This is a genomic window from Roseovarius amoyensis, from assembly GCF_003260265.1.
GTDB classification, from domain to species: Bacteria; Pseudomonadota; Alphaproteobacteria; order Rhodobacterales; family Rhodobacteraceae; genus Roseovarius; species Roseovarius amoyensis.
Window position 1 is genome coordinate 1 of record NZ_QITQ01000020.1, and the last position, 54,137, is coordinate 54,137.

Annotated in this window: 63 protein-coding genes (1 of these 63 running past the window's edge); 49 read left to right on the top strand and 14 right to left on the bottom strand. The window is 63.5% G+C overall.

The features are described from left to right. From DL899_RS14730 to DL899_RS14900, 35 genes are all read left to right on the top strand, one after another. The coding region (locus DL899_RS14730) for an EF-Tu C-terminal domain-related protein (protein WP_162685598.1) at nt 1-116 on the top strand (116 nt) is incomplete at its 5' end. Nucleotides 117-255: 139 nt separating this feature from the next. Next, nucleotides 256-564: a 30S ribosomal protein S10 gene (gene rpsJ, locus DL899_RS14735; RefSeq protein ID WP_111735129.1), complete on the top strand. Its 309-nt coding sequence runs from the start codon at nt 256-258 to the stop codon at nt 562-564. Between the two features lie 13 nt (nt 565-577). Then, nucleotides 578-1,408: a 50S ribosomal protein L3 gene (rplC, locus tag DL899_RS14740; RefSeq protein ID WP_111735130.1), complete on the top strand. Its 831-nt coding sequence runs from the start codon at nt 578-580 to the stop codon at nt 1,406-1,408. Continuing rightward, nucleotides 1,405-2,022 carry a 50S ribosomal protein L4 gene (gene rplD / locus DL899_RS14745; protein WP_111735131.1) on the top strand — a complete coding sequence of 206 codons (618 nt, stop codon included), beginning with the start codon at nt 1,405-1,407 and terminating at the stop codon, nt 2,020-2,022. Before rplC ends, rplD begins: the two co-directional genes overlap by 4 nt. Continuing rightward, a complete protein-coding gene (locus DL899_RS14750; protein ID WP_111735132.1) occupies nt 2,019-2,315 on the top strand; it encodes a 50S ribosomal protein L23 in 297 nt (98 codons plus the stop codon). Before rplD ends, DL899_RS14750 begins: the two co-directional genes overlap by 4 nt. 586 nt (nt 2,316-2,901) lie before the next feature. After that, nucleotides 2,902-3,744: a 50S ribosomal protein L2 gene (rplB, locus tag DL899_RS14755; RefSeq protein WP_111735133.1), complete on the top strand. Its 843-nt coding sequence runs from the start codon at nt 2,902-2,904 to the stop codon at nt 3,742-3,744. 3 nt (nt 3,745-3,747) lie between these two features. Then, entirely contained in the window at nt 3,748-4,026 is a 279-nt protein-coding gene (rpsS, locus tag DL899_RS14760; protein ID WP_111735134.1) for a 30S ribosomal protein S19, read from the top strand. 3 nt (nt 4,027-4,029) lie between these two features. Next, complete coding sequence (rplV, locus tag DL899_RS14765) at nt 4,030-4,410, top strand: 50S ribosomal protein L22 (protein ID WP_111735135.1); 381 nt, start codon at nt 4,030-4,032, stop codon at nt 4,408-4,410. Beyond that, nucleotides 4,410-5,117, top strand: coding sequence for a 30S ribosomal protein S3 (gene rpsC / locus DL899_RS14770; RefSeq protein WP_111735136.1), 708 nt, complete (start codon nt 4,410-4,412; stop codon nt 5,115-5,117). The genes rplV and rpsC overlap by 1 nt, the downstream gene beginning before the upstream one ends. Nucleotides 5,118-5,130: 13 nt before the next feature. Next, nucleotides 5,131-5,544: a 50S ribosomal protein L16 gene (gene rplP / locus DL899_RS14775; RefSeq protein ID WP_111735137.1), complete on the top strand. Its 414-nt coding sequence runs from the start codon at nt 5,131-5,133 to the stop codon at nt 5,542-5,544. Nucleotides 5,545-5,929: 385 nt separating this feature from the next. Then, the gene (gene rpmC, locus DL899_RS14780) at nt 5,930-6,133 is read left to right on the top strand and encodes a 50S ribosomal protein L29 (RefSeq protein WP_111735195.1); all 204 of its coding nucleotides are present in this window, start codon (nt 5,930-5,932) and stop codon (nt 6,131-6,133) included. A gap of 13 nt (nt 6,134-6,146) precedes the next feature. Continuing rightward, the gene (rpsQ, locus tag DL899_RS14785) at nt 6,147-6,377 is read left to right on the top strand and encodes a 30S ribosomal protein S17 (protein WP_111735138.1); all 231 of its coding nucleotides are present in this window, start codon (nt 6,147-6,149) and stop codon (nt 6,375-6,377) included. Nucleotides 6,378-6,511: 134 nt separating this feature from the next. Then, nucleotides 6,512-6,880 carry a 50S ribosomal protein L14 gene (gene rplN / locus DL899_RS14790; protein ID WP_057819253.1) on the top strand — a complete coding sequence of 123 codons (369 nt, stop codon included), beginning with the start codon at nt 6,512-6,514 and terminating at the stop codon, nt 6,878-6,880. Nucleotide 6,881: 1 nt separating this feature from the next. Next, complete coding sequence (gene rplX, locus DL899_RS14795) at nt 6,882-7,193, top strand: 50S ribosomal protein L24 (RefSeq protein ID WP_111735139.1); 312 nt, start codon at nt 6,882-6,884, stop codon at nt 7,191-7,193. After that, on the top strand, nt 7,186-7,749 hold the full coding sequence (gene rplE, locus DL899_RS14800; RefSeq protein ID WP_111735140.1) for a 50S ribosomal protein L5: 564 nt from the start codon (nt 7,186-7,188) through the stop codon (nt 7,747-7,749). The genes rplX and rplE overlap by 8 nt, the downstream gene beginning before the upstream one ends. A gap of 17 nt (nt 7,750-7,766) precedes the next feature. After that, nucleotides 7,767-8,072 (top strand): 30S ribosomal protein S14, encoded by a 306-nt coding sequence (gene rpsN, locus DL899_RS14805; RefSeq protein WP_111735141.1) that lies wholly within the window; start codon nt 7,767-7,769, stop codon nt 8,070-8,072. 12 nt (nt 8,073-8,084) lie between these two features. Beyond that, complete coding sequence (gene rpsH / locus DL899_RS14810) at nt 8,085-8,477, top strand: 30S ribosomal protein S8 (protein WP_111735142.1); 393 nt, start codon at nt 8,085-8,087, stop codon at nt 8,475-8,477. Nucleotides 8,478-8,490: 13 nt separating this feature from the next. Then, a complete protein-coding gene (gene rplF, locus DL899_RS14815; protein ID WP_111735143.1) occupies nt 8,491-9,024 on the top strand; it encodes a 50S ribosomal protein L6 in 534 nt (177 codons plus the stop codon). Between the two features lie 11 nt (nt 9,025-9,035). Beyond that, nucleotides 9,036-9,395, top strand: a complete 360-nt coding sequence (rplR, locus tag DL899_RS14820) for a 50S ribosomal protein L18 (RefSeq protein WP_111735144.1) — start codon at nt 9,036-9,038, stop codon at nt 9,393-9,395. Nucleotides 9,396-9,406: 11 nt separating this feature from the next. Further along, complete coding sequence (gene rpsE / locus DL899_RS14825) at nt 9,407-9,982, top strand: 30S ribosomal protein S5 (RefSeq protein WP_111735145.1); 576 nt, start codon at nt 9,407-9,409, stop codon at nt 9,980-9,982. Nucleotides 9,983-9,994: 12 nt separating this feature from the next. Beyond that, the gene (rpmD, locus tag DL899_RS14830) at nt 9,995-10,183 is read left to right on the top strand and encodes a 50S ribosomal protein L30 (RefSeq protein WP_111735146.1); all 189 of its coding nucleotides are present in this window, start codon (nt 9,995-9,997) and stop codon (nt 10,181-10,183) included. A gap of 755 nt (nt 10,184-10,938) precedes the next feature. Beyond that, entirely contained in the window at nt 10,939-11,412 is a 474-nt protein-coding gene (rplO, locus tag DL899_RS14835) for a 50S ribosomal protein L15 (RefSeq protein ID WP_111735147.1), read from the top strand. Between the two features lie 110 nt (nt 11,413-11,522). Then, on the top strand, nt 11,523-12,893 hold the full coding sequence (gene secY / locus DL899_RS14840) for a preprotein translocase subunit SecY (protein WP_111735148.1): 1,371 nt from the start codon (nt 11,523-11,525) through the stop codon (nt 12,891-12,893). Beyond that, on the top strand, nt 12,890-13,531 hold the full coding sequence (locus DL899_RS14845; RefSeq protein WP_111735149.1) for an adenylate kinase: 642 nt from the start codon (nt 12,890-12,892) through the stop codon (nt 13,529-13,531). The genes secY and DL899_RS14845 overlap by 4 nt, the downstream gene beginning before the upstream one ends. Nucleotides 13,532-13,743: 212 nt before the next feature. Next, nucleotides 13,744-14,112, top strand: coding sequence for a 30S ribosomal protein S13 (gene rpsM / locus DL899_RS14850; protein ID WP_111735150.1), 369 nt, complete (start codon nt 13,744-13,746; stop codon nt 14,110-14,112). 15 nt (nt 14,113-14,127) lie between these two features. Then, nucleotides 14,128-14,526: a 30S ribosomal protein S11 gene (rpsK, locus tag DL899_RS14855; protein WP_111735151.1), complete on the top strand. Its 399-nt coding sequence runs from the start codon at nt 14,128-14,130 to the stop codon at nt 14,524-14,526. Nucleotides 14,527-14,639: 113 nt separating this feature from the next. Beyond that, complete coding sequence (locus DL899_RS14860) at nt 14,640-15,656, top strand: DNA-directed RNA polymerase subunit alpha (RefSeq protein ID WP_111735152.1); 1,017 nt, start codon at nt 14,640-14,642, stop codon at nt 15,654-15,656. A 144-nt stretch (nt 15,657-15,800) separates the two neighbouring features. Then, nucleotides 15,801-16,226 carry a 50S ribosomal protein L17 gene (gene rplQ, locus DL899_RS14865; RefSeq protein WP_111735153.1) on the top strand — a complete coding sequence of 142 codons (426 nt, stop codon included), beginning with the start codon at nt 15,801-15,803 and terminating at the stop codon, nt 16,224-16,226. 148 nt (nt 16,227-16,374) lie between these two features. Then, nucleotides 16,375-17,751: a trypsin-like peptidase domain-containing protein gene (locus DL899_RS14870; protein WP_111735154.1), complete on the top strand. Its 1,377-nt coding sequence runs from the start codon at nt 16,375-16,377 to the stop codon at nt 17,749-17,751. 9 nt (nt 17,752-17,760) lie between these two features. After that, the gene (locus DL899_RS14875; protein WP_111735155.1) at nt 17,761-19,080 is read left to right on the top strand and encodes a replication-associated recombination protein A; all 1,320 of its coding nucleotides are present in this window, start codon (nt 17,761-17,763) and stop codon (nt 19,078-19,080) included. Nucleotides 19,081-19,367: 287 nt separating this feature from the next. Further along, entirely contained in the window at nt 19,368-20,978 is a 1,611-nt protein-coding gene (locus tag DL899_RS14880) for an ABC transporter substrate-binding protein (protein ID WP_111735156.1), read from the top strand. A 248-nt stretch (nt 20,979-21,226) separates the two neighbouring features. Further along, nucleotides 21,227-22,834, top strand: coding sequence for an ABC transporter substrate-binding protein (locus tag DL899_RS14885; protein ID WP_111735157.1), 1,608 nt, complete (start codon nt 21,227-21,229; stop codon nt 22,832-22,834). Between the two features lie 200 nt (nt 22,835-23,034). Next, nucleotides 23,035-23,991 carry an ABC transporter permease gene (locus DL899_RS14890; RefSeq protein ID WP_111735196.1) on the top strand — a complete coding sequence of 319 codons (957 nt, stop codon included), beginning with the start codon at nt 23,035-23,037 and terminating at the stop codon, nt 23,989-23,991. Between the two features lie 12 nt (nt 23,992-24,003). Beyond that, a complete protein-coding gene (locus tag DL899_RS14895) occupies nt 24,004-25,068 on the top strand; it encodes an ABC transporter permease (protein ID WP_111735158.1) in 1,065 nt (354 codons plus the stop codon). A gap of 1 nt (nt 25,069) precedes the next feature. Next, nucleotides 25,070-26,758 (top strand): ABC transporter ATP-binding protein, encoded by a 1,689-nt coding sequence (locus DL899_RS14900; RefSeq protein ID WP_111735159.1) that lies wholly within the window; start codon nt 25,070-25,072, stop codon nt 26,756-26,758. A gap of 326 nt (nt 26,759-27,084) precedes the next feature. Here DL899_RS14900 and DL899_RS20105 read toward each other — a convergent pair whose 3' ends face one another. Next, entirely contained in the window at nt 27,085-27,207 is a 123-nt protein-coding gene (locus DL899_RS20105) for a hypothetical protein (protein WP_275426796.1), read from the bottom strand. 198 nt (nt 27,208-27,405) lie between these two features. Then, on the bottom strand, nt 27,406-30,747 hold the full coding sequence (gene carB, locus DL899_RS14910; protein ID WP_111735197.1) for a carbamoyl-phosphate synthase large subunit: 3,342 nt from the start codon (nt 30,745-30,747) through the stop codon (nt 27,406-27,408). 158 nt (nt 30,748-30,905) lie between these two features. On the opposite strand from carB, the gene DL899_RS14915 reads away from it, so the two are divergent. Together DL899_RS14915 and DL899_RS14920 are read left to right on the top strand one after the other, a co-directional pair. Beyond that, nucleotides 30,906-32,030 carry an aminodeoxychorismate synthase component I gene (locus DL899_RS14915; RefSeq protein ID WP_111735161.1) on the top strand — a complete coding sequence of 375 codons (1,125 nt, stop codon included), beginning with the start codon at nt 30,906-30,908 and terminating at the stop codon, nt 32,028-32,030. Then, on the top strand, nt 31,985-32,623 hold the full coding sequence (locus tag DL899_RS14920; RefSeq protein ID WP_111735198.1) for an aminotransferase class IV family protein: 639 nt from the start codon (nt 31,985-31,987) through the stop codon (nt 32,621-32,623). The genes DL899_RS14915 and DL899_RS14920 overlap by 46 nt, the downstream gene beginning before the upstream one ends. Before the next feature lie 6 nt (nt 32,624-32,629). On the opposite strand, the gene DL899_RS14925 is transcribed toward DL899_RS14920, so the two are convergent. Beyond that, the gene (locus tag DL899_RS14925) at nt 32,630-33,862 is read right to left on the bottom strand and encodes an SAM-dependent methyltransferase (RefSeq protein ID WP_111735162.1); all 1,233 of its coding nucleotides are present in this window, start codon (nt 33,860-33,862) and stop codon (nt 32,630-32,632) included. A 256-nt stretch (nt 33,863-34,118) separates the two neighbouring features. On the opposite strand from DL899_RS14925, the gene aspS reads away from it, so the two are divergent. Further along, nucleotides 34,119-36,110 carry an aspartate--tRNA ligase gene (gene aspS, locus DL899_RS14930; protein ID WP_111735163.1) on the top strand — a complete coding sequence of 664 codons (1,992 nt, stop codon included), beginning with the start codon at nt 34,119-34,121 and terminating at the stop codon, nt 36,108-36,110. 49 nt (nt 36,111-36,159) lie between these two features. On the opposite strand, the gene DL899_RS14935 is transcribed toward aspS, so the two are convergent. Next, nucleotides 36,160-36,636, bottom strand: a complete 477-nt coding sequence (locus tag DL899_RS14935; RefSeq protein ID WP_111735164.1) for a hemerythrin domain-containing protein — start codon at nt 36,634-36,636, stop codon at nt 36,160-36,162. 179 nt (nt 36,637-36,815) lie between these two features. On the opposite strand from DL899_RS14935, the gene DL899_RS14940 reads away from it, so the two are divergent. From DL899_RS14940 to DL899_RS14950, 3 genes are all read left to right on the top strand, one after another. Beyond that, a complete protein-coding gene (locus DL899_RS14940) occupies nt 36,816-37,532 on the top strand; it encodes a GNAT family N-acetyltransferase (protein WP_111735199.1) in 717 nt (238 codons plus the stop codon). A gap of 83 nt (nt 37,533-37,615) precedes the next feature. Continuing rightward, entirely contained in the window at nt 37,616-38,020 is a 405-nt protein-coding gene (mce, locus tag DL899_RS14945) for a methylmalonyl-CoA epimerase (protein WP_111735165.1), read from the top strand. After that, complete coding sequence (locus DL899_RS14950) at nt 38,020-38,307, top strand: DUF1467 family protein (RefSeq protein ID WP_111735166.1); 288 nt, start codon at nt 38,020-38,022, stop codon at nt 38,305-38,307. The genes mce and DL899_RS14950 overlap by 1 nt, the downstream gene beginning before the upstream one ends. Before the next feature lie 16 nt (nt 38,308-38,323). Here DL899_RS14950 and DL899_RS14955 read toward each other — a convergent pair whose 3' ends face one another. The 7 genes from DL899_RS14955 to DL899_RS14985 all read right to left on the bottom strand — a co-directional run bounded on the left by DL899_RS14955 (nt 38,324) and on the right by DL899_RS14985 (nt 44,383). Next, a complete protein-coding gene (locus tag DL899_RS14955) occupies nt 38,324-38,659 on the bottom strand; it encodes an SMR family transporter (protein WP_111735167.1) in 336 nt (111 codons plus the stop codon). Nucleotides 38,660-38,768: 109 nt separating this feature from the next. Further along, nucleotides 38,769-39,230, bottom strand: coding sequence for a hypothetical protein (locus tag DL899_RS14960; RefSeq protein ID WP_111735168.1), 462 nt, complete (start codon nt 39,228-39,230; stop codon nt 38,769-38,771). Nucleotides 39,231-39,301: 71 nt separating this feature from the next. Next, on the bottom strand, nt 39,302-40,516 hold the full coding sequence (locus DL899_RS14965) for an NADP-dependent isocitrate dehydrogenase (protein ID WP_111735169.1): 1,215 nt from the start codon (nt 40,514-40,516) through the stop codon (nt 39,302-39,304). Nucleotides 40,517-40,649: 133 nt separating this feature from the next. Continuing rightward, the gene (locus tag DL899_RS14970; protein WP_111735170.1) at nt 40,650-41,870 is read right to left on the bottom strand and encodes a multidrug effflux MFS transporter; all 1,221 of its coding nucleotides are present in this window, start codon (nt 41,868-41,870) and stop codon (nt 40,650-40,652) included. After that, nucleotides 41,867-42,217: a potassium channel family protein gene (locus DL899_RS14975; RefSeq protein ID WP_111735171.1), complete on the bottom strand. Its 351-nt coding sequence runs from the start codon at nt 42,215-42,217 to the stop codon at nt 41,867-41,869. The genes DL899_RS14970 and DL899_RS14975 overlap by 4 nt, the downstream gene beginning before the upstream one ends. Continuing rightward, nucleotides 42,214-42,870: a DsbA family oxidoreductase gene (locus DL899_RS14980; protein WP_111735172.1), complete on the bottom strand. Its 657-nt coding sequence runs from the start codon at nt 42,868-42,870 to the stop codon at nt 42,214-42,216. The genes DL899_RS14975 and DL899_RS14980 overlap by 4 nt, the downstream gene beginning before the upstream one ends. Beyond that, entirely contained in the window at nt 42,857-44,383 is a 1,527-nt protein-coding gene (locus DL899_RS14985) for a class I adenylate-forming enzyme family protein (protein WP_111735173.1), read from the bottom strand. The genes DL899_RS14980 and DL899_RS14985 overlap by 14 nt, the downstream gene beginning before the upstream one ends. 64 nt (nt 44,384-44,447) lie before the next feature. Between DL899_RS14985 and DL899_RS14990 the strand changes: the two genes are divergently transcribed. Then, nucleotides 44,448-45,071, top strand: coding sequence for a helix-turn-helix domain-containing protein (locus DL899_RS14990; protein WP_111735174.1), 624 nt, complete (start codon nt 44,448-44,450; stop codon nt 45,069-45,071). 66 nt (nt 45,072-45,137) lie between these two features. On the opposite strand, the gene DL899_RS14995 is transcribed toward DL899_RS14990, so the two are convergent. Both DL899_RS14995 and DL899_RS15000 read right to left on the bottom strand, forming a co-directional pair. Next, nucleotides 45,138-45,824: an EI24 domain-containing protein gene (locus DL899_RS14995; protein WP_111735175.1), complete on the bottom strand. Its 687-nt coding sequence runs from the start codon at nt 45,822-45,824 to the stop codon at nt 45,138-45,140. Then, nucleotides 45,821-46,399 carry a nitroreductase family protein gene (locus tag DL899_RS15000; RefSeq protein WP_111735176.1) on the bottom strand — a complete coding sequence of 193 codons (579 nt, stop codon included), beginning with the start codon at nt 46,397-46,399 and terminating at the stop codon, nt 45,821-45,823. The genes DL899_RS14995 and DL899_RS15000 overlap by 4 nt, the downstream gene beginning before the upstream one ends. Before the next feature lie 115 nt (nt 46,400-46,514). On the opposite strand from DL899_RS15000, the gene DL899_RS15005 reads away from it, so the two are divergent. Continuing rightward, complete coding sequence (locus DL899_RS15005) at nt 46,515-46,769, top strand: DUF167 domain-containing protein (RefSeq protein ID WP_111735177.1); 255 nt, start codon at nt 46,515-46,517, stop codon at nt 46,767-46,769. Here DL899_RS15005 and DL899_RS15010 read toward each other — a convergent pair. After that, nucleotides 46,756-47,004: a hypothetical protein gene (locus DL899_RS15010; RefSeq protein ID WP_111735178.1), complete on the bottom strand. Its 249-nt coding sequence runs from the start codon at nt 47,002-47,004 to the stop codon at nt 46,756-46,758. The genes DL899_RS15005 and DL899_RS15010 overlap by 14 nt on opposite strands. Before the next feature lie 120 nt (nt 47,005-47,124). Between DL899_RS15010 and DL899_RS15015 the strand changes: the two genes are divergently transcribed. From DL899_RS15015 to DL899_RS15040, 6 genes are all read left to right on the top strand, one after another. After that, entirely contained in the window at nt 47,125-47,826 is a 702-nt protein-coding gene (locus DL899_RS15015) for a M48 family metallopeptidase (protein ID WP_111735179.1), read from the top strand. Nucleotides 47,827-47,979: 153 nt separating this feature from the next. Next, complete coding sequence (locus DL899_RS15020; protein ID WP_111735180.1) at nt 47,980-48,246, top strand: DUF6455 family protein; 267 nt, start codon at nt 47,980-47,982, stop codon at nt 48,244-48,246. 31 nt (nt 48,247-48,277) lie between these two features. After that, on the top strand, nt 48,278-48,565 hold the full coding sequence (locus DL899_RS15025) for a DUF6455 family protein (protein ID WP_111735181.1): 288 nt from the start codon (nt 48,278-48,280) through the stop codon (nt 48,563-48,565). A 120-nt stretch (nt 48,566-48,685) separates the two neighbouring features. Further along, nucleotides 48,686-50,365, top strand: coding sequence for a thiamine pyrophosphate-dependent enzyme (locus DL899_RS15030; RefSeq protein ID WP_111735182.1), 1,680 nt, complete (start codon nt 48,686-48,688; stop codon nt 50,363-50,365). Between the two features lie 133 nt (nt 50,366-50,498). Then, the gene (locus DL899_RS15035) at nt 50,499-51,458 is read left to right on the top strand and encodes a TAXI family TRAP transporter solute-binding subunit (RefSeq protein WP_111735183.1); all 960 of its coding nucleotides are present in this window, start codon (nt 50,499-50,501) and stop codon (nt 51,456-51,458) included. Between the two features lie 114 nt (nt 51,459-51,572). Beyond that, nucleotides 51,573-54,137: the 5' portion of a TRAP transporter permease gene (locus DL899_RS15040; protein WP_111735184.1), read on the top strand. The gene runs 27 nt beyond the window's last position; the window shows 2,565 of its 2,592 coding nt (coding positions 1-2,565); its start codon is at nt 51,573-51,575; the stop codon falls past the right edge of the window.

Genomic DNA, 54,137 nt, shown 5'->3' on the forward strand with positions numbered 1-54,137 from the left:
TGAAGTTCACCGCCGAGCTGATCGCGCCGATCGCGATGGAAGAGGGCCTGCGCTTTGCCATCCGCGAAGGCGGCCGCACCGTCGGCTCGGGCGTCGTCTCGAAAATCATCGAGTGACGCTGAAGGCGTAAAAGAAAGAGGTCCCGGGCCCAGGCCCGGGGCATCCCCCGGCCCAGACCGGGGACAGGTTCGACGAGGGTGGCCGGGCATTCCGGCCTTCCTCCTATCAACTCCAACGCCGTGAAAGGCTAGATACATGCAAAGCCAGAATATCCGCATCCGGCTGAAGGCATTCGATTACCGCGTACTGGACGCCAGCACGCGCGAAATCGTCAGCACCGCCAAACGCACCGGGGCCGAGGTTCGCGGGCCCATTCCGCTGCCCAACAAGATCGAGAAGTTCACCGTTCTTCGCGGTCCCCACGTCAACAAGAAATCCCGCGACCAGTTCGAGATCCGCACCCACAAGCGGCTTCTGGACATCGTCGACCCCACCCCGCAGACCGTGGACGCGCTGATGAAGCTCGACCTCGCCGCGGGCGTGGACGTGCAGATTTCGGTCTGAGGAGGGCAAGCCAATGTTGCGCTCTGGCGTTATCGCAAAGAAAGTCGGCATGACCCGGCTTTTCATGGAGGACGGACGGCAAGTGCCGGTGACCGTTCTGCAACTCGACAAGCTTCAGGTGGTTGCCCAGCGCACCCCTGACAAACATGGTTATTCGGCGGTCCAACTGGGCGCCGGTACGGCCAAGACCAAGCGCGTGAGCAAGGCCATGCGCGGCCATTTTTCGGCCGCAAAGACCGAACCCAAGCGCAAGATCGCGGAATTCCGGGTCGACCCCGAAAACCTGATCCCGGTGGGCGAGGAAATTATCGCCAACCACTATTTCGAGGGTCAGTATGTCGATGTCTGCGGCACCTCGATCGGTAAGGGTTTCGCCGGTGCGATGAAGCGGCACAACTTTGGTGGTCTGCGGGCCACGCACGGTGTGTCGATCAGCCACCGGAGCCATGGTTCTACCGGGCAGTGTCAGGATCCTGGCCGTGTGTTCAAGGGCAAGAAGATGGCCGGACACATGGGTGCTGCGCGGGTGACAACGCAGAACCTGCAGGTGGTGCGCACCGATGCCGAACGCGGCCTGATCATGGTCAAGGGCGCGGTGCCCGGCTCCAAGGGTGGTTGGGTGACGATCAAGGATGCGGTCAAGAAGCCGTTCCCCGAGAACGCCATCCTGCCGGCGGCCCTGAAATCGGCGGCTGAGGAAGCTGCTAAGGTGGCCGACGAGGCTGCGGCACAGGCCGCGGCCGAGGAAGAAGCCGCAGCGAATGCCGCCGCACAGGCCGAACAGGCCGCGCTCGACGCCGCTGACGCGGCGACTGACGCCGAGAAGAAGGACAGCGACGAATGAAACTCGACGTGATCAAACTCGACGGCGGCAAGGCCGGTTCGGTCGATCTGGGCGACGATATCTTCGGGCTGGAGCCGCGCGCCGACATCCTGCACCGCGTGGTGCGCTGGCAGCGCAACAAGGCGATGGCCGGTACCCACAAGGTCAAGACCCGGTCCGAGACCAGCTATTCGACCAAGAAGATCTATCGACAGAAGGGGACCGGCGGCGCACGCCACGGCGACCGCAACGCGCCGATCTTCCGCAAGGGCGGCATCTACAAGGGTCCGACTCCGCGCAGCCATGCGCACGAGCTGCCCAAGAAGGTGCGCAAGCTGGGCCTGTGTCACGCGCTGTCGGCCAAGGCCCGCGCGGGTGAACTGGTGATCATCGAGGCCGCCGAGGGCGTGTCCAAGACCCGCGAACTGGCCCGCCAGGTCGCAAACCTGGGCTGGAAACGCGCGCTGGTCATCGACGGGGCAGAGGTCAACGGCGATTTCGCCCGCGCCGCTGCCAACATCGAAGGTCTCGACGTGCTGCCCAGCATGGGCGCGAACGTTTATGACATCCTGCGCCGGGATACGCTGGTGCTGACCCGCGCGGGTGTCGAAGCACTGGAGGCTCGACTGAAATGAGCGCGAAACCGGAACATTACGACGTGATCCGCCAGCCGGTCATTACCGAAAAGGCGACGATGGCCTCGGATGCGGGCGCGGTCGTCTTTGAAGTGGCGATCGACAGCTCCAAGCCGCAGATCAAGGAAGCGGTCGAGGCGCTGTTCGGGGTCAAGGTGAAGGCGGTCAACACCACCATCACCAAGGGCAAGACCAAGCGTTTCCGTGGCCGCCCCGGCGTCCGCAAGGACGTCAAGAAAGCCTATGTGACGCTCGAAGAGGGCAACACCATCGACGTGACCACAGGCCTGTAAGGCCCGTCCCGGGCATGTCCCGGGACCCCGCCGGTTTAGGCGGAACGGTTGAACGTCGAGGCCCCGGATCATGTCCGGGGCGCGGGTGAGAGAACAGGAACCCCGGCTGCGAAAGCGGTCGGGGTTTTCTTTGGCGGTTTCGCCAGGTCAGTTCGGGTTGCTCCCGGCGCCGGTGGCCCGTCCTGCGCGAACAGCGGCCCACGGGCCGCCGCGCGATCGCCAGACCGCCCGGACGGGCTGGCGATTTGGCAACGCTGGGGGCAGCGGTCTAGGGCTTTTAGGGTGTGGCGGGGATAAAGCGCCTCGAACACATGGCGGATCGCCATCCCGCGGTCTGGCGATCACGCGGCTTGGGGCAGGGGCGTTTCGGCGCGGTTTTCAAGGCCAAAGCCCTTGACCCGGCAGTTGCTCTCTCCTAAGAGACCCCATCCGCAAGGCCCCGGATTCGTCCGGGGCTGTGCTTTTGTTCGCTAGAACAACCCTAACCGGGGACCTTCGGGGCCCTATACCCAGCGCCGGGAGAAACCCCGGCCTCACATAGTCCCGGATCGTTTCCGGGGCGTTTGCTAGACGGAAGACAGAAAGCATGGCACTCAAGTCGTATAAGCCGACGACGCCGGGCCAGCGCGGGCTGGTGCTGATCGACCGTTCCGAGCTTTGGAAAGGACGCCCTGTCAAATCCCTCACTGAGGGTCTGACCAAGTCGGGCGGCCGCAACAATGTCGGACGGATCACTGCACGCCGCCGTGGTGGCGGGGCGAAACGCCTCTACCGGATCGTTGATTTCAGACGGAACAAGATGGACGTCGAGGCGACGGTCGAGCGGATCGAATACGATCCCAACCGCACCGCCTTTATCGCGCTGATCCGCTACGAGGACGGCGAGCAATCCTATATCCTGGCGCCGCAGCGCCTGGGCGAGGGCGACAAGGTCGTCGCCAGCGCGCGTGCCGACATCAAGCCTGGCAACTGCATGCCGTTCTCGGGCATGCCCATCGGCACCATCGTTCACAACATCGAACTCAAGCCCGGCAAGGGCGGCCAGATCGCCCGCGCGGCGGGGACCTATGGCCAGTTCGTCGGTCGTGACGGCGGCTATGCGCAGATCCGGCTCAGCTCGGGCGAACTCCGCCTGGTTCGGCAGGAATGCAAGGCAACTGTCGGTGCGGTTTCGAACCCCGACAACTCCAACCAGAACTTCGGCAAGGCCGGCCGCAAGCGTCACATGGGCAAGCGTCCCAGCGTGCGTGGTGTGGTCATGAACCCGATCGATCACCCGCATGGTGGTGGTGAGGGCCGTACCTCGGGTGGTCGCCACCCGGTTACGCCCTGGGGCAAGCCGACCAAGGGTGCGCGTACCCGCAACACGAACAAGGCGTCGCAGAAACTTATCCTGCGCTCGCGTCACGCCAAGAAGAAGGGCCGCTAAAACATGGCACGTTCTGTTTGGAAGGGCCCCTTTGTCGACGCCTATGTGCTGAAAAAAGCCGAGGCCGCACGGCAGTCGGGGCGTAACGAAGTCATCAAGATCTGGTCACGCCGGTCGACGATTCTGCCCCAATTCGTTGGGCTGACCTTCGGCGTCTACAACGGCAAGAAACATGTCCCCGTCAACGTATCCGAGGACATGATCGGTCAGAAATTCGGGGAATATTCCCCCACCCGCACCTACTACGGGCATGCGGCCGACAAGAAAGCCAAGAGGAAGTAAGCCATGGGCAAGGAGAAGAATCCCCGCCGCGTGGCGGACAACGAGGCGATGGCCAAACTGCGCATGCTGCGCACCAGCCCGCAAAAGCTGAACCTGGTGGCGGCGATGATCCGCGGCAAGAAGGTCGACAAGGCCCTGAACGATCTGGCGTTTTCCAAGCGCCGCATCGCCCAGGACGTTCGCAAGTGCCTGCAATCCGCGATCGCCAACGCCGAGAACAACCACGGTCTTGATGTGGATGAACTGATCGTTGCCGAGGCCTATGTCGGCAAGAACCTGACGCTCAAGCGCGGTCGCCCGCGTGCCCGCGGCCGGTTCGGCAAGATCATGAAGCCGTTCTCGGAGCTGACCATCAAGGTGCGTGAAATCGAGGAGCAAGCCTAATGGGTAACAAGGTAAATCCGATCGGCATGCGCCTGCAGGTCAACCGCACCTGGGACAGCCGCTGGTATGCTGACACCAAGGATTACGGCAACCTCCTGCTGGAGGACGTCCGTATCCGCGAGTTTATTGCAGCAGAGTGCAAGCAGGCTGGCATCAGCCGCGTCATCATCGAGCGCCCGCACAAGAAATGCCGGGTCACGATCCACACCGCACGCCCCGGCGTCATCATCGGCAAGAAAGGCGCGGACATCGAAAAGCTGCGCCGCAAGATCGCCAACATGACCGACAGCGAGCTGCACCTCAATATCGTCGAGGTGCGCAAGCCCGAGCTGGACGCCAGGCTGGTTGCGGAATCGATCGCTCAGCAGCTTGAACGCCGGGTCAGCTTTCGCCGCGCGATGAAGCGGGCGGTGCAGAACTCGATGCGCATGGGCGCCCTGGGTATCCGGGTGAACGTGGCCGGCCGTCTGGGCGGTGCCGAGATCGCGCGTACCGAATGGTACCGCGAGGGCCGCGTGCCGCTGCACACGCTGCGCGCCGACATCGACTATGCCCTCGTCGAGGCGATGACACCCTACGGGATCATCGGCATCAAGGTGTGGATATTCAAGGGCGAGATCATGGAGCATGATCCCAGTGCCCGCGAGCGCAAGGCCCAGGAGCTGCAGGATGGTCCCGCGCCTCGTGGCGCCGGCGGCCGTCGCTGAGGAGGACTGACAGATGCTTCAACCAAAGCGCACCAAATTCCGCAAGCAGCACAAGGGCCGCATCCACGGCCAGGCCAAGGGCGGATCGGATCTGAACTTCGGCAGCTGGGGTCTCAAGGCCGTCCAGCCAGAGCGCATCACCGCGCGCCAGATCGAGGCCGCACGTCGCGCCATGACGCGCCACATGAAACGTCAGGGCCGGGTCTGGATCCGGATCTTCCCCGACGTTCCGGTGACGTCGAAACCCACCGAGGTCCGGATGGGTAAGGGCAAGGGTTCGGTCGATTTCTGGGCCGCCCGCGTCAAGCCTGGCCGGGTGATGTTCGAGATCGACGGCGTCAGCGATGCCGTGGCACAAGAGGCCCTGCGCCTTGCCGCCATGAAGCTGCCGGTCAAGACCCGCCTGGTGGCCCGCGAAGACTGGTAAGCGGATCGGGGGAAACCCTGCTCTACGATATCTAAAGCCCCCGCCGAGAGATCGGCGGGGGCTTTTGCATGGCTGTAGTGGGGGGAAATGCCGAAGTGCGCGTATTGGGCGGTGCTGCGCATGATGACATGCAGCCGCCGCGGCATTCGCCAAAAGCGGCCGTGCCAATAGCGGCCGTTATGGTGCGGGGCTGGTGTTCGATGATCTGCTGGCCGATAAATCCTGCATCTTTTCCTTGCCCCGCGCCGCTGCCTCGCTTATAGAGCCGCAATCCGCGCGGCTCGGTGTACCGGGATTCGCGCGCGTGCAATTCATCCACCAGGTCCCGGGTGACCCTGAGGCGAATGTCAGGGGCTCGCTGGTGTTTTGGGAAAGGAAGAGGCGAATGGACGCCGCCGAGCTGAAAGAGAAGAGCCCCGAGCAGCTGCGCGAGCAGCTGTTGGCGCTGAAGAAAGAGCAGTTCAACCTGCGCTTTCAGGCCGCTACCGGCCAGCTGGAAAACCCCGCACGCATCCGCGTGGTGCGTCGCGACGTCGCGCGCGTCAAGACCGTGCTGAACGAAAAAGCCGCGCAAGCGGCGGCAGACTGAGGAGTCTTGAGCGATGCCCAAACGTATTCTTCAAGGCAAGGTTGTCAGCGACGCCAATGACCAGACCGTGACGGTTTCGGTCGAACGCCGCTTCACGCACCCGGTCATGCAAAAAACCATCCGTAAGTCCAAAAAGTACCGGGCTCACGACGAAAAGAACGCCTACAAGGTGGGCGACATCGTGCGCATCACCGAATGCGCGCCGAAATCGAAGAGCAAACGCTGGGAGGTGTTGGAAGCCTGAGCGGCCGCTCGTCACGCCGCCCGGCCTGCCTCGAGCAGCCCGGACGGCACGAATGAGCGCCCCCGAACGCGGAAAACACATTCCGGTTTGAGCGAAACCCTGGGGTCGTTACCCCAAAGGTCGGGAGAAACCTAATGATCCAGATGCAGACCAATCTGGATGTTGCTGACAATTCCGGTGCCCGGAAGGTTCAGTGCATCAAGGTCCTGGGCGGTTCCAAACGCAAATATGCCTCGGTGGGCGACGTCATCGTCGTTTCCGTCAAGGAGGCCATTCCGCGTGGTCGCGTGAAAAAGGGCGACGTGCGCAAGGCCGTCGTCGTTCGCACGGCCAAGGAAATCCGCCGCGAGGATGGCACCGCCATCCGCTTTGACCGCAACGCCGCCGTGATCCTTAACAATGCCGGCGACCCCATCGGCACCCGTATCTTCGGGCCGGTGGTGCGTGAACTGCGCGCCAAGAACTACATGAAAATCATTTCGCTCGCCCCGGAGGTGCTCTGACATGGCTGCGAAACTGAAAAAGGGCGACAAGGTCGTCGTCATCGCCGGCAAGGACAAGGGCCGCGAGGGGACGATCACCTCGGTCGACCCCAGTGCCGGCAAGGCCGTGGTGGAGGGCATCAACATGGCCATCCGTCACACCCGCCAAAGCCAGCAGAGCCAAGGCGGTCGCCTGCCCAAGGCGATGCCGGTGGACCTGTCGAACCTCGCCATTCTCGACAAGAACGGCAAACCCAGCCGCGTCGGCTTTCGCCTCGAGGACGGTCGCAAGGTGCGTTTTGCCAAGACCACGGGGGATGTGATCGATGCTTGATACCGCAGCCTATGTACCGCGTCTGCGTCAGCAGTTCCGTGACGTCATCCGCCCGGCTCTGAAAGAAGAGTTCGGTTACAAGAATGACATGCAGATCCCGCGGCTCGAAAAGATTGTGCTGAACATCGGCTGTGGCGCCGAGGCGGTGAAGGACTCCAAAAAGGCCAAGTCGGCCCAAGAGGACCTGACCCTGATCGCCGGCCAGCGGGCGGTGATGACCATGGCCAAGAAATCCATCGCCGGCTTCCGCGTTCGCGAAGGCATGCCGATGGGCGCCAAGGTGACGCTGCGCGGCGACCGCATGTACGATTTCCTTGATCGTCTGGTCACCGTGGCGATGCCGCGCATCCGCGACTTTCGCGGGGTGTCGGACAAATCGTTCGACGGACGTGGCAACTATGCTCTCGGCATCCGCGAGCACATCGTCTTTCCCGAGATCGACTACGACAAGGTAGACGAGGTCTGGGGCCTCGACATCGCCATTTCGACCACGGCGCCTACCGACGCCGAAGCCAAGGCGCTGTTGAAGCATTTCAACATGCCCTTCAACAGCTGAGCCGGAGGAACTAGAACATGGCCAAGAAAGCAATGGTCGAACGTGAAAAGAAACGGCAGCGGCTGGTCAAACAGTACGCAGCCCGGCGCGCCGCGCTGAAAGAGATCATCAACGACCAATCCAAGCCGATGGAAGAACGGTTTCGCGCCTCGCTGAAGCTCGCCGAGCTGCCGCGCAACAGCTCTGCCACCCGTCTGCACAACCGATGCCAGCTCACCGGCCGGCCGCACGCCTACTACCGCAAGCTGAAAGTCAGCCGGATCGCCCTGCGCGAACTCGGTTCGGCAGGTCAGATGCCGGGCGTGGTCAAGTCGAGCTGGTAAGGAGGATATGAGATGAACGATCCTATCGGCGACATGCTGACCCGCATCCGCAACGCGGGTATGCGCGGCAAGTCCACCGTCATGGTTCCGGCCTCGAAGATGCGCGTCCGCGTGCTGGAGGTCCTGGCCAGCGAAGGCTATATCCGTGGCTTTGAACACGGCACCGACGTTCGCGATCACCCCACGATCGAGATCAGCCTGAAATACTTCGAAGGCGCCCCCGCCATCCGCGAGATGAAACGGGTCAGCAAGCCCGGTCGCCGGGTCTATGCGGGCGCCAAGGACTTGCCGTCGGTCCGTCAGGGCCTCGGCGTGTCGATTGTCTCCACCCCGCAGGGTGTGATGTCGGACGCAAATGCACGCGCTGCCAATGTTGGCGGCGAAGTGCTCTGCACCGTATTCTGAGGAGGTCAGAAAGATGTCCCGAATCGGAAAAAGGCCGGTCCCCCTGCCTGCAGGCGTGACCGCCAGCCTGAGCGGCCAGACCATCGAGGTCAAAGGCCCCAAGCAGACCAAGACCTTTACCTTCACCGACGATGTCACGATCGAGATCGGCGACGATGCGATCACCGTGCATCCGCGCGGCAAGTCCAAGCGCGCACGCCAGCAATGGGGGATGAGCCGCACCGTCGTGGCCAACCTCGTGCAGGGTTCCAGCGAAGCCTTCCGCAAGGATCTGGAAATTCGCGGCGTTGGTTATCGTGCGCAGGTGCAGGGCAATGTGCTCAAGCTCAACCTCGGGCTCAGCCACGATGTCGATTTTTCCATTCCGGAAGGTGTGACTGTCACCGCGCCCAAGCCCACCGAACTGGTGGTCGAAGGCCATGACAAGCAGCTCGTCGGCCAGGTCGCGGCGAATATCCGCGACTGGCGGCGCCCTGAGCCCTACAAGGGCAAGGGCATCCGCTACAAGGACGAGTACATCTTCCAGAAGGAAGGCAAGAAGAAGTAAGGACGCGACAGATGGCAAACAGCAAGAGACAACTGTTCCTCAAACGCCGCCTGCGCGTTCGGAGCAAACTTCGCAAGGTCAATTCCGGGCGTCCGCGCCTCAGCGTGAATCGCTCTGGCAAGAACATGAGCGTTCAGATCATCGACGACATCCGCGGGGTCACTCTCGCCGCGGCGTCGACGCTGGAAAAGGATTTGGGCTTTTACGGCAAGAACACGATCGAGGCGGCGCAAAAGATCGGCGCCACCATCGCCGAGCGCGCGCAGAAGGCTGGCATCACCGAGGCCCAGTTTGATCGCGGCGGGTTCCTTTATCATGGCCGCGTAAAGGCGTTGGCGGATGCCGCGCGTGAAGCCGGCCTGAAGCTGTAAGGAGACGAGATATGGCAAGAGAAGCTAGCCGTCGGGGCGGTCGCGACCGCGACGAGGCACCGGAATTCGCCGATCGTCTCGTGGCGATCAACCGAGTCAGCAAGACGGTCAAGGGCGGCAAGCGGTTCGGCTTTGCGGCGCTGGTCGTCGTAGGCGACCAGAAAGGCCGTGTCGGTTTTGGCAAGGGCAAGGCCAAGGAGGTGCCCGAGGCGATTCGCAAGGCCACCGAGCAGGCCAAGCGGCAGATGATCCGCGTGCCCCTGCGCGAAGGCCGCACGCTGCACCATGACGGCGAGGGCCGTCACGGCGCCGGCCGTGTGGTGATGCGCACCGCTCCGCAAGGTACCGGCATCATCGCCGGTGGTCCGATGCGCGCGGTGTTCGAGATGCTGGGCGTTCAGGACGTGGTCGCCAAGTCGATCGGGTCGCAAAACCCCTACAACATGATCCGCGCCACGCTCGACGGACTGAGATTTCAGGCCAGCCCGCGCCAGGTGGCGCAGCGGCGTGGCAAGAAGGTGGCCGAGATCCTGCGTCGTGACGACGCGCCCAAGGCCGAGGCCCCGGCCGAAGCCGCAGAAGCGTAAGGAGAGCACGTCATGGCAAAGACCATTGTCGTCCGGCAGGTGGGTTCGCCCATCCGTCGCCCGAAAGATCAGCGCGCCACGCTGGTGGGGCTGGGGCTCAACAAGATGCACAAGACCCGCGAGTTGGAGGATACCCCCTCGATCCGCGGGATGATCGACAAGATTTCGCATCTGGTCGAGATCGTCGAAGAGCGCGGATAAGCGCGCGGTGGGTTGAAAACCCACCCTGCGGCAGAATTGAAACGCCCCGGTCAGTGATGGCCGGGGCGTTTTGCTGTTTGGGGAATTCACAATATCATATGTCAGGAGGCGATAGGGAGGACTGAGCGATGACGATCGGGAACGTGGTAGTCGTTTGGATGCTGTGTGCGGGTTTGGCGTAGTTCATTGCCCGCGACAGAGTTCCATCCAGAGCTTCCTTGGCGACGCTATTAGGGTTTCTGTTCGGTCCACTCGGAGTTGCCGCAACGTTCTTTCTCAAGGATGAGAACGAGGCATGTTCTGAAGAATTCAGTTCGCAGTGTGATCGAGTTTCAGACAGCAGTCTTGAAAACATTACTGAACCCTCGCGGAGCATAGCGGAAATAACCGCGGATATTGAAAGAATGAAGAAGCGGTTGGATGAATAGCTGCCCTTGAACCTACCGATGTAAACGACTTTGAAGCATATGCCCGTGGCGCTTGCGGCACGGGCAGCGCCCGACCGCCCCCATGGGCGGGCGCTTTTCGCGCCCACCCGCGATCAGGCACTGCCCTGCGTCCCGTGATGACGCATCATGTGCCGTTGGCCTGCCAAGGCACCGTGCTGCCACCCCCTCTGGCCACTTGAACCGGCCCGCCATCCCGTCTATACGCCCCCGGTGGCCCCGGTGGGGCGACGACTCGATACTCATCACATGCCGTGGTTGGCCCCATCCGCTTCGGGGGTCACATCCGGCTTCAGGAGAAGTGGACAGATGAAACTCAACGAACTGCGCGACAATCCGGGCGCGACGAAACCCCGCAAACGCGTCGGCCGCGGCCCCGGTTCGGGCACCGGCAAGACCGCCGGGCGCGGCATCAAGGGCCAGAAATCCCGTTCGGGTGTGGCGATCAAGGGCTTCGAGGGCGGGCAGATGCCGCTCTACCAACGTCTGCCCAAGCGCGGATTTACCAAGCCAAACCGCAAGAAATACGCCGTCGTCAACCTGGGCCTGATCCAGAAATTCGTCGACGCCGGCAAGCTGGACGCCAAGCAGCCCATCACCGAGGACGCGCTCGTTGCCAGCGGTCTGGTGCGGCGCAAGCTGGACGGTGTGCGCGTTCTGGCCAAGGGCGAAGTCGCCGCCAAGCTGGCGCTGGAAGTGACCGGCGCATCCAAGGCGGCAATCGAGGCGGTTGAGAAGGCGGGGGGCTCTCTGAGGGTCACAACCGCGCAGGCGGCCGAATAAGCGGTTGTGAGCGGCGTCCGCGCCGCTTACATAATCCGCAGTTTTCCTGATGACGCCGCCTTGGCCGGAAAACGGCTTGGGCGGCGTATTCGCAATAGACGGGATCGCGCATGGTATCCGCAGCAGAACAGATGGCGTCCAACACCAGTTGGGCCGCTCTTGGCAAGGCCACCGAGCTTCGCCGGCGCATCATCTTCACCCTCGTGCTGTTGATCGTCTACCGGCTGGGCACATGGATCCCGGTTCCAGGCATCGACGGCGCCGAACTGCGCAATTTCATGGAAGATGCCAGCCAGGGCATCGGCGGCATGCTGAGCATGTTCACCGGCGGCGCGCTGGGGCGTATGGGCATCTTTGCGCTGGGGATCATGCCTTATATCTCGGCCTCGATCATCGTGCAGCTCATGGCGGCGATGGTGCCGGCGCTGGAGCAGCTCAAGAAAGAGGGCGAGCAGGGCCGCAAGAAGATGAACCAGTACACCCGCTATGGCACGGTGGGGCTGGCGACGCTGCAATCCTACGGCCTGGCGATGAGCCTGGTATCGGGCGGGCTGGTTCAGCCCGACCTGCCGGCGCCGTTCTTTGTTGCCGCCTGCATGATCACGCTTGTGGGCGGAACCATGTTCCTGATGTGGATCGGCGAGCAGATCACCGCCCGGGGCGTCGGCAACGGCATTTCGCTGATCATCTTCGTCGGCATTATCGCCGAGGTGCCGGCGGCGCTGGCTCAGTTCTTCAGCCAGGGCCGTTCGGGCGCGATCAGCCCGGCGGTGATCGTGGGCGTGATGATCATGATGGTTGTGGTCATCGCCTTCGTCGTGTTCATGGAACGCAGCCTGCGCAAGATCCACATCCAGTATCCGCGCCGCCAGGTGGGGATGAAGGTCTATGACGGCGGGTCCTCGCACCTGCCGGTCAAGGTCAACCCGGCGGGCGTGATCCCGGCGATCTTTGCCTCGTCGCTGCTGCTGCTGCCGGTGACGCTGTCGACCTTCTCGGGCAACCAGACCGGGCCGGTGATGTCGATGGTCCTGGCCTATTTCGGCCCGGGTCAGCCGCTCTACCTGCTGTTTTACGCAATCATGGTGGCGTTCTTCACCTACTTCTACACCTACAATGTCGCCTTCAAGACCGACGACGTGGCTGACAACCTGAAAAACCAGAACGGCTTTGTTCCCGGCATCCGGCCGGGCAAGCGAACCGCCGAATACCTGGATTACGTTGTCACACGGGTGCTGGTTCTGGGCGCGGGCTATCTGACGGCGGTTTGCCTGCTGCCAGAGGTGCTGCGCAGCCAGTTTGCCATTCCGTTCTATTTCGGCGGCACCTCGGTGCTGATCGTGGTGGCGGTGACGATGGATACTATTCAGCAGGTTCAGTCGCATCTCCTGGCCCACCAGTACGAGGGCCTTATCGAGAAATCGCAACTCAGCGGCAAGGGGCGGCGCAAGTCCCGAAGAAAGGGGACGGGACGGCGATGAACATTATTCTTCTGGGGCCGCCGGGCGCGGGCAAGGGCACGCAGGCACATATCCTGGTCGAAAAGCGCGGGATGATCCAGCTTTCCACCGGTGACATGCTGCGCGAGGCCAAGGACAGCGGCACCGAGATGGGCAAGCGCGTGGCCGAGGTGATGGCGCGCGGCGACCTGGTGACTGACGAGATCGTGATCGGGCTGATCCGCGAAAAGATCAAGGGCGAAAACGGCGGCGGCTTCATCTTCGATGGCTTCCCGCGCACCCTGGCGCAGGCCGACGCGCTGGATGATCTGCTGGCCGAGACCGGGCAGAAGCTGGATGCCGTGATCGAGATGCGGGTGGATGACGACGCGCTGGTGAGCCGTATCACCGCCCGGTCTACCTGTGGCAGCTGTGGCGAGGTCTACAACGACATCACCAAGCCCTGGCCGGCGGATGGGAAATGCGCCAATTGCGGCAGTACCGACGTCAAGCGCCGCGCCGACGACAACGAGGACTCGCTGCGCAACCGGCTGATGGAATACTACAAGAAGACATCGCCGCTGATCGGTTACTACCACGCCAAGGGCAAGCTGAGGCCGGTTGACGGGCTGGGCGAGATCGATCAGGTCGCGGCGTCGATCGACGAGGCGCTCGGATAACACCGGGCCGGCGGGCGGCGGGGGCTTGACGGCCCCCCGAATTGCTCCTAAGCACCACCATCTCTTGAGAGACGACGATTCGGTTCCCGGCTTGCCCGGGGCATACAATCGACACCCCGAAGTCCAACGTGGCCCGGGCGGGAACGCCGCGGGCCTGAGTTGTGAAAAAAGGTTCTGGCACTACGGAACCGCAACGTAAAGGAACGAGACACTTGGCACGTATAGCCGGCGTTAACATCCCGACCAACAAACGGGTCCCCATCGCACTCACCTACATAACCGGAATCGGCCATTCCTCGGCCAAGTCCATCTGCGAGGCGGTGAACATCGACCCGTCCCGCCGCGTCAACGAGTTGTCCGACGCCGAGGCTGTCGCGCTGCGCGAACACATTGACGCCAATTACAGCGTCGAGGGTGACATGCGCCGCGAAGTTCAGATGAACATCAAGCGCCTGATGGATCTCGGCTGCTACCGCGGTCTGCGCCATCGTCGCAACCTGCCCGTGCGCGGCCAGCGCACCCATACCAACGCCCGCACTCGCAAGGGCCCGGCGAGACCCATCGCCGGCAAGAAGAAGTAAGGGAGGGCACAGGACATGGCACGAGATACCCGCAAGGCCACCCGCGGCAAGAAGAAAGTTTCGAAGAACATCGCCACTGGTGTGGCGCATGTGAATTCGTCCTTCAACAACACCAAGATCCTGATCTCGGACGTGCAGGGCAACGCCATCGCATGGTCGTCGGCCGGCACCATGGGTTTTAAGGGTTCGCGCAAGTCGACGCCCTATGCCGCGCAGATGGCGGCCGAGGATGCCGGCCGCAAGGCCCAGGAACACGGCATGAGAACCCTCGAAGTAGAGGTTCAGGGACCCGGCTCGGGCCGTGAAAGCGCACTTCGCGCGCTGGCTGCCGTCGGGTTCAACATTACGTCGATCCGTGACGTCACGCCGATTGCACATAACGGCTGCCGCCCGCCGAAACGCCGCCGGGTCTGATCGCCGGTCAACTGAACGGGGCCGCACGCCATTGCGGACCCGTTCGTGCACTAGAAAACCTCGGGCGTTCCGGACCTTTGGACATGAGGCCGGGACAGGAATGGAGGCACTGCATGATCCATAAAAATTGGGCCGAACTGATCAAGCCGACGCAGCTGGAGGTGAAGCCGGGTAATGACCCGCTGCGCCAGGCGACGGTTGTGGCCGAACCGCTTGAGCGCGGCTTTGGTCTGACGCTGGGCAATGCCCTGCGCCGGGTGCTGCTGTCCTCGCTGCAAGGCGCGGCGATCACCTCGGTGCAGATCGACAACGTGCTGCACGAGTTCTCGTCCGTCGCGGGTGTGCGCGAGGATGTCACCGACATCGTCCTGAACCTCAAGGGCGTGGCGCTGCGGATGGAAGTCGAAGGGCCCAAGCGCCTGTCGATCTCGGCCAAGGGGCCGGGCGTCGTGACCGCCGGGGACATTTCCGACAGCGCGGGTATCGAGATCCTCAACAAGGAACATGTGATCTGCCACCTCGACGAGGGCGCGGACCTGTTCATGGAACTCACCGTCAACACCGGCAAGGGATATGTCGCGGCCGACCGCAACAAGCCCGAGGATGCGCCGATCGGCCTTATTCCGATCGACGCGATCTATTCGCCGGTGATCAAGGTCAGCTATGACGTTCAACCCACCCGTGAGGGCCAGGTGCTGGACTATGACAAGCTGACCATGAAGGTGGAAACCGACGGGTCGATCACCCCCGATGACGCGGTCGCCTATGCCGCGCGCATCCTGCAGGACCAACTGTCGATCTTCGTCAACTTCGAAGAGCCGGAAGCGGCCGGGCGCGAGTCCGAGGATGACGGGCTGGAATTCAACCCGCTGCTGCTCAAGAAGGTCGACGAACTGGAACTGTCGGTCCGTTCGGCAAACTGCCTGAAGAACGACAACATCGTCTATATCGGCGACCTGATCCAGAAGACCGAAGCCGAAATGCTGCGCACCCCGAACTTCGGGCGCAAGTCGCTTAACGAGATCAAGGAAGTGCTCTCGGGCATGGGGCTGCATCTGGGCATGGACGTCGAGGACTGGCCGCCTGACAACATCGAGGATCTGGCCAAGAAGTTCGAAGACCAGTTCTGAGAAATGGTGGAGTGAAACCCCACCCCGCGCTGTCGGCGTAGGGTGGGTTTCCAACCCACCGCACCCGGGCATACCCGCCCCAAGGAGAGCCGGTGACACGCATCGCCGGCCGGACAAAGCAAAACACGTCAAGGAGACAAGAAAATGCGTCACGCAAGAGGCTACCGCCGCCTGAACCGCACCCATGAGCACCGTAAGGCGCTGTGGGCGAACATGGCCGGCTCGCTGATCGAACACGAACAGATCAAGACCACGCTGCCCAAGGCCAAGGAACTGCGCCGGGTGGCGGAAAAGCTGATCACGCTGGGCAAGCGCGGCGACCTGCACGCCCGCCGCCAGGCCGCGGCACAGCTCAAGCAGGATGCCCACGTAGCCAAGCTGTTCGAGGTGCTGGGCCCCCGCTACAAGGAACGCAACGGTGGTTGTGTCCGCGTTCTCAAGGCCGGCTTCCGCTATGGTGACATGGCGCCGATGGCCATCATCGAACTGGTCGATCGCGACACCGACGCCAAGGGTTCCGTCGACCGCGCCCGCGTTGCCGCCGCAGAGACCGCAGGCGAAGAGGACTGAACCCGAAAGGGTCCGCCCCGCGACATAACGCATTCACAAAGCCCTCGCCGGTCATATCCCGCGGGGGTTTTGCCGTTTCAGGCGTGGCGCTTGCATTCTGCGCCGCCGCCCCGCATATCGCTTGGGCAGCCACGACCGGAGACCGCCCATGCGACTGGCGCTCATCCTATTCATGTTCCTTGCCGGCCTGCCGGCGGCGGCAGAGATGCAGGTGCCCCAGACCCGCACCGACATCCAGACGGGCTTTGTGCCCGTGGTCAAGCGTGCCGCGCCGGCGGTGGTCAACATCTACGCCCGCCGCGTGGTCAGCGTGCGCAGCCCGTTCAGCAATGACCCGTTCTTTCAGGACCTGTTCCGCGATTTCGGCACGCCGCGACAGCGGGTCGAAAATTCGCTGGGGTCGGGCGTGATCCTGGGCGCCGACGGTATCGTTGTGTCGAACTATCACGTCGTGGGCGAGGCGACAGATATCCGCGTCGCCCTGAACGACCGGCGCGAGTTTTCGGCGCGCGTCCTGCTGGCAGACGAGGAAAGCGACCTGGCCATCCTGCAGATGGAGGACGCTCACGACATGCCGGCGCTGGAACTGCGCGACAGCGACAGCGTCGAGGTGGGCGAGCTGGTGCTGGCCATCGGCAACCCCTTCGGCGTCGGGCAGACAGTCTCGAGCGGGATCGTGTCGGGGCTGGCGCGTTCGGGCACGGCCACCGGTAACGCGCGGGGCTATTTCATCCAGACCGATGCGCCGATCAATCCGGGAAACTCGGGCGGTGCGCTGGTTGATATCAACGGCCGGCTTATCGGGATCAACACCGCCATCCTCAGCCGTTCGGGCGGGTCGAACGGGATCGGTTTCGCCATCCCCTCTGCGCTGGTGGCGCAATTCGTCGAACAGGCGCGCGCGGGGCATGACAGCTTTCAGCGGCCCTGGGCGGGGATCGACGGCCAGCCCGTCACCGCCGACATGGCCGAGGGGCTGGGGCTGGATCGCCCTGGCGGGGTGGCGATCGTGCAACTGCATCCCAAAAGCGCACTTCTGGCCGCCGGTTTCCAGCCGGGTGATGTGATCATCGCCGTTGACGGGCACCCGGTGAACACCCCGGCCGAAATGATCTATCGTATGTCCGTGACCGGGATCGGTGCCACGGCGCGCATCACCGGTATCCGGCAGGGTCGCGAACGCACGGTCGAAGTCGCGCTTATCGCCGCGCCCGAGGTGCCACCGCGCGATACTCGCGTGACAGGCCGACGGTCGGCCATCCCCGGCGTGCAACTGTCCAACATAAATCCGGCGGTGATCGGCGAATACGGCCTGCCGCTGAGCGCGCGCGGCGTGGTGGTCGAAGACCCCGGTGACGTGGGTCGACGCGCCGGGCTGCGGGCGGGCGATTTGCTGCTTTCGGTCAACGGCGCCGAGGTCGGCGACGCCGGCGATGCGGTCCGGCTGTTGAGTAACGCGCGGCGCTGGCTGAGCCTCGAGGTGCAGCGCGGCGGCCGGCGCGTGACCATGCGATTCAGGCTATAGGCGGGCGCGATGGCTGATCTTTTTGACAACCAACCCGATGCGCCGCCGCCCGATGGTGCGCCGCGCCCGCTGGCCGACCGCCTGCGCCCGCGCAAGCTGTCAGAGGTGGTGGGCCAGGAAAAGGTCCTGGGACCCGACGGGCCGCTGGGGGCGATGCTGGCGGCGGGCAGCCTGGGGTCGCTGATCTTCTGGGGGCCGCCGGGGGTGGGCAAGACCACCATCGCCCGGCTGCTGGCGGACGAGACAAAGCTGAATTTCGTGCAGATCAGCGCGATTTTCACCGGCGTGGCCGACCTGAAAAAGGTGTTCGAGGCGGCCCGCCACCGCCGCGCCAACGGGCAGGGAACGCTGCTGTTCGTCGACGAAATACACCGCTTCAACAAGGCCCAGCAGGACGGGTTTTTGCCGCATATGGAGGATGGCACCATCCTGCTGGTGGGCGCCACCACCGAGAACCCAAGTTTCGAGCTGAACGCCGCGTTGCTCAGCCGGGCGCAGGTGCTGGTGCTGGAGCGCCTGTCGCTGGCCGAACTGGAACGCCTGGCCCAGCGGGCCGAGGCCGAGCTGGGCCGCGCGCTGCCGCTGGACGGGCCGGCGCGCGAGGCGCTGCTGGAAATGGCCGATGGCGACGGGCGGGCGCTGTTCAACCTGATCGAGCAGGTGGCGGCGTGGAAGATCGATGGTAAACTTGACGCGCAGGCGCTGGCGGGGCGGCTGATGCGGCGCGCGGCGCAATACGACAAATCGGGCGAGGCGCATTACAACCTCATCTCGGCGCTGCACAAGTCGGTGCGCGGATCTGACCCCGACGCGGCGCTATACTGGCTGGCGCGGATGCTGGAGGGGGGCGAGGACCCGCGCTATCTGGCCCGCCGCCTGACCCGCATGGCGATCGAGGATATCGGGCTTGCCGACACCAACGCGCAGGCCATCTGCCTGCAGGCCTGGGAGGTGTACGAACGTCTCGGCAGCCCCGAGGGCGAGCTGGCGCTGGCGCAGGCGGTGATCTTTCTGGCGCTGGCGCCGAAATCGAATGCGGGCTACGCCGCCTACAAGTCCGCCCGGCGCGAGGCCAAGTCGACCGGCAGCCTGACCCCGCCTGCCCACATCCTGAACGCGCCTACCAAGCTGATGAAGGAGCAGGGCTATGGCGCGGGCTACCAGTACGACCATGATGCAGATGACGGGTTTTCCGGCCAGGACTATTTCCCCGAAGGGATGAAACGGCCGGTGCTTTATCAACCTGTCGAACGCGGATTCGAGCGCGAATTGAAGAAGCGTCTCGACTTCTTTACGAATCTGCGAATGCGGCGCAGCACTAGGCGCTGAGTGCGCGATTTGCGGTGAACAACGTCGTTTTTTGAACAGTTCCAACCCCGTGGAGCCTGTTGTCGGGGTCTGTGCTGGGGTGAGGAGACCCTCATATCCCCCCGCCGGGACACAGAATTTCGCAGTGCGCGCCAGATCGGGGGTGGAAGCTGTGTCTATTTCGTGTTTTGATCAGGACATGTCGTTTCCAGGCCACTCGCGCGATCCCAACAGGGACAAGCATAGGCGGGTACCGCCGAACAATGATGCGGTATATCCGACATAATTCACGAAAGCGGGGAGATATCATGAACAAGTTCACCGACCAGGCTCTGGTAGACAGGCTGGCTGAGGCTGCCCGCGAAGGCAGGATTTCACGACGGTCCTTCATGCACTATTCGCTGGCGGCGGGGATGACTGCAGCGGCGGCGACGGGTCTTTGGACCACCAGCGCCCGGGCCGAGCCCAAGCGCGGCGGCACCTTCCGCATTGCCCAGCATGACGGCAACACCGTTGACTCGCTCGATCCCGCAACGTTTCAGTCGAACGCGCAGATCCTGCTGGCCCACACCCACCGCGCGTTCCTGACGCTGATCAATCCCGACCAGACGCTAGGCCCGGATGTTGCGACCGAATGGTCGGCGACGCCGGATGCGTCGGAATGGACCTTCAAGCTGAACGACAAGGCGACCTTCCACAGCGGGCGCAAGGTGACAGCCAACGATGTCGTCGCCTCGCTCAACTATCACCGTGGCGAGGACACCACCTCGGCCGCGGCGGCGCTGTTGGCCGATGTCGTCGATGTCACCGCCAACGATGACTCCTCGGTCACGGTCAAGCTGGCCTCGGGCAACGCCGATCTCCCCTGGCTGATGACCGACTATCACCTGGTGATCTGCCCGGCCAAGGATGATGGCGGCATCGACTGGGAATCAGGCGATGGCTGCGGCCCCTACAAGCTGACCGATTTCCAGCCTGGCGTGAATGCGTCGCTGGTGCGGCACGAAGACTGGCACCTTGAAGGTGCCTATTTCGATGCGGTCGAGGTCACCTTCATCAACGATCCCAACGCCCGCCAGACGTCGCTGGTAACGGGCGACGTTGACGCCACCAGCCTGCTGGAAGCCAAGACGATGGCGCTGCTGCAGCGTAGTGGCGATGTCGTGATCGAGAACGTGCCCTCGGCACAGGCGATCACCATGCCAATGTTCTGCGATGTTGCTCCGTTCGACAATGTCGACGTGCGCAACGCGCTGAAGCTGTCGATCGACCGTGCCGACCTGATCGAAAAGATCACTTTTGGCGCGGCCACAATGGCCAACGATTTCCACCACTCGCCGGCCATGCCCTATTGGCCCGACGATATTCCGCAGCGCGAATACGATCCCGATCAGGCCAAGTCGCTGCTGAAAAAGGCCGGTATGGAAGGGCTTTCGGTAACGCTCAGCACTGCGGATTCGATCGCCACGGGTGCGGTTGACGTTGCCGTGCTCTATTCCGAACACGCCAAGGCCGCGGGCATCGACATCCAGGTCAAGCGCGAGCCGAACGATGGCTACTGGTCGGATGTGTGGCTGAAAAAACCTTGGTGCATGGTCGCATGGGGCGCGCGCCCGACGCCGGACGTGATGTATTCGCTGGCCTACAAGGCCGGCGCGGCATGGAACGAGTCGCACTGGGAGAACGACCGCTTCAACGAACTTCTGGTTGCGGCCAAATCCGAGCTGGACGACAGCGTGCGCGCCGAGATGTACCGCGATATGGCAATGCTGGCGCGCGATGACGGCGGAACCATCCTGCCGTACTTCCCGAACTTCCTTTACGGGCGGCGCAGCAACGTCAAGACGTCTGGCAAGGTTGCCGCAAGCTGGCAGCTGGACGGCTACCGTGCGGCCAGCCGCTGGTGGTTTGAAGATTGATCCGGGGATAGCCGGTTCGTGCGTGTGCCCCGCGGCCAGATTCGCGGGGCGCATCCGCCATCGGTCGAACGAAATACCCATCGTTGGGTGAAGACAACTGAAAGAGGGACGAAAGGAAACGGGCAGACGGCCGCCACGCGACGAGGGTGTAACATTACCCCTTTGACAATGTCCGCACGGACGGATCGCAGGACAGCCGCATTCCGGCGAAGACCGGATAACCGAACCAACACAGCCAGGGAGGCATCATGAAAATGACTACGAATACGATCCTGATGAAACGACTGGCCGAGGCAGCACGCCACGGCAAGGTGTCACGCCGCTCGTTCATGAGCACGGCCATTGCGGCGGGGATGACGGCATCGGCCGCGACCGGACTCTGGACCGGATCGGCCCGCGCCGAACCCAAGCGTGGCGGTACCTTCAAAGTCGGCATGCATGACGGCAACTCTTCGGATACGCACGACCCCGGGCAGTATGTCTCGCGCCAGCAGATCTATCTGGCGCACCAGTATCGCAGCTACCTGACGATGATCGAATCCGACGGCACGCTCGGACCTGACCTTGCGACCGAATGGTCGGCCAACGACACGGCGTCGGTCTGGACCTTCTCGCTCAATCCGAACGCGTCGTTCCATTCGGGCCGGCCGGTCATGGCCAAGGATGTCGTGGCCTCGCTCAACCATCACCGCGGCGAAACCACCTCGGCGGCCAAGGCGCTGTTGACGACGGTGACCGACGTGCAGGCCGATGGCGATCACACGGTCGTGGTGACGCTGGAAAACGGCATCGCCGATCTGCCCTGGTTGATGACCGACTATCACATGGCGATCTGCCCGGCCAACGACGACGGCAGCATCGACTGGGAGTCGGGCGATGGTTCGGGCCCCTACAAGATCGACGATGGCGAATGGGGCGTCGGCTGGAAGCTGAGCCGCCATGACGGCTGGCACGGGACGGGCGCCTATTTCGACAAGGTCGAGATGCTGGTTCTGAACGACCCGAACGCTCGCCAGACGGCGTTGGTGACGGGCGAAGTGGATGCGGTCTCGCTCATCGACCTCAAGACCTCGGCGCTGTTGCAGCGCGATCCCAACATCGTGGTGGAAAACGTGCCCTCGGCGGCGGCGATCACCATGCCGATGTTCTGCGACACCGCGCCCTATGACAATGTCGACGTGCGCAACGCGCTCAAGCTGGCGATGAACCGTGACGAGATCATCGAAAAGATCGCCTTTGGCGCAGCCACCAAGGGCAACGACTTCCACCATTCGCCGGCCATGCCGTACTGGCCCGACGATATTCCGCAGCGCGATTACGACCCGGACCAGGCCAAGTCGCTGCTGAAAAAGGCGGGCGCCGAGGGGCTGTCTGTCAGCATCTCGACCGCCGATAGCCTGTTTTCGGGCGCGGTAGACATGTGCGTGCTTTATGCCGAACATGCCAAGGCAGCCGGGATAGACGTCAAGGTCGTGCGCGAGCCGAACGATGGCTACTATTCCGAAGTCTGGCTGAAAAAGTCGTTCTGCGCCGTTTCATGGGGGGCACGCCCGACACCGGACGTGATGTATTCCCTGGCCTACAAATCGGATGCGGCCTGGAACGAGAGCCACTGGCAGAACGAGCGGTTCAATGAACTGCTGGTCAAGGCCAAGGCAGAGCTGAACAACGAACTGCGCGCCGAGATGTACCGCGAGATGGCGATGCTTTCGCGCGACGATGGTGGCACCATCATCCCGATGTTCAACAACTTCGTCTATGCACGGCGCAAGAACGTGATGCGGGGCGAACACCTGGCCGCCAGTTGGGAAATCGACGGCGCCCGCGCCCCGAGCCGCTGGTGGTTCGACGGTTGAACGCAGGAAAAACCCCGGCGCCCACGCGCCGGGGTATCGCGTCCGGCCCGGCGGCAGGACCGCCGGACCGGGCCAACAGCACAGGCAGGGACCATGCGTGATTTTCGTGGTCTCGGCTGAAGCAATAACAATTGTTTGGCCGCACGGTAGGCGGGATCGACCCGGTCGGGGCGCGGTGGTCACAACAGCAGGAGGGACGGATGGGAGACATCCTTGGGCTGGTTGGAAAACGGCTCGGATTGGGGCTGATCATTCTGCTGGTCATCTCGATCATCATCTTTTTCATGGTAGAGCTGCTGCCGGGCGATATCGCCCAGGCGGTTCTGGGCCAGGGCGCGACCGAGGAAAACCTGCGTGCCCTGCGAGAGGAAATGGGACTCAATCAGCCCGCCATCGTGCGCTATCTCGACTGGTTGCGCGGCGCTGTGATGTTCGATTTCGGCAACTCGATCGTCACCGGCGAATCGGTGGCCAACACCATCAGCGAACGATTCATAAACACGCTCTTCCTGGCGGCCTACGCGGCGATGATCGCGGTGCCGGTCTCGATTGTTCTCGGCGTTCTCGTCGCGCTGCTGCGCAACTCGATCTTCGATCGGGTGGCCAACGTGGTTTCGCTGTCGTTCATCTCGTCGCCCGAGTTCTTTCTCGGGTACATCCTGATCCTTTATTTCGCAGTCAAGTGGAGCATGTTCCCTGCGATCGCAAGCCTGAGCAACGACATGAGCTTTCTTGAGCTGCTGCAGCGCGCCTTCCTTCCGGCGCTGACGCTGGTGCTGGTGGTGATGGCGCACATGATGCGGATGACGCGAGCGGCGATCATCAACCTGCTGGCCTCGCCCTATATCGAGATGGCCCGCCTCAAGGGCACACCTCCGTGGAAGGTGATCGTAAGGCACGCCCTGCCCAATGCCTGGGCGCCAATCATCAACGTGGTGGCGCTGAACCTGGCCTACCTCATCACCGGCGTGGTGCTGGTCGAGGTAGTGTTCGTCTACCCGGGTATCGGACAGGCACTGGTCGATGCGGTCTCGAAACGCGACTTCCCCGTGGTGCAGGCCTGTTGTCTGATCTTCGCGGCAACGTTCATCCTGCTCAACCTGGCTGCGGATGTGGGGGCTATCCTCACCAATCCGCGCCTGCGGCACCCCAAATAAGGAGGCGACTGAATGACCTGGTTTGTTATCGGTTATTATACCGTTCTTCTCGCCGCCTCCTGTCTTGCGGCCTATTTCAACAAGCGCTCGCTCTTTTTGCTGCTCTTTTCGCTGACACTGGTTTCCTTCGTGTTGGGCATCGTCGGCGGCACTGGCGCGCTGAAGTTCGTGGCAATAAGCGCGGGCGTTCTGGCGCTTGCAGGCATGGTTGCCTACGGGTTCCGCGAGTTCCTGATCGTGCTTGCCTCGGACGATCTGGCCAAGGAGCTTCGCACTGCGCCGATGACTGCGGCCTTCGGCATGTTCGTGATCTTCACCTACGCGGTGATGGGGATATTCGCGCCCCTGATCGCGCCGCATGGCGAGGCAGAGATCATTGCCTCGGCCTTTGCGCCGGCGGATGAGAACATGCTGCTGGGCGCCGATCAGCTGGGCCGCGACATGTTCAGCCGCATCGTCTATGGCACCCGCAACTCTGTCGGGCTGGCACTGACGGCGACGCTCATGGCCTTTATCCTCGGTGCGCTGGCAGGGCTTCTGGCGGCCACCAAGGGCGGCTGGTTCGACCAGTTCATGGGGCGGCTGGCGGACGTGATCATGTCGATCCCGTCGCTGATCTTTGCGTTGCTGATGCTGTCGATCTTTGGTCCGCATGTGCATGTCATCATCATCGCCGTGGCAATCATCTATGCGCCGCGCGTCTTCCGCCTGACACGGGCGGTGGCGGGCAACATCGTGGTGATGGATTACATCGAGGCCGCCAAGCTGCGGGGCGAAGGCACCTGGTACCTGATCCGCAAGGAGATCCTGCCAAACTCGATGGCGCCGCTGATCGCCGAGTTCGGGCTGGAATTCTGCTTTGTGTTCCTGCTGGTCGCGGGCCTGTCGTTCCTTGGCCTTGGCATCCAGCCGCCCACCGCCGACTGGGGGTCGATGGTGCGTGAAAACGCAACCCTGATCTCGTTCGGTGATATCACTCCGCTCATACCCGCCGCCGCTATTGCGCTGTTGACCGTCGCGGTCAACTTCGTGGTGGACTGGATGCTGTGGCGGTCTGCAGGCCTGAAGGAGACTTGAGATGGGAAAGACATTCAAAAAATCTGATGTACTCCTGAAAATCCGGAACCTGAAGATCCAAGGCTATTCCGACGAGACATGGATCGACATCATCAAGGGTGTCGATCTGACCCTGCACCGGGGCGAGGTGATGGGACTGATCGGCGAATCGGGTGCCGGCAAATCGACCATCGGCGCCGCCGCGATGGGGTATGCCCGCGACGGCACCCGCATTTCCGAGGGCTCGATCGAGTTCGACGGAATGGAGCTGACCACCGCCAGTGAAAGCGAGAGGCGCGCACTGCGGGGCTCGCGGATCGCCTATGTTGCCCAATCGGCGGCGGCGTCGTTCAACCCGGCGCACAAGCTGATCGACCAGCACACAGAGGCGCCGGTGCAGTACCGCATCAAGAAGCGGCTGGAGGCGCAGGAAGACGCTATCGAACTCTATCGCCGTTTGCGCCTGCCCAACCCCGAGGAGATCGGCTTTCGCTATCCGCACCAGGTCTCGGGCGGGCAGCTGCAGCGGGCGATGACGGCGATGGCAATGTCGTGCCGTCCGGACCTGATCATATTCGACGAGCCCACGACCGCGCTGGACGTGACCACCCAGATCGAAGTTCTGGCCGCGATCCGCGACATCGTCGATCAGTTCAACACCGCCGCGATTTACATTACCCACGACCTGGCGGTGGTGGCGCAGATGGCCGATACCATCAAGGTGCTGCTCAAGGGCGAAGAGGTCGAAGAGGCCCCCACCGCCGAGATGCTGGACAACCCGCAGGAGGACTATACCAAGTCGCTGTGGGCCGTGCGCAGTTTCAAGAGCCCGCAAAAGCGCCGCCCCAAGGATGGTGTGCCGCTGATCTCGGTGCAGAACGTGGATGCCTCGTATACCGGTGGCGCCAAGGTGCTCGACGATGTGTCGTTCGACATCTACGAGGGCATGACCGTGGCGGTGGTGGGCGAATCGGGGTCGGGAAAATCGACCACGGCGCGGGTCATCACCGGGCTGCTGCCGCCGTCAAAGGGGCAGGTGCTGTTCAAGGGCGAACCGTTTCCGCCCAGCTACAAGGACCGCACCCGCGACCAGCTGCGCCAGTGCCAGATGATCTATCAGATGGCCGATACCGCGCTCAATCCCAAGGTCCGCATTTCTGAAATCATCGGCCGGCCGGCGCGGTTTTATAGCGGTTTGCGGGGGGCGGCGCTGAAGAACCGCGTCGACGAACTGCTGGATCTGATCGAGCTGGAGCCGTCGCAATACTACAACCGCTACCCGCCAGAGCTGTCCGGCGGCCAGAAACAGCGCATCGGCATCGCCCGTGCGCTGGCGGCCGAACCGACATTCATCATCTGCGATGAGGTGACGTCGGCGCTGGATCAGCTGGTTGCCGAGGGGATTTTGCGGCTGCTGGACCGGCTGCAGAATGAGCTGAACCTGGCCTATATGTTCATCACACACGACTTGGCGACGGTGCGTTCAATCGCCGACGAGGTGGTGGTGATGCAGCACGGCAAGGTGGTCGAGCAGGGACCCAAGGACGAGATGTTCACCCCGCCGCACCATCCCTACACCGATCTTCTGCTCAGCTCGGTCCCCGAGATGGACCCCAACTGGCTGACCCAGTTGTTGGAAGAGCGTGGTATCGACAATGTCGGCGATGCCGCCGCAGCCCGGATCGACCCCAACGACGAAAAGGTGGTCTGACCCGATACGCCGCATGATTACGGGGCGGGGACGCATTGCGTTCCCGCCCCGAGGTGTTGGGCGTGCCTCGCTTTACAGAATGGCTATTGCCGACAATACCATCGTTGCGACGATCAAGGCATAGATGATCGCGGCCGCCTGCCATGTCCCGCCGCGGACGTACCGCTCGCGAATCCATTGATCTCGGTTCATGGTTTCGTGCCTCGCAGAAAGGGCGCCGCGCGCCTTTGGGTCAAACTGCAAACGCCGCACGGGTTCTGACCGTCCGGCGTGTTCCAATCTGATAAAGAGCGTGGAAAGGGCGTGCCTTGCATGCCCGGCCTTCGTCAGGCGGTGATCGCCATGGCCGACAGCAGCAGCGTGCCGATGATCACCGAATACATGAATGCCACAGCCTGCCAGCTGGCACTGTGCATACGCAGTTCGCGGTTCAGTTCGTCGCGTGTCATATTCGGCCTCCATCCACTGAAGGTTGCGGTGTGGGCATTGCCCTGTGTCTTGAGCCGCATATAGGTGGGCAGGGCAATCAGGCAAGAGAAATCGTGCGCGAAATTCATGTGCTGTGCGCATAGCGGGAAAGACCGCAAAGCATGTCTGCACGCAATCCGGTAAATTCGAAAGCATTTCAATGCGTTGGCCCGGGGCCGTCAGGCAGTGCCCGCAGTGGCCGCCCCGGGGCCCTGTAGCGCCATTACCACAAGATCGCCTTCCTGGCGGGCCTGCATGGCGCGCGCGGCGGCATGTGCGCCGGCCGCCGTGGTGAAATAGGGAATCTTTCCATAAAGCGCAACCGAACGGATTTCGCGGCTGTCCTCGACCGCCTGCGCGCCTTCGGTAGTGTTCATCACCAGCGCGATCTGCCCGTCCTTGAGCATGTCCACGATGTCGGGCCGGCCCTCGTAGACCTTGTTCACGACCTCGCAGGCGATCTCGTTCCCTTCCAAAAAGGCCGCCGTGCCGCGGGTGGCAACGATGGTAAAGCCCAGGTCGACCAGGATGCGCGCGGTTTCGGCCAGTTGCGCGGTCTTGTCGGCGTCCTTGATTGAAAAGAACACCTTGCCGCCGTCCGGCAGGTTGGTGCCCGCGCCCATCTGCGCCTTGAGAAAGGCGCGAGGGAACGAAACATCCCAGCCCATCACCTCGCCGGTCGAGCGCATCTCGGGGCCGAGGATGGTATCGACGCCGGGGAAACGGGCAAAGGGCATCACCGCCTCCTTGACCGAGAACCAGGGCATTGCCGGGTCGGCCAGCGTCATCTGGTCGGCCATCGGCAGGGTGCCGGGCCTGGTGTCGGCCGGGTAGGCGCCGCGATGGGGAAAGGCGTCGAGCGTCTCGCCCGCCATCAGCCGCGCGGCAATCGCGGCGATGGCGCTGTCGGTGGCCTTGGCGACAAAGGGCACCGTACGGCTGGCGCGCGGGTTCACCTCGATCAGGTAGATATCGCCGTCCTTGACCGCGAACTGCACGTTCATCAGCCCGCGCACCCCAAGCGCCAGCGCCAGCGCCTTTGTCTGGCGCTCGATCTCGGCGATGGTATCAGAGTCCAGCGAATAGGGCGGCAACGAACAGGCGCTGTCGCCCGAATGCACGCCGGCTTCTTCGATATGCTGCATGATGCCGGCCACATGGACCGATTTGCCGTCGCAAAGCGCATCCACGTCGCATTCGATGGCGCCTGAAAGATAGCTGTCGAGCAAAACCGGGCTCTTGCCCGAGACCACCACTGCCTCATTGATGTAGCGTTCCAGATGCGCCATGTCGCGCACGATCTCCATCGCGCGCCCACCCAGAACGTAAGAGGGGCGAATCACCAGCGGAAAACCGATTTCGTCAGCGATAGCCAGCGCCTGGGCGTCGGAACTGGCGATGCCGTTCCTGGGCTGCTTCAGCCCCAGCCGGTTGACCAGTTCCTGGAACCGTTCACGATCTTCGGCCAAGTCGATGGCGTCGGGCGAGGTGCCCAGGATCGGGATGCCCGCGCTTTGCAGCGCATCGGCCAGTTTCAACGGCGTCTGCCCGCCGAACTGGACGATCACCCCATGCAGGGTGCCGTTTTCCTGTTCGGTGGTCAGGATTTCCATGACGTGTTCAAAGGTGAGCGGCTCGAAATACAGCCGATCCGAGGTGTCATAGTCGGTCGAGACGGTCTCGGGGTTGCAGTTGATCATGATCGTCTCATAGCCCGTGTCCGACAGCGCGAAACAGGCATGACAACAGCAATAATCGAACTCGATCCCCTGGCCGATCCGGTTGGGGCCACCGCCCAGGATCACCACCTTCTTGCGGTCGCTCGGGCGGGCCTCGCATTCTACCTCGCCCATCATCGGGGCCTCGTAGGTTGAATACATATAGGGCGTCTGGGCCTCGAATTCGGCCGCGCATGTGTCGATGCGCTTGAACACCGCCTGCACGCCCGCGTTCAGGCGTGCCTCGCGCACCTCGGTTTCCTCCAGCCCGCACAGCGTGGCCAGCCGCGCATCGGTAAAGCCCAGCATCTTGAGCCGCCGCATCCCGTCGGCATCCTCGGGCAGGCCGGTGGCGCGCACCTTTTCCTCTGCCTCGACGATCTCGCGGATGCGGGCCAGGAACCACGGGTCGAACCGCGTCGCCCGGTTGATCGCGTCATCCGACAGCCCGTGGCGCATCGCCTGGGCGATCACCCGCAACCGGTCCGGCGTCTGCCGGCTGAGCGCCTTGATGATCGCGGCCTCGTCGGGGGCGCCGTCCGAACCGGTGTCGGTCACGCCCTCGATGGCGATTTCGTCGAAACCGCTCAGCCCGGTCTCCAGACTGGCCAGCGCCTTTTGCATCGATTCGTGAACGGTGCGGCCGATTGCCATCGCCTCGCCCACCGACTTCATCGCGGTGGTAAGCTCGGGCTTGGAGCCGGGGAACTTTTCAAACGCAAAGCGCGGGATCTTGGTCACGACATAGTCGATGGTGGGCTCGAAACTGGCCGGCGTGACGCGGGTGATGTCGTTGTCGAGCTCATCAAGCGTATAGCCCACCGCCAGCTTGGCCGCGATCTTGGCGATGGGAAAGCCGGTGGCCTTGGACGCCAGCGCCGAGGACCGCGACACGCGCGGGTTCATCTCGATCACCACCATGCGCCCGTCATCGGGGTTGACCGCCCACTGTACGTTCGAGCCGCCGGTTTCCACGCCGATTTCGCGCAACACCGCGATGCTGCCCGAGCGCATCATCTGGTATTCCTTGTCGGTCAGCGTCAGCGCCGGGGCGACGGTGATGGAATCGCCGGTATGCACACCCATCGGGTCGACGTTTTCGATCGAGCAGACGATGATGGCGTTGTCGGCGCGGTCGCGCACGACCTCCATCTCGAATTCCTTCCAGCCCAGCAGGCTTTCGTCGACCAGGATCTGGCTGACGGGCGAGGCATCCAGCCCCGTGCGGCAGAAATGTTCGTAATCGTCGCGGTTGTAGGCTACGCCGCCGCCGGTACCCCCCAGCGTATAGGCCGGGCGGATGATCGCCGGCAGGCCGATATCGTCAAGCGCGGCCATTGCCTCTTCCAGCGAGTTGGCGATGGTGGCGCGCGGGTTTTCCAGCCCGATGCGGTCCATCGCCTCGCGGAACAGCTTGCGGTCCTCGGCCATCTCGATGGCCTGGCGGTTGGCGCCGATCAGTTCGACGCCGAACTTGTCCAGAACCCCCATGTCCGCGACGGCCAGCGCGGTGTTCAGCCCGGTCTGTCCGCCCATCGTGGGCAACAGGGCATCGGGGCGTTCCTTTTCGATGATGCGGGCCACCACTTCGGGCGTGATCGGCTCGATATAGGTGGCGTCGGCCAGCCCGGGGTCGGTCATGATGGTGGCCGGGTTGGAGTTGACCAGAATCACCCGGTACCCTTCTTCCCGCAGCGCCTTGCACGCCTGCGCGCCGGAATAATCGAATTCACAGGCCTGTCCGATGATGATCGGTCCTGCGCCGATGATCATGATCGATGAGATGTCTGTTCTCTTCGGCACAAGCATTCCCCGGTCAGCGCAAATTGGTGGCGGTTATATCTATCACGCGGGCCTGTGCAAGGGGGATCGCAAAGCACCGCGATGGCGACGTTTTTGGGGCTGCACCGCGCGGCCGGAGCGATTAGGCACCGGCAAGACGGCAATTGGGACAGAACGCTGTGCAGATTCGTTTCGATCATGGTCCGGGCGGCGCGGCCTGCCGGTTCGACCGGCCGGAATGGCTGATCGTCGCTCAAACGCCAAGCGAGGTTCCTGCCGCGCTCGACGCGCTTGACGCGGCGCGGGCTGGGGGGCGGTGGCTGGCGGGTTTCGCCAGTTACGAGCTTGGCTATGCGCTGGAGCCGCGCCTGACCCCCTTGATGCCGCCTGACCGCCGTCTGCCGCTGCTCTGTTTCGGCGTCTATGCCGACCCGGGGGACGCGCCGCCCCTGCCATCGGCCCCGGCCGCGCTGCATGATTTTTGCCCGCGCTGGTCAGAGGCCGATCATGCCCGCGCCTTTGAACGGGTGCATCGCTATATCGGTGCGGGCGACATCTATCAGGCCAACCTGACCTTTCCAGCGGATATGGTGGCAGAGGGGGGCGCAGAGGCGCTCTATGCTGCGCTTGCCGCCGTTCAGCCGGTCAGCCATGGCGCGCTGGTACAGGGGCTGGAGGGCCCCGATATCCTGTCGCGTTCGCCCGAGCTGTTTTTTCGCACCGATGCGGATGGCGGCATCGAGACCCGGCCGATGAAGGGCACCCAGCCGCGCGCCGACGACGCGGCAGAGGATGCCCGCCGCCGGGCGTTCCTGGAGGGGGATGAAAAGAACCGGGCCGAAAACCTGATGATCGTCGATCTTTTGCGCAACGACATCAGCCGCATCTGCATTCCCGGCAGCGTCAAGGTGCCAGAACTTTTCAGCATCGAAAGCTATGCCACCGTGCATCAGATGACCTCTTGCATCGTCGGGCGGATGCGCGAAGGCGTGGGGCTGGGGGACATCTTTCGCGCGCTTTTTCCCTGCGGCTCGATCACGGGCGCGCCCAAGGTGCGCGCGATGGAGATCCTGGCAGGGTTGGAGCCCGCCCCGCGCGAGGTGTATTGCGGCACCATCGGCTGGGCCGCGCCGGACGGGCGGGCGGAATTCAGCGTTGCGATCCGGACGCTGATGGTCGAGGCCGGTCGTGCCGTGCTGAATGTCGGCGGCGGCGTTGTCCATGACAGCACCGCCGCCTCGGAATATGAGGAGGCGCTATGGAAGGCCCGCTTTGCCCGCCGGCTGACCCCGGTTTCCGCCTGATCGAAACCTGTCGCTGGACCCCCGAGGGGGGCGTTCACCTACGCGACCGTCACCTTGCGCGGCTGAACGCCTCTGCCGCGCGGTTGGGGATCGTGCCGCAGGGGGTGGTGCCGGCGCTTGACGCGGTGACGGGGCAGGGGCCGCAGCGATTGCGGCTCACGGTCGATGCGCGCGGCCGGGTCGAGGTGACAGCGCAGCCCTTTGCGCCGCTGCCCCCGGGCACGGTCTGGCGGCTAGCCCTGGCCGGCGAGCGGGTGCGCGCCACCGACCCCTGGCGCCAGGTCAAGACGACCGAGCGGGCGATCTATGATCGCGCCCGCGCCGATATGCCCGAAGGGATCGACGAGATGGTGTTTGTCAACGAATACGGCGAGTTGTCCGAAGGTACGATCACCAATCTGTTCATCGACATAGGGCAGGGACTGCTGACGCCGACGCTTTCGTGCGGGGTGTTGCCGGGCGTCCTGCGGGCCGAAATGCTGGCCCGCGGACAGGCACGAGAGGCCCTGCTGACACTTGCCGACCTGCGCGCCGCGCGGGCGATCCATGTCGGCAACGCGCTGCGCGGCCTTATCCCGGCGCGATTCTGCTGACCGCGATCATTCCGCCGCTTGCTGCAGTGTCTCGCTCTTGTCCGGGCGATAGAGATAGTCGCGCGTAAGCGGCACCGCGTCCTGCTTTTTGGACAGTTGCAGCTGGAATACCACCTGGCGGTTGTAGCGAAAGGTCAGTTCGCAGGCGACCAGATAGTACCGCCACATCCGGCAGAACCGTTCGTCATAAAGCGCATGCGCCTTGTCGATGTTGGCCATGAACCTGTCGTGCCAGTGGCGCAGGGTCTCGGCATAATGCAAACGCCAGACCTCGATATCGGTGGCGAACAGGTCTTGTCTCTCGATTGGCTCCATCGTTTCCGACAGCGCCGGCACATACCCGCCCGGAAAGATGTACTTGGTGATCCAGGGGCTGGTCGTGCCCGGCGGATCGGACCGGCCGATCGTGTGAATGAGCGCGATACCGTCGTCGTTCAGCAGCCGGTGAACGGTACGGAAATACTCGTCGTAATGCGGCACGCCCACATGTTCGAACATGCCGACCGACACGATCCGGTCAAAGCTGCCGGTGACCTGCCGGTAGTCCATCAGCTCGAACCGGCAGCGGTCGGAAAGTCCGGCCTCCCTGGCGCGCTTTTGCGCCAGGGTGTGCTGTTCGCTGGACAGGGTCACGCCCAGAACGTCGGCGCCATAGTCGCGCGCCAGCGTCAGCGCCATGCCGCCCCAGCCGCAACCGATGTCCAGCACGCGCATCCCGGGCTTCAGCAGCAGCTTGCCGGCGATATGGGCCTTTTTGGCCGCCTGCGCATCCTCGAGCGACATGTCCGGGTTGCGGAAATAGGCGCAGGAATACTGCCGGTCGCTGTCGAGAAAGAGATCGTACAGCTCGCCCGACAGGTCGTAGTGATGCGCCACGTTGGCCCGTGCCCGCGGCGCAGGGTTGAACTGTCTCAACTGGCGCAGTGCATAGCGGCCCCATTCCAGCGGCCGGCGGAACCACGGGTTGCCCTGTGCCGCGATGTTGCGGATGGCGAGGGTGAGAAAGCCGTAAAGATCGTTGTTCTCGATCATGAGCCGGCCATCCATATAGGCCTCGCCCACGGCCATGTCGGGCGACAGTATGATCTTGCGCGGCAAGTCCGGGTCGTGCAGCGTCACCGAAACGGATGTGCCGCTGCCGTCGCCATAGCGCCGCCTCGTGCCGTCGGGAAACGTCAGGTTCAATTCACCGTCACGAAAGAGGTGGGTCAGGAACCTATCAAACGCTTTTTGCCACATGTCTTACCCCATCTGTTCGCGCCGCTCCCAAGGGCGCCACTGTCTGATGATGCAAAACCTGCCTAATGGTTTTCTCTGCTCGCTGCGGGGCATTCTTGCCGAAAAACCTTTGTCTGTAAACGATTTTACATCCTCAGGCCGGCAGCAGCGGCCAGCCGCCTCTTGACTTTGCGGTCTGCCGCATGTGTATCGGCGCGGGACGGGGCCTTTTGCCCGGAAATCCGCGCCGCCGAGCCCGCGCCAGACGAGGACAGACATGCACGCATATCGCAGCCACACCTGCGCCGAGCTGACGAAATCCAATGTCGGCGACACCGTCCGCCTGTCGGGCTGGGTACATCGTATCCGCGACCATGGCGGGGTGCTTTTCATCGACCTGCGCGACCATTACGGCGTCACCCAGGTCCTGTGCGATTCCGACAGCCCGGTCTTTGACAAGGTCGAGGCGCTGCGCAGCGAATGGTGCGTGCGCATCGACGGCGACGTCAAGGCGCGCGACGACAGCCTGATCAACCCCAAGCTGCCCACCGGCGAGATCGAGGTTTATATCCGCGATATGGAGGTGCTGGGCGCCGCCGCCGAACTGCCCCTGCAGGTGTTCGGCGATCAGGAATACCCCGAGGAAACGCGCCTGCGCTATCGTTACCTCGACCTGCGCCGCGAGGCGATGCAGCGCAACATGACACTGCGTTCGGACGTGGTGGCCAGCATCCGCCGGCGGATGTGGGACAAGGGATTCCGCGAATTCCAGACCCCGATCATCACCGCCTCCAGCCCCGAGGGCGCGCGCGACTTTCTGGTGCCGTCGCGGCTGCATCCGGGCAAGTTCTATGCCCTGCCGCAGGCGCCGCAGCAGTTCAAGCAGCTGATCATGGTGTCGGGCTTTGACCGCTATTTCCAGGTCGCGCCGTGTTTTCGCGACGAAGACCCTCGCGCCGACCGCAGCCCCACCGATTTCTACCAGCTCGACATGGAAATGAGCTTTGTCGAACAGCAGGACGTGTTCGACACCATCCAGCCGGTGATCGAAGGCGTGTTCGAGGAATTCGGCGATGGTGCAAAGGTCGACAAGCACTGGCCGCAGATTTCCTATGCCGACGCGGCGCTGTGGTACGGCACCGACAAGCCCGACCTGCGCAACCCGATCAAGATGCAGGACGTCAGCGAACATTTCCGCGGCTCGGGCTTTGCCATCTTTGCCAAGCTGCTGGAACAGGACGGCACCCAGATCCGCGCCATCCCCGCGCCCGGCGGCGGCAGCCGCAAGTTCTGCGACCGGATGAACGCATTCGCCCAGAAAGAGGGCCTGCCGGGGATGGGCTATATCTTCTGGCGCGAGAGACAGGAACCAAACTCCACTGCGGACGCTTTGAAGAGCTGGATTGGTGATCGCAACGTTGATGAGGCAATTCTAGCCGAAATTCGCAATACAATCGCTGATGAGCCGAAACACCAAGGAACACTTCAACCTATTGAAAGAATTGCTGAATTGGTTGACAGCGGTGACCCGCTAGATCTGAAGATAGCTGCCGATATACAGCGGCTACACTTCCCGGGTCGTGGCGAACTTGAAGCCGCCGGCCCGCTGGCCAAGAACATCGGCCCCGAACGGACAGAGGCGATCCGCCAGCAACTGGGCCTTGGCAAGGGTGACGCGGCGTTCTTTCTCGGCGGCAAGCCATCGGCGTTCGAGCGCGTGGCGGCCAAGGCGCGCGACGTTATCGGAACGGAGCTGGACCTGACCGAAAAGAACCGCTTTGCCTTTTGCTGGATCGTCGATTTCCCGATGTACGAGCGGGACGAGGAAACCGGCGCCATAGATTTCAGCCACAACCCGTTTTCGATGCCGCAAGGCGGGCTGGAGGCGCTGGAGGGCGACCCGCTACAGGTGCTGGGCTACCAGTACGACCTGTCGTGCAACGGCTACGAGCTGGTCTCGGGCGCGATCCGGAACCACCGCCCCGAGATCATGTTCCGCGCGTTCGAGCTGGCCGGCTATGACGAGGCCGAGGTCCGCCGCCGCTTTGGCGGGATGGTCAACGCGTTCCAGTTCGGCGCCCCCCCCCACGGCGGCTGCGCGGCCGGCATCGACCGCATCGTCATGCTGCTGGCGGGGACCTCGAACATCCGCGAGGTGATCATGTTCCCCATGAACCAGCGAGCCGAAGACCTGATGATGAACGCCCCGAGCGAGCCGACCAGCGACCAGCTGATGGAACTGGGGCTGAGGGTGATCCCGCAGGAGTGATGTCAGCGGGGTTGTCGATGCAGGACTCCCACTTCGCTGGCCTGCGTCTTCAGTCTTCGAGGCTGTCCTCGCGCTTTTTCGCGATCAGGCTGCGTTCCTCGGCCTTGCGCTTGAGAAAACGGTCGCCGAAGGCGTCGTTCTCTTCTGCGCCGATCACCTCTCGGGCGCGGGTGAAAACCTCGTCTTCCTCTTCGTCGATATGATGCTCGTAGTCGTGCCTGAGCGTCTCGAACCGCTGCAACCAGCCGGGCGAGGACATGTCCTTGTCGTTCAACTCCTCAAGGATGTCATCCATCTGCTGGTGTTCATGTACCGAGTGACGGGCGGCATCCTGTCCCCAGGTTTTGCTCATCAGCTTGGAATAAAACGTCTCTTCTTCGGCGGCAGCGTGTGATTTCACGTCTTGATAGAACGTTGCCCAGGCCTTGCGCCGGGCCTTGCTGTCGCCCGAGGTATCGGCGATTTCCTTCAGCAGGCTGCGGTGGCGCTGGTGGTCTTCCTGGATGGCATCATAAATCGACGGCATGTCATGGCTCCCATAGTGGTTGCGATATCCGTAAACGCGGGAAGGATCGGCAAAGTTCCGTGCGCCGGCCAAGATATGCGCCCGCTATTCAGGCTGGCGACCTGGCGTGATTTTGCGGTTCAAATTGGCGGGGCATGGCCTATTGTGGCGGCGATGACCGAGGGCAAGGCGGCGATTTCATGACAGACGAACGCCCGCAGGGCGCGCCCGTACCGGGCTGGACACCGCCGCCGCGCCCCGCCGGCGAGGCGATGCAGGGCGGCTATGCGCGGCTGGAACGGCTGGATGCCCAGCGTCATGCGGCGCTGCTGTACCAGGCGTTCGACGAGCATGATGAGGTATGGGATTATATGCCCGATGGCCCCTTTGCCTCGGCCGCGCAGTTTCACCGCTGGGTGCGCACGGCCACCGCGCGCGACGACATCCTGTTTCACGCCATCCAGAATCTCGATAGCGGCGAATTTGGTGGCTTTGCCTCTTACCTGCGGATCAAGCCCGACGCGGGGTCGATCGAGGTCGGCTATATCGCGCTGTCACCGCGCCTGCAGCGCAGCCGCGCGGCGACCGAGGCGATGTACCTGATGATGAAATGGGCGTTCGAGGCCGGCTATCGCCGCTATGAATGGAAATGCAACGCGCTCAACCTTGCCTCGCGTCGCGCGGCGCAGCGGCTTGGGTTCAGCTACGAGGGGGTTTTCCGGCAGGCGACCGTGGTCAAGGGCCGCAACCGCGATACCGCCTGGTTCTCGGTGATCGACAGCGAATGGCCGGCGCTGGACGAGGCGTTTCGCCTGTGGCTCAGCCCGGCGAATTTCGACGCGCGTGGCCAACAGCGCGAACGGCTGAGCGATCTGACCCGCCTGGTGCGCGCCGCCGGCGATCCGGCGCTGGGCTGACGCCATCCGTTGCACGCGCTGACGCTTGCACCGCTCTGCGCGGGCGTTCATAACGGGGCCGATTCAGCCAGCGAGGATGACCCATGATCGGACGCCTGAACCACGTCGCCATCGCCGTTCCCGACCTGAACGCCGCGGCAGAGCAATATCGCAGCGTTCTGTGTGCCAAGGTCGGCGCGCCGCAGGACGAGCCCGACCACGGGGTTACCGTCATCTTCATCGAACTGCCCAATACCAAGATCGAGCTGCTTTACCCGCTGGGCGAGGACAGCCCGATCAAGGGGTTTTTGGAAAAGAACCCCGCAGGCGGTATCCACCATATCTGTTACGAGGTCGATGACATCCTCGCCGCGCGTGACCGGCTCAAGGCGTCCGGCGCGCGGGTGCTGGGATCGGGTGAGCCAAAGATCGGCGCCCACGGCAAGCCGGTGCTGTTCCTGCATCCCAAGGATTTTCAGGGCACGCTGGTGGAACTGGAACAGGTCTGATGAGCATCGCCTCTGCCATCGTCCTGTTCATCGTCATCTGGTTCATGACCTTTCTCACGGTGCTGCCGATCCGTATCCAGACCCAAGGCGAGGCTGGCAAGGTGGTGCCGGGCACGCATTCGGGTTCGCCCGAACACCATCACATCAAGCGCAAGATGCTGATCGTCACCGGCCTTGCGGCGGTGCTGTGGGGAATCGTCTTTGCGATCATCGTCACCGGCACCGTGACGGTGCGTGATATCGACATGTTCGACCGCATGGGTCCGGCGACCGAAGAAGGGTCCTGACCGCCTTTCGCCAGCCTTAGTGGGTAGCGGTGGTCGAAAAGACGTTGATCACCAGGATGCCGGCGATGATCAGGCCCATGCCCAGCAGCGCCGCCATGTCGACACCTTGCCGGAATACCGCCCAGCCCAGGAACGCGGTCAGGCAGATGCCCAGCCCCGACCAGATGGCGTAGGTGATGCCCAGAGGCAGGTATTTCAGCACGATGGTGAACAGGTAGAAGGCCATGCCGAAACCGATGACGACGCCGAGGGACGGCCAGAACCGGGTGAATTGCTGGCTGGCCTGCAGCGACATCGAGCCAAGCCCCTCGAAGAGCACGGCAAGGATGAGAATCGCATAGACATTGAGCATCGGGTCCCCCTTCGGCTTGAATAGCGATGAGGGCATAACGCCCAAGGCGTCTTGCCGGGTCAAGACGGATTACGGGAAACCGGGCGATGGCGTCATCTGCGGTGCCGCCCTACCTGATGTACGCAAGGAACGTTTCTCGCGTGATTTCGGCCAGATACAGCGTCGTTTCCGTGATCGTGACCACGATCATCGGGACCATCTTGAAGTCCTGCTTCACGATGAAATAGTAAGGCCTCTTGGCGTCGACCGTGAGTTGCATTGTGACAGGTCTGAAGGCCGTGCCGATATTCGTTGCATAGCCGACCTCGATCATGTGGGCGCCTGCCGGAAGCGTGAATTCCAGCGCCTCGCGGTTGGCGATCCGGCCGACGGACGTGCCGTCGACACGAACGTCCATCCGGCCGACGGACCCGGCAAAGCCGGTGTCGCGGTATATATAGGCCGAGCCCGGATTGACGTCCTTGACGGATTGGAGGATCGCGTCGGTGCCCTGTACGCCATCCCCGGCGCAGGCTGTCAGAAACAGAAGACATGCGGCATACGCCACGAAGATGCGTGCAGGTCGGAACATCGGGGCCTCTCTGGCTGCAAGAAGACAGGCGCAGGTAGTTGCGCCCGCCTGTCTTGCTACCATGAGGTGTGTCAGCCAGCCAGCGCCTTGTTGAGGTTCTCTTCGATCTTCTCGAGGAAGCCCATCGTCGTCAGCCAGCCCTGATCAGGGCCCACCAGCAGTGCCAGGTCCTTGGTCATGTGGCCCGATTCGACAGTATCGACGATGACGCGTTCCAGGGTATCGGCGAAATGCATCAGCTTGTCGTTGCCGTCCAGCTTGGCGCGGTGCTTGAGCCCGCCAGTCCAGGCATAGATCGAGGCGATCGAGTTGGTCGACGTTTCCTCGCCCTTCTGGTGCTGGCGATAGTGGCGGGTGACGGTGCCGTGGGCCGCCTCGGCCTCGACGACCTTGCCGTCGGGCGTCATCAGCTGGCTGGTCATCAGCCCGAGGCTGCCAAAGCCTTGCGCCACGGTGTCGGACTGAACGTCGCCATCGTAGTTCTTGCACGCCCAGACAAAGCCGCCGTTCCATTTCATCGCGCAGGCGACCATGTCGTCGATCAGCCGGTGTTCATAGGTGATCCCGGCTTTTTTGAACTTGTCGGCGAATTCCTCGTCAAACACCTTCTGGAAGATGATCATGAACTGGCCATCATACTGCTTGAGGATGGTGTTCTTGGTCGACAGGTACAGCGGCCAGCCCATGTTGAGCGCATAGTTCATCGAGGCGCGGGCGAAATCGCGGATCGAATCGTCGAGGTTGTACATGCCCATGTAGACGCCCGAAGAGGGGGCCTTGAACACTTCTTCCTCGATCACGGTGCCGTCTTCGCCGACGAATTTCATGCTCAGCGTGCCGGCACCGGGGAATTTCATGTCGGTGGCGCGGTACTGGTCGCCATAGGCGTGACGGCCGATAACGATGGGCTGGGTCCAGCCCGGCACCAGGCGCGGCACGTTCTTGCAGATGATCGGCGCGCGGAACACCACGCCGCCCAGGATGTTGCGGATGGTGCCGTTGGGGCTGCGCCACATCTTCTTGAGGCCGAATTCCTCGACCCGGGCCTCGTCGGGGGTGATGGTGGCGCATTTGACGGCGACGCCCACCTCTTTGGTTTTTTCGGCGGCGTCGATGGTGATCTGGTCGTCGGTCGCGTCACGGCTTTCGATGCCGAGATCGTAATACAGCAGATCGACATCGAGATAGGGCAGGATCAGCTTTTTCTTGATGAAGTCCCAGATGATCCGGGTCATCTCGTCGCCGTCCATCTCGACGATGGGGTTTTCTACCTTGATCTTGGACATGGGCGTGGCCTCTTGGGTTTGGGTACGTCTATCGAGGCACGCCGTATCCCAAAAAGACGGCGTTGAAAAGTGCTGTATACTGTTGCATGCGAAAACTTGCGCAGCTTTTTCGGTGCCGGCCGCAAGGCCCGCGTCAGTACCGTTCCAGTCGCCGCAGCACCAGCATCAGGGCAAAGGCGATGACCGCCATGACCTCGATGCCGATGGCCAGCGGCAGCGGTGTGCCGTCGAATGCCAGGCCGACCGGCACAGCCAACAGCACCGACAGCACAGTCGAGGCGGCGCCGATGGCGCTGGCGGCCATGCCGGCGACATGGCCCAGCGGCTCCATCGCCATGGCGTTGAGGTTGCCGATGGTCAGACCGACATGGTAGAAAATGCCGACCTGCCAGGCAAAGAACAGGTAGAACAGCGCATCACCGCCAAGCCCCGAGAGCAGCACTGCGATCATGCCGCATGACAGCGCGATCTGGATTGCCAGCATTGTCGTCACCAGAAACCGCATGCCCAGCCGCATCACCAGCGTCGCGTTCAGAAAGCTCGACGTGCCGGCGATGATCGCGCAGACGCCGAACCAGGCCGGAAAACTGTCGCCACGGCCAAAGCTGATTTCGTAGACCTGCTGGACCGACGAGAGCATGGAAAAGAGCATTCCATAGCAAAGCGCCTGCACCAGGATCGAAATGCGCACCGAAGCGTGGGAAAACACCTCTGCTATGGCCGAGATCAGCGCCCCGGGCATGAACGGGCGGCGCATGTCGCGCGGCAGGGGTTCCGGCAGACGCAGCATCACCCACAGCGTCGAAATCGCCGAAAACACCGCGAACGACACGAATATGCTGCGCCAGCCGCCCGCCGCCATGATCGCCGCGCCAAGCAGCGGGGCCAGCGCCGGCACCAGCGTGAACACGATCATCACGAACGACATCAGCCGGGCCATTTCGCGGCCCGAATACAGGTCGCGGATGATCGCCAGTGTAACGATGCGCGGACCGGCGGCGCCGATCCCCTGTATCAGCCGCGCTGCCAGGATCAGTTCGAGCGACGATGATGCCCAGGCCAGCGCCGCCGAGGCGATGTAGATGGCCGCCCCGGCGACGATCACCGGCTTGCGCCCGAAGGTGTCGGAAAGCGGCCCGGAAATGAACGTGCCCAGCCCCATCCCGAGAATGAAGGTGGTGATGATCAGCTGCGCCTCGTTGCGGTCCTCGGGCACCAGCTCGCCACCGATGGTGTGCAGCGCGGGCAGCATCGCGTCGATGGAAAAGGCGATGGTGGCGAACATCATCGCCATCATCGCCACGAATTCGACGGGTCCTGGGCCGTTGGCGCGACCGGCGCGGGGCGGGGTCATGAGGGTGGCGTATCCTTGCCGTGGTCCTGCCCGGAACGATGGATCTTTGGTTCGTTGTCCTTTGCCCCGTGCGGACGGTGCAGCCGTCGGGCGACCGCATAGGCGGCGAATTGCTGGATCACCAGCGCAAAGACACCGAGACCCAGAAAGATCATCACCGTGGTGCCGATCTTGCCGATCGCGGTGGCCGGCACGAGGCTGCCGTAACCGACGGTCGAAAGCGTCACCACGGTAAAGAAATAGGCGTCAAGCCAGCTCCACCCCTCGACGTACCGGAAAAACGCCGTGCCGCCGGCGATGATCAGCACCAGCGTAGCCAGCAGGGCGATGCCACGACCCGGCTTCATGCCCCTGCCGTGCCGCCCTGGGCCAGTTGTTCGTTGATCTCGTCGATCACCTTTATCCACAGCTCTGGCGGCTGACAGCCGGGCACTGCGTGTTGGCCCGCGACGATAAAGGTCGGCACGCCGGTTATCCCCATTTCACGAAATTTCTGGTCCTGGCTGCGGATATCTTCGGCATCCACATCGGATTCGAGCAATTTCGTCACCACCGCCGCATCCATGCCGGCACTGTCGGCTATGTCGGCCAGGACCTCTTTATCCCCAATGTCGCGCGCTTCCTGGAAATAGGCCCGAAACAGTGCCATCGCCACCGGCATCTGCCGGCCCTCGATGCCGGCCCAGTGGATCAGGCGGTGGGCGTCCAGGGTGTTGGGCGTGCGCTTGATGGCGGCGAAGTCGATGTTCAGCCCCGCCTCTTCGGCGCGTTCCAGCACCGGGGCATAGGCGCGCGCGGCGGCCTCTTTCCCGCCGAACTTGGTTTCCAGGTAGGTGTGGCGGTCCATGCCTTCGGGCGGCATGTCGGGGTTCAGCTGATAGGGGAACCAGCGAATGGTGAACGGGTGGCGCGGACGTTCGGCGATCGCCCGGTCAAGCAGTGTCTTGCCGATATAGCACCAGGGGCAGATCGGGTCGGAGATGATGTCAAGAGTGACCATGAAGCGCCTTGTAGATGGGCCGCAATGCGCGGCGCAGGATTTTGCCGTTGGCGCCGGTGGGCAGCGCGTCGAGATGAAAGTAACCGCGCGGGCACTTGTAGCTTGCCAGGCGTTCGGCGGCAAATGCGGCCAGCTCGGCCTCGGGCACGGGCTCGGGGCCGGTGTAGAAGGCCATGATCAGGCGCGCATCCTGCTTGACCTCGACATCGGTCACGGCGGCCAGCGTGATGCCGGGATGGGTGTTGAGCACCGCCTCCACCTCCAGCGGCGAGACGCGATAGCCGCCGGCATTCATCATGTCGTCGGACCGGCCCAGATAGGTGATGGCGCCGTCGGGGCCCATTACCCCCTGGTCGCCGGTCAGGAACCAGTCGCCGCGAAAGCGGGCGGCGGTGGCCTCGGGCGCGCCCAGGTATTCCAGCATCAGGCCGGGGTCGGTGCGATGCACCGCGATGGTGCCCTCTTCGCCCAGCGGCACGGGGCCGTCATCGCCCAGGATAGCAATTCGGCGGCCCGGTTGCGGAAAGCCCAGGCTGCCCTTGGGGGCTGGCCGGTCCGGCGCGGCGGAAATGAAGGTCGAGCATTCCGACATGCCATAAGCCTCGAAAATCGGGGTGCCTGTGGCCTGTTCCCACGCTGCGCGGATTGTGTCTAACAGCTTTTCCCCGGCCGAAAGCCCGTGCCGCAGGCGCGGCAGGTCAAACCGCTCGCCAGGTTTCAGGAACTTGCGGTAAACCCCCGGCGCGGCGGCGAAAATCGTGACGTCGTGACGCTTTAACAGCAGCGGCAGCTGGGTCGGGTCCAGCCCTGCCTGAGGGATCAGCGCGGTGGCGCCGGCGGTCCACGGGTCCATCAGCCCGGTGCCCAGCGTGTAGGTCCAGTTGAACGCGCCGGCATGCAGCAGGCGGTCGGACTGGCCCAGCCCGTGCCAGCCCTGCATCATCATCTGCCGTGCCCAGATGGCGCGATGGGCATGCACCACCGCACGCGGTGTGCCCGAGGTGCCGGAGGTATAGATGATATAGGCGGGGCGGTTGGGGTCGCCCATCACGAAATCGGTGGGCGGCAGATCGTGCATCGCCTGCAAGGTGTCCGGGTTGATCATCGGAATGTCGGTCGGCGGGCAGGCAATGGCCGGATCGCGCAGGATGGCGCCGGGCTTGATGGTGGCGATGATGGCCGCGACCTCGGGCTCGGTCAGCGCGGCCGAGGTCGGCAACGGCACCAGCCCGGCGGCGATGGCGCCGAGATAGGCGATGGGGAATTCCACCGTGTTGCCCAGCCGCATCAGCACCTTGTCGCCCGGTTTCAGCCCGGCCCGGCGCAGACCCGTCGCCGTGCCCATAACAGCAGCCTTGAGGCGGCCATAACTCCACCTTTCGGCGCGGGTGAGCCCCAACACCGCCAGCGCGATCTTGTCGGGGTCGTCATCGGCGCGCGCCAGCACATGCGCGGCCAAGTTGAAGGGCGCAGGGCAGGGGGCGAACGGTTCGGGTGTGGTCTGGGACAGCATGCCCCCGATTAGGCATCGGCGCCTCATGTTGCAAGGGGGCCGCGGCCAGCGTATAGCATCGGCCATGAAAGAGACGCTGCCGGGAAACCTTATCCGTATCGCGCGGCAGGACGGCGGCGGGCACGAGCCCGAACCGCTCAACCTGGGCGAACGGGTGCGCGGGCTGCGAAAATCGCGCGGCTGGACGCTGGAACAGGCCGCGCGGCAGGCCGGGCTGGCGCGCTCGACCCTGTCCAAGATCGAGAACGGCCAGATGTCGCCCACCTACGAGGCGCTGAAAAAGCTGGCGGTCGGGTTGCAGATCTCGATCCCGCAGCTTTTCACCCCGCCCCAGCGCGACCAGATCAGCGGCCGGCTGGCCGTGACCAAGGCGGGCGAGGGTACCCATCACGCCACCGCGACCTATGAACATGAATTGCTGGGCGAGGCGCTGAGCCGCAAGCGCATGCTGCCCTATCGCGCCCGCATCCGCGCCCGCTCGGTCGAGGAATTCGACGGCTGGGTGCGCCATGACGGCGAGGAATTCCTTTACGTTCTGACCGGGGTGATCCGGCTTTTTACCGAGTTCTATGAGCCGATCGAGATGCGTCGCGGCGACAGCGCCTATTACGACGCGGCGATGGGCCATAACGTGGTCTCGATCAGCGAAGAGGACGCGACGATCCTTTGGGTGACATCCCTGGTCTGAGGCGGGGTATGTTCGATCCAGCGCCCTATTCAGGTGGATAAACGTCGGTCCGACATTGGAATTTCGTCAGCTCGGCAGTCGGTGATAGATGTGGGTAAAGGTCGCCGCGCCCAAGATCGGGATGACCAGGTTCAGCAGCGGCACCGACAGTGGCAGTGCCATCAGGATGCCCGCCGCCCAGATCGTGAGCAGGTGCCGGCGCCGGGCCTTGCGCGCCTCGACCCGTCCGACGCGGCGAATGGCGACAAGGGTGAAATACTCCATGCCCAACAGATACCCGTTCAACCCGTAGAATATGAACGGTGCCAGCGGGGCAAAGGCGACATAGAGAAAGATCGCCACCAGGTTGGCGGCGATGATGATGCCGAGGAAATTGATCGTATCGCGCACCGCCTCTGACAGCGGCGTGCGGCGCGCGGGGCCGAGGCGGCTGTAATGGCGATCCTCGACCGCCTGCGCCACCTCGTCGAGGAACATCGAGGTGATGGCGGATGCCACCGGCACCATCAGCAGCGCCGACAGCACGATCATGAACAGCAGTGACCCGAAGCCCAGCAGATCGCCCAGCCATGTGATCTCTCCGACCACTGGCAGGGTCACGCTTTCGCCGGTCAGCATCTCGATCAGGAACAGCAAGCCCGCATAGGCCGCCACCAGCAACGCCAGTGTCAGCCCGATGCCGATAAACAGCACCTTGCGGAAACGCGGGTCGCCGATCTGGCCCAGGGCCAGGAAGAAACTGCTAAAGATCATTCGCTCATCCACTCGGTGATGCTGTCCAGATCGGGACGCGGGCGTTCGGGCGGGGCGGCGGACTCGGTCCCGATATGAATCATCCCGGCGACGCGTTCGTTTTCGGAAAGGTTCAGCGCCCGGGCGACGAAGGCGGGGTCGTGCACCGGCCAGCCGCTGAGCCAGTTGGCGCCCCAGCCAGAGGCAAGCGCAGCATTCAGCAGCGCCAGGCACACCGCCCCGGCCGAATAGGTCTGTTCGATCGGCGGGACCTTGTCAGAGGGTTTTTGCACCTCGATCACCGCCACGGCGAGATGGGCGTCAGCATATTGCGCGCGTGCCTTGGCAACCTCTTCGGCGGTTCGGCCCAGTTCCGGCCCCATCTGTGAAACCAGTTCGGCCAGACGCAGCAGCGCCTTGCGCTCCAGCACGATGAAACGCCACGGCTCCAGCTTGCCGTGATCGGGGCTGCGCGCGGCGGCGGTCAGGATGTCGCGCAGCGCGGCCCGGTCGGGCACCGGCGCCGTCAGGGTCTTGGCCGGGCGCGACCGCCGGGTCAGAAGGAATTCCATTGCGGCGGGGTTGGGTGCGGGCATGGGCGGTGTCCTGTCGTTCTGGTCGGTTTTTGGCTGCCCAGAGGTGTCGGATGCCTGATCGCGCGGGTCAAGCCCGGATCTTTCCTGCCCGGGCCGGACGCGCTAGGCAGGGTGCATGAATCTGCCCGATCTGTCACACTTGGCCCAACCCGGCACCACGATCGCGGTGCGCGCCACGCCCAAGGCCGCAAGAAACGCCATCGTCCTGCGCGATGGTGCGATCCGCGTGAATGTCACCGTCGCGCCCGAGGGCGGCAAGGCCAACGCGGCGGTGCAAAAACTGCTGGCCAAGGCGATGGGCGTGCCGAAATCGCGGTTGCGCCTCATCCGGGGCGAAACCGCGCGCGACAAGGTTTTCAGCGTGGATTGAGGGTCTTGCCGCCCAGCGAATACACCCCCTCGGGCAGGTTGAGCGCCGCGCCAAGGTCGCGCAGCTGCGACGGCGACAGGGTGACGCGCGCCACGCTGTCGGTGCGGGGGTCGTATTGCTCGACCGTCACGCATTCGGCAAAGGCGTTGATGATCACGTCCTCGCCCAGGGGCGCGGCGCCCTCGTCGACAAGGGTGATCACGGTGCAGTCGAATTCGTGTTCGATGGAAAACATGGGGTTCACCCTATCCCTTTGGCGGGTCTTTGCAAGCGCGGGTGCGGATCGCGCATCAATGCTGGCGCCGGCGCGTCAGCCTGCTAGATATTGGGTCAGAGAGTTTTGCGGAGGCTGCTCATGCGTCTGTTTGCTTTGGCGGTGTTCATCGCCCTTGTTTTGCAGGGCTGCACGGTTGCGACCGAGCCGGCGGAGGCCCCGGCGACAGCACCGCGCCCGGTGCCGGCCGCCGATGCGGCGGATATCTCGCGGTTCCGTACCATCGCCGCGCGGGTCGAACCCGTGGCCGAACGTATCTGCCGTGAACACGCCAACAGCCCCAACTGCGATTTCAACATCGTCATCGACGACCGGCCGGGTCTGCCGCCGAACGCCTATCAGACGCTCGACAAGAACAACCGCCCGATCCTGGCCTTTACCCTGTCGATCCTCGCCGATGTCGAGAACGCCGATCAGCTGGCGTTCGTCATGGGGCACGAGGCCGCGCATCACATCGCCGGCCATATCCCCCGCCAGCAGCAGAATGCGATGACCGGGGCGATCCTGCTGGGCGGACTGGTGTCGCTGACCGGGATGGGGTCGTCGGCGGTGGATGCGGCGGTCGATCTGGGCGCCGGCGTCGGCGCGCGCAGCTATTCCAAGGATTATGAGTTGGAGGCCGACGCCATCGGCACAGTGATCGCACATCATGCCGGGTATGACCCGGTGCGGGGCGCGGCCTATTTCACCCGCATCGCCGATCCGGGCGACAGGTTTCTGGGCAGTCACCCGCCCAATGCCAAGCGCATAGAAACCGTCCGCCGGGTGGCGGCCGGGCTCTGACCTGCGGCGAAATCTGGGTCAATGAATTGATTATAAACGAATAAAATCGACCTGTCCGCAGGCTGCGGGGCAGGGTTGATTCAAGTCAAGGACCCGCCGGCCCACCATGACGTACGCTGTCACAACAGGGAGCGAGGAAAAGGGGAGGCGAACATGCCGGCCTCGGGAATACAGCGGCGCCATGCAGAATTGATGGAGCGGATGGCGAATGCGCTTGGCCTTGATCTGGATGAAAAGATCATGGAGGGCCAGCTGGACATCGAGACGCTGGACGATGCGGTCTTGTGCTGCACCGGCTGTACCGATCCGGATGGCTGCGACCATTGGCTGAAAGCCCAGCAGGGCATCGCACCGGCAGCGCCAGGTACCTGCCGTAACATGACCCTGTTCGAGATGCTCAAGCGGGGCACGCGGATATGATGCCGCTGCACCCCGTAAAGGAGGTTTCAAGATGACCGCGATACTTGCGCGCCTGGGTGATCCGAACCGCGCCTTCTGGCTGACCCGCTCGGTGGCGCGTGCCATCGACGTGAATCTGTCCGAGGCCATGCAGCAGGGCGACCTGTCTGCGGCCGATTACAGCGCCATGGTCACCCGTTGCCGAAAGTGCATGCATGCCGACGACTGTGAGGCATGGCTGGCAACCAATGGCGCCGGTGCCGAACGGGCGCCTGAACATTGCGCCAATGCTGACCTGCTGAACACCCTGCCGGCGGGGCGGCGTTCGATCCGGGTCTAGGTCCATTCCGCCCGAAAGGGGCTTGTATTCCCGGCCTGCGGGGGTTGCGGGCCTCGCCAAGTCGTGCCTTGATGCCGTGCGGCGGCAATGGCTGTGGCAGGTGAAAAGGGATAATCGGATATGGCCAGAACCGGCGGGCAGCTCTTGGTGGAATGTCTCGAGGCGCTGGGGGCGCAGCGGTGTTTCGGTGTCCCCGGGGAAAGCTATCTTGCCGTGCTCGACGCGCTGCACGCCTCTGCCGGGCGGCTGGACTATGTGCTTTGCCGGCACGAGGGCGGCGCCGCATTCATGGCCGCCGCGCATGGCAAGCTGACCGGTCAGCCGGGGCTGTGCCTGGTTACCCGCGGGCCGGGCGCCACCAATGCGTCGATCGGGGTGCATACGGCGATGCAGGACAGCGTGCCGATGATCCTGCTGGTGGGGCAGGTGGGCACCGACATGAAGGGGCGCGAGGCGTTCCAGGAACTCGATTACCGCGCGGTGTTCGGCAGCATGGCGAAATGGGTGACCGAGATCGACGATGCCGCGCGCATACCGGAAATCATCGCCCGCGCCTGGACGACCGCCATTTCCGGGCGCCCGGGGCCGGTCGTGCTGGCATTGCCTGATGACATGCTGACCGACACCACGGATGCGCAGCCGGTATCGGGGGCGGCCGAGATCGCCGAGCCACACCCCGACCCGGCGGCGGTGGTGCGGGTGCGTGACATGCTGGCGGCTGCCGAACGGCCGCTGATCCTTTACGGTGGCAACGGCTGGGATGCGGCGGGCAGCGCCGCCTTGCAGGGCTTTGCCGAAGGGTCCGACATCCCGGTCGTGTCGGCGTTCCGCTATCAGGATCGGTTCGACAACCATTCGCCGGTGTTTTGCGGCGAGGCGGGGGTGGCGATGGCCCCGCATGTGCGTGACCTGATTTCCGGGGCAGATACGATCCTCGCCATCGAGACCCGCTTTGGCGAGAATGTCACCGGCGGCTATGAATTGCTGTCGGTGCCGGAACCTGTGCAGCAGATCATTCATGTGCATGGCTCCGACCGCGAGTTGGGCAAGGTCTATCGCCCGGCGCTGGGCATCCATGCCGGGCCCAACGCCTTTGCCGCCGCGCTGGCCGCGACGGGCGCGGTCAGCGCCAGCCGGGGTGGCTGGCGGGCCGATGCGCGCCAGGCGTACGAGGCCGCCTTTGACCTGCCCGATCTGCCCTCGCCGGTGGATATGGGACATGTCATGGCGCATCTGCGCGAGGTTCTGCCCGAGGATGCAATCGTGACCAACGGGGCGGGTAATTTCGCCATCTGGTCGGGACGGTTCCTGAAATACGGGCCGGCGGCGCGTCTGCTGGCACCGCAGTCGGGGGCGATGGGCTATGGTTTGCCCGCCGCCATAGCGGCCAAGCTGGCCCATCCCGACCGGTTGGTGCTGTGTTTCACCGGCGACGGCGATTTCCAGATGACCGCGTCAGAGCTGGCCACCGCCGCACAGGCCGGGGCGCAGCCGGTGGTGCTGGTGCTCAACAATGGTATCTACGGCACCATTCGCGCACACCAGGAACGCACCTATCCCGGCCGTGTCTTTGGCACCTCGATGACCGTGAACCCCGATTTCGCCGCGCTGGCGCGAGCGCACGGATTTCACGCCGAGCGTGTCGAAAAGACCGCCGATTTCGCCGCCGCGTTCGAGCGCGCCCGCACCTCTGACAGCGGTGCGGTGCTGGATCTGGCAATCTCTCCCGAGGCGCTGAGCCCCCGCGCCACGCTGAGCCAGATGCGCGCAGCAGGACAGGCCGCAGCGGCAGGCCGCTGACCCCCGCCGAAGCCCCGGGATGCCGCAAGGGCAAAGCGGCAAGTCCCGTCACATGGGTTGCAATGTGACCCGGTTCTAAGTCTACTAGGGCATCGGGGCTTTGCCAAAAAGCTCGTCAACAAGGGAGAATGCCATGAGAAACGTCATTTTTGGCGCATTTGCAGCAATGGCCATTGGAGTGGCCGGCGGTGCCTCGGCGCAGCAATTCATCTCGATCGGCACCGGTGGCGTGACCGGCGTATACTATCCCACCGGCGGCGCCATCTGCCGTCTCGTGAACAAGGACCGCAAGGAACACGGTATCCGCTGCGCGGTCGAATCGACCGGCGGATCGGTCTACAACATCAACACCATCAAGGCTGGCGAGCTGGAATTCGGCGTGGCTCAGTCCGACTGGCAGTATCACGCCTATCACGGCACCTCGAAATTCGCCGACAACCCGTTCCCCGAGATCCGCGCCGTCTTTTCGGTGCATCCCGAGCCCTTTACTCTGCTGGTGCGCGCCGACAGCGGCATCGAGAACTTTGAGGGTCTCAAGGGCAAGCGCGTGAACGTGGGCAACCCCGGCTCTGGCCAGCGCGCCACCATGGAAGTGGTGATGGACGCCTTCGGCGTCACCATGGATGATTTTGCCCTTGCCACAGAATACAAGGGCTCGGAAATGGCCAAGCAGCTGTGCGACGGCAACATAGACGCCATGATCTATACCATCGGCCACCCGGCCGCGGCGATCAAGGAAGCCACCACCACCTGTGATGTGAAACTCATCGACGTGGCGGGCGAGCCGATCGAAAATCTGGTAGGGGAAAACCCCTATTACCGCGTCGCCACCATTCCCGGCGACATGTATGACGGCAACCCGCAGGACACCACCACCTTTGGTGTCGGCGCGACCTTCGTCACCTCGGCCGACGTCCCCGAGGATGTTGTTTATGTGGTCGCCAAGGCGGTGATGGAAAACATCGACGATTTCCGGCAGCTGCACCCGGCATTCGCCAATCTCGATCCGTCCGAGATGGTGGCCGAGGGGCTTTCGGCGCCGCTCCATCCCGGGGCCGAGAAGGCTTACAAGGAACTCGGTCTGATCGACTGAGCCGCAGAATGACAGGCGCCCGGATGAACCGGGCGCCTGTTTTCCTTGACGTCAACAACATCGGGGAGGGGGACAGTGAGCGATAACCCGCAAGAGGTACGCAGTGCTGACGACATGGTTGCAGAGGCCGATATCGGCGCCCGCAACCCAACATCCGCATGGCAGTCACAGCTGATCGTCGGCACCTGTATCGTCTGGTCGCTGTTTCAGCTTTACATTGCATCCAAGGTGCCCAGCCTCGTGGCCGAGGCGACGGGCATGTCCGTCTTTGCCAACATTGTCGCACAGGCCCGTTATGTGCACCTGGCCTTTGCCATCATGCTGGCGACGCTGGCGTTTCCGCTGTTTCGAAATTCGCCGCGCGACCGCATCCCGGCCTATGACTGGGCGTTGCTGCTGCTGGGCCTGGCGGCATGTCTTTACCTGGTTGTTTTCCGGTTCGAGATCGCCGACCGCCCGGGTCTGTGGACGACGACGGACGTGGTCATGTCGGCCATCGGCATGATGGTTCTGATGGTGTCGGTCTACCGCTCGCTGGGGCTGCCGCTGGTGGTCATCGCGTCCTGTTTCATCCTGTTCGCGTTCTTTGGCGGCTATTCGGAATGGGCGCGCAATATCACCAATTTCGGCGGCGCGTCGCTGTCAAAGGCGCTGGGGCATTACTGGATGCAGACCGAAGGCGTCTTTGGCGTGGCGCTGGGCGTGTCGACCACGATGATTTTTCTATTCGTGCTGTTTGGCGCGCTGCTGGACCGCGCCGGCGGCGGCAACTGGTTCATCAAGGTGGCGATCGCACTCTTGGGCGCGCTCAGGGGCGGGCCGGCCAAGGCGGCGGTGCTCAGCTCGATGATGACCGGGATGATCTCGGGGTCGTCCATCGCCAACACCGTGACCACCGGCACGTTCACCATCCCGCTGATGCGGCGGATCGGTTTTCCCGCCGAAAAGGCCGGCGCGGTCGAGGTTGCATCCTCGACCAATGGCCAGCTGACCCCGCCCGTGATGGGCGCGGCGGCCTTTCTGATGGTCGAATATGTCAACATTCCCTACATCGATGTCATCAAGCACGCCTTTCTGCCGGCGGTGATTTCCTACATCGCGCTGCTTTACATCGTGCACCTGGAAAGCCTGAAGATGGGGCTGAAGGGGCTGGAAAAGCCGGGTCGCCGCATCGGAGTGCTGATGATCCTGGTGCTGTTCCTGTCCGGGTTCATCTTTCTGGGCATCTGCGCCTTCCTGATGATCGGGCTCAGGGTGCTGCTTGACCCGGTTCTGGGTGACTCGGTTTATGCCGCGGTGGCGGTGCTGGCGCTGGCCTATGTTGTCCTTGTCGCGGTGGCAGCCCGCTATCCCGACCTGGAGGATGACAGGGATCAGACCGGCCCGCCGGTGGCGCCGCGGCTGACGCCGACGCTGATCGGCGGGCTCTATTTCGCCATCCCGATCTTCGTGCTGGTGTGGAACCTGATGGTGCGCACCGACAGCCTGGACCGGCTGTCGCCGGCGCTGTCGGCGTTCTGGGCCACGATCTTTATGATCGTGATCGCGCTGACGCACCGCCCGCTCAAGGCGTTTTTCCGCGGCCGGGCATTGTCGGCGGAGACGCGGCAGGGCTGGCATGATTTCGTCAACGGGCTGATCCTGGGTGCGCGCAACATGATCGGCATCGGCGTCGCCACCGGCGCGGCCGGCATCATCGTCGGCACTATCAGCCTGACCGGCGCGCACCAGGTCATCGGCCAGGTGATCGAGGTGGTGTCGGGCGGCAACCTGATGGTGCTGCTGTTCCTTGTCGCGGTGCTCAGCCTGATCCTGGGGATGGGGCTGCCGACCACCGCCAACTATATCGTGGTCTCCAGCCTGATGGCGCCGGTGATCGTATCGGTCGGGGCGCAGGCCGGGCTGGTGGTGCCGCTGATCGCGGTGCACATGTTCGTCTTTTATTTCGGCATCCTGGCCGATGACACGCCCCCCGTTGGGCTGGCGGCCTATGCCGCCGCAGCGATCAGCCGGGGTGACCCGATCATGACCGGGGTGCAGGGGTTTACCTATGACATCCGCACCGCGCTGCTGCCGTTCCTGTTCATCTTCAATACCGACCTGCTGCTGATTGATGTCGGGCCGGTCAAGGCGGTGATCGTGTTCGTGGTAGCACTGCTGGCGATGCTGCTGTTCGCGGCGGCGACGCAGGGCTATTTCATCGCCAAGTCCCGGAAATGGGAAAGCGCGGTGTTGCTGCTGGTCGCCTTCATGCTGTTCCGGCCAGGGTACTTTCTCGACCAGATCAGCGAGCCGTTCGCCACCGTCGAGGGGCCGGCGGCGCTGGCAATGATCGAGGGCGTGCCCGAGGGGCAGGACATCCGCCTGGCCATCGAGGGACCTGATTTCGACACCGGTGAGACGCGCTCGACGGTGATCGTGATCCCGGCCGTTCCCGGCGATGCGATGGCGGCGCTGTCGGAACAAGGGCTGACCGCGGTGGAGGAGGACGGCAAGCTGCTGCTGGAAGAGCCGTTCCCCGGCACGCCGCATTTCGAAACCATCGGCATCGAGTACGACTATTACGGCGACGCGCCGGTGGTCATCGCCCAGGCCCAGGTCGAAAACGACCGCATGCCCAAGGAAATCTTTTTCATCCCGGCGCTGTTGCTGCTGGCGGGGATCGTCCTGATCCAGCGT

Excerpts from the sequence above, each read along its gene's own strand:
- rplR (WP_111735144.1), top strand. The coding sequence starts at position 9,036 with ATGGCAAACAGCAAGAGACAACTGTTCCTCAAACGCCGCCTGCGCGTT.
- rplV (WP_111735135.1), top strand. The coding sequence starts at position 4,030 with ATGGGCAAGGAGAAGAATCCCCGCCGCGTGGCGGACAACGAGGCGATG.
- DL899_RS14960 (WP_111735168.1), bottom strand. The coding sequence starts at position 39,230 with ATGTTCCGACCTGCACGCATCTTCGTGGCGTATGCCGCATGTCTTCTG.
- DL899_RS15015 (WP_111735179.1), top strand. The coding sequence starts at position 47,125 with ATGCGTCTGTTTGCTTTGGCGGTGTTCATCGCCCTTGTTTTGCAGGGC.
- DL899_RS15020 (WP_111735180.1), top strand. The coding sequence starts at position 47,980 with ATGCCGGCCTCGGGAATACAGCGGCGCCATGCAGAATTGATGGAGCGG.
- rplP (WP_111735137.1), top strand. The coding sequence starts at position 5,131 with ATGCTTCAACCAAAGCGCACCAAATTCCGCAAGCAGCACAAGGGCCGC.
- DL899_RS14925 (WP_111735162.1), bottom strand. The coding sequence starts at position 33,862 with ATGTGGCAAAAAGCGTTTGATAGGTTCCTGACCCACCTCTTTCGTGAC.
- aspS (WP_111735163.1), top strand. The coding sequence starts at position 34,119 with ATGCACGCATATCGCAGCCACACCTGCGCCGAGCTGACGAAATCCAAT.
- DL899_RS15025 (WP_111735181.1), top strand. The coding sequence starts at position 48,278 with ATGACCGCGATACTTGCGCGCCTGGGTGATCCGAACCGCGCCTTCTGG.
- rplO (WP_111735147.1), top strand. The coding sequence starts at position 10,939 with ATGAAACTCAACGAACTGCGCGACAATCCGGGCGCGACGAAACCCCGC.
- rplB (WP_111735133.1), top strand. The coding sequence starts at position 2,902 with ATGGCACTCAAGTCGTATAAGCCGACGACGCCGGGCCAGCGCGGGCTG.
- DL899_RS20105 (WP_275426796.1), bottom strand. The coding sequence starts at position 27,207 with ATGACACGCGACGAACTGAACCGCGAACTGCGTATGCACAGTGCCAGC.
- rplF (WP_111735143.1), top strand. The coding sequence starts at position 8,491 with ATGTCCCGAATCGGAAAAAGGCCGGTCCCCCTGCCTGCAGGCGTGACC.
- rplX (WP_111735139.1), top strand. The coding sequence starts at position 6,882 with ATGGCTGCGAAACTGAAAAAGGGCGACAAGGTCGTCGTCATCGCCGGC.
- rpsQ (WP_111735138.1), top strand. The coding sequence starts at position 6,147 with ATGCCCAAACGTATTCTTCAAGGCAAGGTTGTCAGCGACGCCAATGAC.
- DL899_RS14895 (WP_111735158.1), top strand. The coding sequence starts at position 24,004 with ATGACCTGGTTTGTTATCGGTTATTATACCGTTCTTCTCGCCGCCTCC.
- DL899_RS14980 (WP_111735172.1), bottom strand. The coding sequence starts at position 42,870 with ATGGTCACTCTTGACATCATCTCCGACCCGATCTGCCCCTGGTGCTAT.
- rplC (WP_111735130.1), top strand. The coding sequence starts at position 578 with ATGTTGCGCTCTGGCGTTATCGCAAAGAAAGTCGGCATGACCCGGCTT.
- rpmD (WP_111735146.1), top strand. The coding sequence starts at position 9,995 with ATGGCAAAGACCATTGTCGTCCGGCAGGTGGGTTCGCCCATCCGTCGC.
- DL899_RS14935 (WP_111735164.1), bottom strand. The coding sequence starts at position 36,636 with ATGCCGTCGATTTATGATGCCATCCAGGAAGACCACCAGCGCCACCGC.
- DL899_RS15010 (WP_111735178.1), bottom strand. The coding sequence starts at position 47,004 with ATGTTTTCCATCGAACACGAATTCGACTGCACCGTGATCACCCTTGTC.
- DL899_RS14970 (WP_111735170.1), bottom strand. The coding sequence starts at position 41,870 with ATGACCCCGCCCCGCGCCGGTCGCGCCAACGGCCCAGGACCCGTCGAA.
- rpsN (WP_111735141.1), top strand. The coding sequence starts at position 7,767 with ATGGCCAAGAAAGCAATGGTCGAACGTGAAAAGAAACGGCAGCGGCTG.
- DL899_RS14990 (WP_111735174.1), top strand. The coding sequence starts at position 44,448 with ATGAAAGAGACGCTGCCGGGAAACCTTATCCGTATCGCGCGGCAGGAC.
- DL899_RS14880 (WP_111735156.1), top strand. The coding sequence starts at position 19,368 with ATGAACAAGTTCACCGACCAGGCTCTGGTAGACAGGCTGGCTGAGGCT.
- rplQ (WP_111735153.1), top strand. The coding sequence starts at position 15,801 with ATGCGTCACGCAAGAGGCTACCGCCGCCTGAACCGCACCCATGAGCAC.
- DL899_RS14860 (WP_111735152.1), top strand. The coding sequence starts at position 14,640 with ATGATCCATAAAAATTGGGCCGAACTGATCAAGCCGACGCAGCTGGAG.
- rpmC (WP_111735195.1), top strand. The coding sequence starts at position 5,930 with ATGGACGCCGCCGAGCTGAAAGAGAAGAGCCCCGAGCAGCTGCGCGAG.
- DL899_RS14955 (WP_111735167.1), bottom strand. The coding sequence starts at position 38,659 with ATGCTCAATGTCTATGCGATTCTCATCCTTGCCGTGCTCTTCGAGGGG.
- DL899_RS15005 (WP_111735177.1), top strand. The coding sequence starts at position 46,515 with ATGAATCTGCCCGATCTGTCACACTTGGCCCAACCCGGCACCACGATC.
- DL899_RS14975 (WP_111735171.1), bottom strand. The coding sequence starts at position 42,217 with ATGAAGCCGGGTCGTGGCATCGCCCTGCTGGCTACGCTGGTGCTGATC.
- rpsE (WP_111735145.1), top strand. The coding sequence starts at position 9,407 with ATGGCAAGAGAAGCTAGCCGTCGGGGCGGTCGCGACCGCGACGAGGCA.
- rplE (WP_111735140.1), top strand. The coding sequence starts at position 7,186 with ATGCTTGATACCGCAGCCTATGTACCGCGTCTGCGTCAGCAGTTCCGT.
- rpsK (WP_111735151.1), top strand. The coding sequence starts at position 14,128 with ATGGCACGAGATACCCGCAAGGCCACCCGCGGCAAGAAGAAAGTTTCG.
- mce (WP_111735165.1), top strand. The coding sequence starts at position 37,616 with ATGATCGGACGCCTGAACCACGTCGCCATCGCCGTTCCCGACCTGAAC.
- DL899_RS15030 (WP_111735182.1), top strand. The coding sequence starts at position 48,686 with ATGGCCAGAACCGGCGGGCAGCTCTTGGTGGAATGTCTCGAGGCGCTG.
- DL899_RS14950 (WP_111735166.1), top strand. The coding sequence starts at position 38,020 with ATGAGCATCGCCTCTGCCATCGTCCTGTTCATCGTCATCTGGTTCATG.
- DL899_RS14885 (WP_111735157.1), top strand. The coding sequence starts at position 21,227 with ATGAAAATGACTACGAATACGATCCTGATGAAACGACTGGCCGAGGCA.
- DL899_RS15000 (WP_111735176.1), bottom strand. The coding sequence starts at position 46,399 with ATGCCCGCACCCAACCCCGCCGCAATGGAATTCCTTCTGACCCGGCGG.
- rpsJ (WP_111735129.1), top strand. The coding sequence starts at position 256 with ATGCAAAGCCAGAATATCCGCATCCGGCTGAAGGCATTCGATTACCGC.
- DL899_RS14995 (WP_111735175.1), bottom strand. The coding sequence starts at position 45,824 with ATGATCTTTAGCAGTTTCTTCCTGGCCCTGGGCCAGATCGGCGACCCG.
- DL899_RS14940 (WP_111735199.1), top strand. The coding sequence starts at position 36,816 with ATGACAGACGAACGCCCGCAGGGCGCGCCCGTACCGGGCTGGACACCG.
- rpsH (WP_111735142.1), top strand. The coding sequence starts at position 8,085 with ATGAACGATCCTATCGGCGACATGCTGACCCGCATCCGCAACGCGGGT.
- DL899_RS14750 (WP_111735132.1), top strand. The coding sequence starts at position 2,019 with ATGAGCGCGAAACCGGAACATTACGACGTGATCCGCCAGCCGGTCATT.
- rpsC (WP_111735136.1), top strand. The coding sequence starts at position 4,410 with ATGGGTAACAAGGTAAATCCGATCGGCATGCGCCTGCAGGTCAACCGC.
- DL899_RS14845 (WP_111735149.1), top strand. The coding sequence starts at position 12,890 with ATGAACATTATTCTTCTGGGGCCGCCGGGCGCGGGCAAGGGCACGCAG.
- DL899_RS14890 (WP_111735196.1), top strand. The coding sequence starts at position 23,035 with ATGGGAGACATCCTTGGGCTGGTTGGAAAACGGCTCGGATTGGGGCTG.
- secY (WP_111735148.1), top strand. The coding sequence starts at position 11,523 with ATGGTATCCGCAGCAGAACAGATGGCGTCCAACACCAGTTGGGCCGCT.
- DL899_RS14870 (WP_111735154.1), top strand. The coding sequence starts at position 16,375 with ATGCGACTGGCGCTCATCCTATTCATGTTCCTTGCCGGCCTGCCGGCG.
- rplD (WP_111735131.1), top strand. The coding sequence starts at position 1,405 with ATGAAACTCGACGTGATCAAACTCGACGGCGGCAAGGCCGGTTCGGTC.
- DL899_RS15035 (WP_111735183.1), top strand. The coding sequence starts at position 50,499 with ATGAGAAACGTCATTTTTGGCGCATTTGCAGCAATGGCCATTGGAGTG.
- DL899_RS14965 (WP_111735169.1), bottom strand. The coding sequence starts at position 40,516 with ATGTCCAAGATCAAGGTAGAAAACCCCATCGTCGAGATGGACGGCGAC.
- DL899_RS14985 (WP_111735173.1), bottom strand. The coding sequence starts at position 44,383 with ATGCTGTCCCAGACCACACCCGAACCGTTCGCCCCCTGCCCTGCGCCC.
- DL899_RS14900 (WP_111735159.1), top strand. The coding sequence starts at position 25,070 with ATGGGAAAGACATTCAAAAAATCTGATGTACTCCTGAAAATCCGGAAC.
- rpsS (WP_111735134.1), top strand. The coding sequence starts at position 3,748 with ATGGCACGTTCTGTTTGGAAGGGCCCCTTTGTCGACGCCTATGTGCTG.
- DL899_RS14920 (WP_111735198.1), top strand. The coding sequence starts at position 31,985 with ATGGAAGGCCCGCTTTGCCCGCCGGCTGACCCCGGTTTCCGCCTGATC.
- rplN (WP_057819253.1), top strand. The coding sequence starts at position 6,512 with ATGATCCAGATGCAGACCAATCTGGATGTTGCTGACAATTCCGGTGCC.
- DL899_RS14875 (WP_111735155.1), top strand. The coding sequence starts at position 17,761 with ATGGCTGATCTTTTTGACAACCAACCCGATGCGCCGCCGCCCGATGGT.